The sequence below is a fragment of the Rhodococcus sp. MS16 genome (genome assembly GCF_013277795.1).
Classification (GTDB): Bacteria; Actinomycetota; Actinomycetes; order Mycobacteriales; family Mycobacteriaceae; genus Rhodococcus_F; species Rhodococcus_F globerula.
In genome coordinates this window covers 1-57,671 of record NZ_VBTM01000008.1, presented here as the reverse complement: position 1 = coordinate 57,671, position 57,671 = coordinate 1, and the positions used below count along the sequence as shown (strand labels likewise).

The window sequence follows — 57,671 nt, the reverse complement described above, 5'->3', positions numbered from 1 at the left end:
GCCTGGCCGAGCTGTTCCTCGAAGCCGGACTGCCCGCTGGCGTGTTCAACGTGGTCAACGGTGACAAGGAAGTTGTCGACGTCCTGCTCACCGACGACCGCGTCAAGGCTGTCGGTTTTGTCGGCTCCACGCCGATCGCCCAGTACATCTACGAGACCGCCGCAGCTCACGGCAAGCGTGCACAGTGCTTCGGTGGCGCCAAGAACCACGCGATCGTGATGCCGGACGCCGACCTCGACGAGGTTGCCGACGCCCTGATCGGTGCCGGCTACGGCAGCGCCGGTGAGCGTTGCATGGCCATCTCCGTTGCCGTTCCCGTCGGCGAAGAAACGGCAGATGCGCTGGTTGCCAAGCTGAAGGAACGCGTCGCGAAGTTGAAGATCGGTCGCAGTGACGACGAAGGTGTCGACTTCGGGCCCCTCGTCTGCCAGGATGCCCTCGACCGCGTCAACAACTACGTGCAGATCGGCATCGACGAGGGCGCAACGGCAGTCGTCGACGGCCGCGGCTTCACCCTCGAAGGCCACGAAGGCGGATTCTTCGCCGGCGCAACCCTGTTCGACAACGTTACGTCGGATATGCGCATCTACAAGGAAGAGATCTTCGGACCCGTACTTCAGGTTGTGCGCGCTGCCGATTACGAAGAGGCACTGCGTCTTCCGACGGAACACGAGTACGGAAACGGCGTCTCCATCTTCACCCGTGACGGCGACACCGCGCGTGACTTCACGGCCCGCGTCAACGTCGGCATGGTCGGCGTCAACGTGCCGATCCCGGTCCCGATCGCGTACCACACCTTCGGTGGCTGGAAGCGCTCCGGATTCGGTGACCTGAACCAGCACGGTCCCGACTCCTTCCGCTTCTACACCAAGACCAAGACGGTGACGCAGCGTTGGCCTTCCGGCAAGAAGGAAGAGACCAATCACTTCGTCATCCCCACGATGAACTGATCGGAACACCTTCCATGTTTACTCTGACCGATGACGAGCGGGCGATTCGTGACACTGCCCGCGACTTCGCGGCCGAGCATCTGGCACCGAATGCGGTGGAGTGGGATCAGACCAAGCATTTCCCGGTGGACGTTCTCCGCAAGGCGGCGTCCCTGGGGATGGGCGGGATCTACATTCGCGAGGATGTCGGTGGCAGTGAACTGACCCGCGTCGACGCCGCTCGGATCTTCGAGGAGCTCGCCAAGGGAGATCCGTCGATCGCCGCGTACATCTCCATCCACAACATGGTCACGTGGATGATCGACCAGTTCGGCAACGACGAACAGCGCCACAAGTGGGTACCCGGACTCTGCTCGATGGATCAGTTGGGCAGTTACTGCCTGACCGAGCCCGGTGCAGGTTCCGACGCGGCCGGCTTGAGCACCAAGGCTGTTCGCGACGGCGACGACTACATCCTCAACGGTGTCAAGCAGTTCATCTCCGGCGCAGGGACTTCCGATGTGTACGTCGTGATGGCCCGAACCGGATCTGCTGGTGCCAAGGGAATCACGGCGTTCATCGTGCCGAAGGATTCGCCTGGCCTGTCCTTCGGTGCCAACGAGATCAAGATGGGCTGGAACGCACAGCCCACTCGTCAGGTGATCATGGAGGACGTGCGCGTTCCCGCCGCCAACATGCTCGGCGAAGAAGGCAGCGGATTCCGCATCGCGATGAAGGGCCTCAACGGCGGTCGCCTCAACATCGCGGCGTGCTCGGTGGGCGGCGCACAGGCGGCGTTCGACAAAGCCGTCGGATATCTGGTGGACCGCAAGGCTTTCGGTTCGGCGTTGATCGAATCGCAGGCTCTGCAGTTCCAGCTCGCCGATATGCGGACCGACCTGGAAGCTGCGCGAACCCTGCTGTGGCGCGCTGCCGCAGCTCTCGACGAGGGCGCACCCGATGTCGTGGAACTGTGCGCGATGGCGAAGCGCTTCGCGACCGACAACGGTTTCGACGTGGCCAACCGGGCGCTACAGCTTCACGGCGGGTACGGCTATCTTGCTGAGTACGGGATCGAGAAGATCGTTCGCGATCTTCGCGTTCACCAGATCCTCGAAGGCAGCAACGAGATCATGCGTGTGGTCATCGCTCGCAGTGTGATCGCAGGGCAGGGAAAGCAGGGAGCAGCATGACCGAAGAGAACGAAGTTCTGATCGAGAAGCGCGACGGGCTGGGACTCATCACCCTCAACCGTCCCAAGGCGATCAACGCGCTCAATCACTCGATGGTGACGGCGATGGCCGCGGCACTCGAGGCCTGGAAGTCCGACGACGAGGTCAAGGCCGTTGTCCTGACCGGTGCAGGCGAACGTGGCCTGTGCGCGGGCGGCGACATCGTCTCGATCTACCACGACGCCCAGGACGGCAAGACCGGTTCGCTCGACTTCTGGCGCGACGAGTACATCCTCAACGCCGAGATCTCGAACTACCCGAAGCCGTACATTGCAATCATGGACGGCATCGTCATGGGCGGAGGTGTCGGAGTGTCCGCACACGGCGACGTCCGCATCGTGACCGAGCGTTCCATGATCGGAATGCCCGAGACCGGAATCGGATTCATCCCCGACGTCGGCGGAACGTACCTGCTCTCGCGCGCTCCCGGAGAGCTGGGAACACACATCGCGCTCACCACGGCACGCTTGAGTGCCGGCGACGCCATCGCGACGGGATTCGCGGATCACTTCATCCCGTCCGAGAACATCGAGACGTTCATCGAGGCGATCGCATCGTCGACGGTAGAGCAGGCCGTTGCTCAATTTGCCGAGCCCGCACCGGTTTCGGAACTACTGGCACAGCAGAGTTGGATCGACGCCGCGTACTCGGCAGACAATGTCGTCGCGATTGTCGAGCGACTGCGCGCCAGTGGAATTCCCGAAGCGGAGAAGGCCGCCGAGCAGATTCTCGGTAAGTCGCCGATCGCGCTGGCCGTCACGTTGCGTTCACTTCGTCACGCCAAGGGTGCCGACAGTCTCGAAGACGTTCTGAACGAGGAGTTCCGGGTGTCGACGGCGTCACTGAGTTCGCACGACCTCGTCGAGGGCATCCGCGCACAGGTGGTCGAGAAGGACCGCAACCCGCAGTGGCTGCCCGCGACCCTCGCGGACGTCACCGAAGCCGCCGTGGACGCGTATTTTGCGCCCCTCGGCGAGCAGGAACTCGGCCTCACCCCTCAACCGCAAGGCAACTGATCACCGCCGAAGGAGCATCACTAATGAGCACCATTGGATTTATCGGACTCGGACACATGGGTGGACCGATGGCGGCCAATCTCGTCAAGGCCGGACACACGGTAGTCGGGTTCGACCTGGCGCCGGCAGCCCTCGAGCAGGCGGTCAAAGACGGTGCATCGGTAGCGGATTCGGCTGTCGATGCGGTGCGCGACGCCGACGTCGTCATCACGATGCTGCCGAGCGGCAAGCACGTTCTGGGGCTGTACGACGATCTGCTGCCCGTCGCGAAGCCGGGCACACTGTTCATCGACTGTTCGACGATCGACGTCGCCGATGCCCGCGAAGCACACGAGCGGGCAGAGGCCGCCGGACACCGTAGCGTCGACGCCCCGGTCTCCGGTGGTGTTGTCGGCGCAACCGCCGGAACCCTCGCATTCATGGTCGGCGGATCCGAAGAGGACTTCCAGGCCGCGTCTCCGTTGCTGGACGTGATGGGCCGCAAGGTCGTTCACTGCGGCGACGCCGGTGTCGGTCAGGCCGCGAAGATCTGCAACAACATGATCCTCGGTGTCTCGATGATCGCGATCAGCGAAGCATTCGTTCTGGGTGAGAAGCTCGGACTGAGCAACCAGGCACTCTTCGACGTCGCGTCCAACGCATCGGGACAGTGCTGGGCGCTCACGTCCAACTGCCCGGTACCAGGACCGGTGCCTACCAGCCCGGCCAACAACGACTACCAGCCGGGTTTTGCGGTCGCGTTGATGGACAAGGATCTCGGTCTGGCAGCAAATGCCCTGCGTACCAATGGTGTTGACGCCGAACTCGGTCTCAAGGCTGCTGAGCTCTACAGCCAGTACCATGCCGCGGGTGCCGGTGGTCAGGACTTCTCTGCCATCATCAACGACATCCGAGACCGTTCGACCGAAGGACAGCAGTGACCGACTTCAACACCATCATCCTCGAGCGTCAGGGCCGCGTCGGCGTCATCACGCTCAACCGTCCCAAGGCGCTCAACGCACTCAACTCCGAGCTGATGAACGAGGTTGTTGCCGCGGTAACCGACCTCGAAGCGGACAACAACATCGGTGCCATTCTGATCACCGGTTCCGAGCGCGCATTTGCCGCCGGCGCCGACATCAAGGAAATGCAGTCCAAGACGTACATGGACGCGTACGTCGAGGATTTCTTCACCCCGTGGGATCGAGTTGCCGCAGCTCGCAAGCCGCTGATCGCCGCTGTCGCCGGATACGCACTCGGCGGCGGTTGCGAACTCGCGATGCTTTGCGACTTCATCATCGCAGCGGATACCGCCAAGTTCGGCCAGCCCGAGATCAAGCTCGGAGTTATCCCCGGAATCGGTGGCTCACAGCGTCTTACCCGCGCGGTGGGCAAGGCAAAGGCCATGGAAATGTGCCTCACCGGACGCAACATGGACGCCGAAGAAGCCGAGCGCGCCGGCCTGGTGTCTCGCATCGTCCCGGCGGCTGATCTGCTCGACGACGCACTGAAGACTGCAACCACGATTGCCGAGATGTCCCTGCCGATCGCGATGATGGCCAAGGAAGCGGTCAACCGCTCCTTCGAGTCTTCCCTCGCCGAGGGCGTCCGCTTCGAGCGTCGGGTCTTCCACTCGACCTTCGCTACCGAAGATCAGAAGGAAGGCATGGCCGCATTCGTCGAGAAGCGGTCAGCTGAGTTCAAGCACCGCTGACAAGTCCCCACGATCCTGAAGGATTCTGCTCGCTCAGCGAGTGAAATCCTTCAGGATCGTTGTGGTTTCACCCCTCGAAATCGCCAGCGGTCTTCCGCAATTCAGTGAGGATTGTCACTAATTGCGTGAGCTTGTCCGGTTCCAAGCCTGGGTTCGCAAAGACCTTGGCATTCAGCAGTTCCGTAGCCTCGAGCGCCAGTGCTCGGCCGGAATCCGAAATCTCGATGAGTGTTGTACGACGATCGCTGGGGTGAGGGACACGTCGTACCAATTGCGCTTTCTCGAGGCGATCCACCGCATTCGTGACGCTGGTGGGGTGAACCTGCAAGCGTGCGCTGGCCTTCGTCATGGGCAGTGCGCCCGACCTCGTAAAGGTAAGCAGTGTCAACAACTCGTAGCGAGCGAACGTCAACCCGAGCGGTTTGAGCACTTCCTCGACTCGCGCCATCATGATCTGCTGCGCCCGCATCACCGACGTGACAGCGGCCATCCCGTCGGCAACGTCACTCCAACCGTGCTCGGTCCATTGCCGATGTGCCTCTTCGATGGGGTCGATGGGAAGCGGCGAAAGGGGAGGCATACGTTCGATCATCCCACGCCTGCCAGAGCCTGAGCGCCTTGTCTGATTATGTGTCGCGGGCCGTCACATCTGTAGAGTCCTCCGAGTGATTTCAATCCTCGTCGCGGGTGGCGTCTCGTTGTTCGTCGCTCTGTTCTTGACGCCCTTCCTTATCCGGGTGTTGTCCAAACAAGGGCTCGGGCATGAGATCCGCATCGACGGTCCGCAGAGCCATCAGGGTAAGCGCGGTACGCCGTCCATGGGAGGCATCGCGATTATCGCGGGCATGTGGGCCGGGTACCTGGCTGCCCATGCCATCGGTTTCGGTTCGCGTCTGCCCAGATTGTCCGCGTCGGGATGGTTGGTGCTGGCGCTGGCAACTTCCTTGGGTGTGGTCGGCTTCCTCGACGACTTCATCAAGATCCGCAAGAAACGCAACCTCGGATTGAACAAGACGGCGAAGACCGTCGGACAGTTGGCGAGCGCCATCATTTTCGGTGTGCTGTTTCTGCAGTTCTCCAACAGCAAGGGCGTAACGCCCGGCAGTCAATATCTCTCCCACGTTCGAGATATCTCGGTGTTCTCGATGGGAACCATCGGGTTCCTGATCTTCTTCTGCGTGCTTGTCTTTGCGTGGTCCAACGCCGTCAACTTCACCGACGGTCTCGACGGCCTCGCAGCCGGGTCGATGGGCATGATCCTGGGCACTTACGTTGTCATCGCAGGATGGCAGTACCGGAACTCCTGCGTCCTCGATCCTGTTGCCGGGTGCTACGACGTTCGCGACCCACTCGACCTTGCGATAGTTGCCGCAGCGGCGGGTGGGGCGTGCCTCGGGTTCCTGTGGTGGAACGCGGCGCCGGCTCAGATCTTCATGGGCGACACCGGTTCGTTGGCACTCGGCGGTTTGGTGGTCGGTCTTTCGGTCACCACACACACCGAACTACTGATGGTCATCATCGGCGCCCTGTTCGTGGCCGAGATCCTGTCGGTGATCATCCAGGTGCTTGTGTTCCGATCGTCCGGCCGACGCGTATTCAAGATGGCCCCGATACATCATCACTTCGAGTTACTCGGTTGGCCCGAGACAGTGGTGATCGCTCGCTTCTGGATTTTCGTGGCCATTTCCTGCGTGATCGGACTGGCGACCTTCTACAGCGAGTGGTTTGCGGCTGCCGGCTAGACCTGAGCCGTGCGGCTTGTCGCCACCAGAGCGATCAATCCCACGGAAACACAGGCCGTCATCGTGACGGCGAGCGCAGTACTGGTATTTCCGAGCAGTCCGACAGCCGGGGCGATGGCAGCGCCCACACCGAACTGGAACGCGCCCAGCATCGCGGCAGCCGTTCCGGCTGCTTCTCCGTGACGGGAGAGTGCCAGTGCCGGAGCGTTCGGTAGAACAAATCCCACCGCGCCGAGCATGACCCACAGCGCGATCACAAATCCGATCAGGCCGCCAAGGTCGAGCGCCGCGACCACGATGACCAAGACTCCAGAGGCAACTGCAGTGACAAGCGCAGACCGGGTGATCTGCTGCGGCGTCCAACGATCCAGCAGACGGACGTTGACCTGTGACGCGCCGATCAGTGCAATGGCGCCGGCGCTGAACAGCAGTGCAAACTCCTGCTGATTGAGGCCGTACTGGTCCTGATAGACAAACGAGGCACCGGAAACGTACGCGAACAGAGACGCCATACCGACGCTGGAGACCAGCGTCAGGACCATGAAGGTGCGGTCACGGAGAAGCGATCCGTACATCTGGAGAACTGATCGCACGCCGCTGGCGCGCCGCTTCTCGCGGGGCAGAGTCTCCGGAATCCCGAAGGCGCCGATCATGGCCGTGCCGACACCGATCAATGCAAGGACGACAAAGATCCCGCGCCAATCGAGCGCGACCAACAGTGCGCCGCCGATGCTGGGGGCCAGAATCGGTGCGACGCCGAGAACAAGCATCAGCCGACTCATGACGACGGCGACAGTATTGCCGCTGTACAGATCGCGCACGATCGCCATCGTGACCACAGCGGCAGCAGCGGCGCCCATTCCCTGGAACACCCTTAGGATGCCGAGAACAGCAATCGTGGGCGCAAATACGGCCAGCAACGACGCGACGATGTGCACGCCGATGCCGGCGAGCAATGGTTTCTTGCGGCCGAGAGTGTCCGAGAGCGGGCCGACGAGCAATTGCCCGAGGGCCAGGCCGATCAACGTTCCCGTGATCGTCAGCTGGACCGTCGACGACGAGGTGCCGAGGTCGTCGGCGATATCCGGCAACGCCGGTAGATACATGTCGATGGTGAAGGGGCCGAGCGCCGTCATGGATCCGAGAGCAAGGATCTTTCCGATGCTCGGCTTGCGTTCAACCGTTGTCGGCGAAGCAGCGGGATCCACGGGTGGTGCGGTGGCGGTCTTCTCGGCAGTCACGAAGCAAGTCAGCAACAGGACGGTCCGATTTGTTCCCGTCGGTCAGGGAAGCGTTTGAAACGACCCCGACCCGACGATTTCGTCATCGGCTTCCACGGTGTAGTTGTACGTCGTATTCGGGGCGAGACTGGAGACGATGCTCAGCGTCCGCAGCCCGGTTCGCGTTGTGTAGTTGTACACGTAGAACGGGCCTTGGGTGGCTGTGACCCGGAACGTCGTCCGACTGGTTCCGGCAGGAATAGTGACGACTAGATTTGCGCCGATCCTCGTCGGAGTCAGTGTGTAGTTCCACACCGCCGGTGGTGGCGTAGTCGTTGTCGTAGTCGTAGCGACCGGCGTTGTTGTAGTCGTGACCGGCGCCGTTGTCGTGGTGATCGGGGGAGGGCTGGTTGTTGTTGCTGGGGTGGTTGTTGTCGTCGGCTGGGTCGCAGTCGGCTCGGGGGTAGCGGCGACTGTGGTTGTGGGAACCTGATTGTTCGGGGCGTGATCGTCCAGGTGACGCGCGAGAACCGTGCCGAATGTGCCGGAGAGGTTGTGGCCGAGGCCGGCGGGAGACTCGAGATCCGTCGTAAAGCCCTGTGCCGAATACCAAGCCGACCCCTTCTGGGCGTCGAGCACGGCGTTGTAACCGTCGCTGACGTTAGTGCCGTTGTCGGCGGCCCCGGTGTACCAATGCATGGGAAGGTCGGCGATCAGGCCGCCGGCAAAGGGCTGCGTCGAGACGCGTGGCACGCCGCCGCCGCCGAAGACCACAGTGCCGCCGCCGTCGATCTTGCTCGAGTACTTCGGTAGGAAGAACTGAGTGATGAACTGGGAGCCCCCGCTGTAGCCGACGAGCCAGATGTCCTCGGTGTCGATGTTGTAGCCCGTTTCGAGAGTGTCGAGCAGGTTTGCGACAAAGTCTGCGTTTGCGCTCCCGTTTTCCCACCACGTAATTTCCCCGGCAGAGTCCGGGGTGCGCACGGGGACGGTGATGTAACCCCGTGAGCGGGCTTGTGCCACGATGCCCGACGGGCCGCCGAGGCTGTACGACGAGGTGGGGTTCGCGAATTCGTACGCCCCGTCTCCGTGGAACTGCAGCACCAATCCGGCGGCATGGTCCTGGGGAATGCCCGCGGCGTACACGTGGTATTTCGACGAAAGACCGTTCGACGCGGTGAACGGCTGGAAGGTCCGGTCCGAATAGGCCATGCCGGTGCCGTTGGTGCTCTCGGCCGAGGCGATAGGTGGTGCAACGACGATCGCAACGAGACCTGTCAATGTGGCCAGCGCAGCTGCGGCCAGGGCAGTCGCGGCCGTAAGTCGTGCTCGGGGCATCGGTGCTGCCTTTCGTCTCGGGGGCATGGCGTAACTTGCGTCACTCCAGCCCCGAGTGAACCATGCCTGTTCTGGTACGGCACAGTCGGTATTTCCCAAGCGAGTACCCCTCCTTTGGCGGTCAGTAACCCAGCAAAGAGGGGGCTAAGCCCCCGTGCGCCTTTCTGGTAGTGCCCGCTACCGGAAAGGCACACAGGCGCGTAGCCCGAATCACGCTGATCAAAACTGTGGTCCGGTGGCGGCATCGAGGGCATAGTTACTTCATGACGCGGGTGTGGCCGAGTGGCTAGGCACCGGCCTGCAAAGCCGTTCACGTGGGTTCGAATCCCGCCATCCGCTCGAATGACAAGCGGGGCCGACAAAAGTCGGCCCCGCTTGTTTCTCGCCGACCATCTGGCGAGTGTTCTGCAACGATCAGCTGTTCACCGGAATAAGCTTCAAGGCCTTCTGGATCGCTGCAAGGACGTCGATGACTGTGCTGAGCGTGCTGATGGAACCCACGAATGTCCTCCGAGTGTTGAAGTGCTCGGCGTTGTGCCGTGCAGGAGAAAGTTAGCAAGCCTGACGGCTTTTTGGGCGGTTTGCCGCTTTCGGAAGAATGAAATCTGGGTCAACATACAAAAACTGGCCGGACTCCCCGAAGGCCGGCCAGTTTTTTGTGAAGCGTGGTGATCAGCTGAAGGCGGACACCGCGGTGAAGAAGGCGATGGCAGCGGCACCGAGCTTGAAAACCTTGGTGATGTCATCGAGGGTGACGCCTTCGGGCAATACGTCTTCAACAGACTGCATGTCGTAAGTCCTTACGTTTGTGGGAACTGTGGTCCAGTACCGCTGCAAGCAAGATACCTAACGTCACGCTTCTGTGGACGGTGGACTGGGTCACAAATGCAACGAATTGCACTTAAAGTCGTGTTATGACGCGCCCGGTGCCGAGATTACGAAGGTACACACGCTCTGGATTGTCGTTTGACGTCCGCGACGAAGGCCCACTCGACGGGCCGGTAGTTGTCCTACTTCACGGATTTCCGCAGGACTCGACGTCCTGGGATGGGCTGGTGCCGTTGCTCCATGCCCGGGGCTATCGGACGCTCGCGCCGGATCAACGTGGATATTCGCCGGAGGCCCGGCCGAGCGCTCGGAGTGCGTATCGCCGCAGCGAGCTTGCCGCCGACACTGTTGCCCTGATCGACGCAGCCGGCGGCGCCCCGGTGCACCTGGTCGGCCACGACTGGGGAGCCGCCGTGGCTTGGCAGGTCGCGGCCGAGCGCCCGGACTTGATCCGCACCTTGACGGCGTTATCTGTTCCGCATCCTGCGGCGTTTGTCCGAGCATTGCTGACCAGCAGTCAAGCCCTGCGATCCTGGTACATGCTTGCCTTCCAGCTGCCGATACTTCCGGAATGGATACTGCGCCGAACCGCCGACGCAATCCTGGTCAAGAGTGGGCAGAGCCCCGAGTGTGCCCGCCGTGATCGGGACGCGATGGCCATGCCGGGACGTCTACGCGGTGGCCTGAATTGGTACCGTGCGTTGGCGTTCAGCAGTCCGAGCGCGGGTTCCGGGCGCGTCAGCGTGCCGACCCTGCACATCTGGAGCGACGGCGACATCGTGCTCGGGAGAAAGGGAGCCGAACTCACGACGCGATTCGTGGACGGCCCGTACCGATTCGAAGTTCTTCGCGGCGTGAGCCACTGGATACCCGACGAGGCACCGCAGCAACTGGACCGGTTGCTCGCAGAGCACCTGCAGAAGTGACCGCTAGCGGCTGACGTCGGATCCCTGAGCGTCGGCGATCAGAATCGCAGCGTCCTCGGGGAGCAGGTAACCGCTGTCGACGGCACGCTGAGCGGCGTCGGAGAAGGCAGTGACGTACGCGTCGTGGCTGGGGTAGAGCTCAGTGAGTGTTGCCGCGCCGAAGGCGACGGTTGCGCCGTTATGCGGCACGTGGGTGAGTTCGCCCGTCAACGTGGCAATCGGGACGTCGAGTTGAGGAGTGCGCACGCCGCCGGTCGCGTTGCCGTGCCGGTCTCGCAGCACCGCATTGTCGGCAGTGTCGATGACGGGTGCTGAGGTGGGTGCCGCGCCGCCCGCAGCCCACTGACGCAGCCCGCGCAAAGCGGCGTTGGCGACGTAGCGCTGCGGTCCGTCGTTGACGATCGGGAACAGGGCTGCCAGATCCCTGATGTCGGAGAACTGCCGAACATACTGTGGATGAAGGATTTTCAGAGAATAGGCGTCGGAGTGCGCTGTGCCGGCGATTTCCCAGGTTCGGATCATGTCGGTGTCGGGCTGACGGGCCGCGACAAAACTGGTGGGTCCTGGTCCACCGCACAGTTCGAAAAGCTCGGTCTCGGTGATCAACTGGAAAACCGGAACGTCTAGATCCGTGCGCACGCGGGCAGGCGCCGGATCCATGAGCATCATGCCGTCGCCGAGCGGAGCTCCGATACCTCCACGCGCGTGAATGATCATGCCGTCGAAGACTCGTGCATGAGAATGAACGGCGTTGGCGTAGGTCAGCATGCGGAAACCTGACTGTGACTGCCCGGCTGCGAGCAGTTGTGTCGGAATCAGGCCGCCAAGCGGATCGACATCGCCGGGCGCACGTAGGGCAGCGCCGACCTGAGAAAAGATGTCGTAGGAGTAATGGTCACCGGGGTGATCAAGTGCGCCGTATCGCACGGGATCCCAGGTGATTAGGCCCACGACCCCGTCTCCGAGGCCACTACCTCCGGTACTGGTGATTCCGGCAGCCTGCGCGGAAACACCCACCCACGCATACCCTCTCGTGATCTCCTCGTTCATGTGTCCGAAGTCGACATCGATATCGGTGTTGCCACTGACATTGAGCCACTCGACAACCACGGTTCCGTTGAACCGACTGGGGTCGGTAGGTGTGCGTACCAGGATCCGGGTGGTAAACCGTGCGGTGGGTCCTTCCGTTACCGACCACTGACCGTCGGACACCCAGTCTGCTGCGGCGACGTACGACGCGGCGTCGCCGCTGACAAAAAACTCTCGTTCGACGTACCCAGTCGCCGCGATATCCAACGATGTCGACGTACCGGGGAACCCGTGGGATCCGCCGCCGATCGGTCCGGAAACAAGTGCAGATCGGTTGAGATGCAGAGTCATCGCGAGCGGGCCCTCCGGTTTTCGGCTACAACCGACGAGTTCGGTTCTCGCGGATGATCACACAGTGGAGGGCCCGTCACCGAGACTTTTCCCGATGAGCGGGACGCGTCAGCGCGCCCCGAATCGCTCCTCGACTTGCTCGGCATTCAGGCCGAACTCCTCCAGGGTGTACTTGTGTGCAGGTTTGCGTGCACCGGAACGACTTTCGTCATGCATTGCCTCCATCGACTGTTGTGCGGTGGAGGTCAACGGAAGGTCGAAGTGGGTGTAGATGTTCTCGACGGTGGCGAGTGGATCGGCAACAAAATCCTGGTAGTCGACGTCGATGAATTGGGCGGGATTGTGGTGGGCCCGTGCCGCGTCGAATTGTTCGAGCCCTCGGGCCCACAATTCGAGCTGGCTCTCGCCGATCACCTTGTCGGTGAACGTATTCGACCACCCCTCGGTGGCTTGCGCTGCGAGGCTGCAGACCGACGGAATGATTGTCGTGGGGGAGCGGTGGGTCTGAACGATCAATGCGTCCGGGTACACAGCCATCAGTTCGTCGAGTGCAAACAGGTGACTGGGGTTCTTGAGCACCCATCGACGATCCTGATCCGGGAGTCCGATCAGCTGCAAGTTCTTCTTGTGGCGGGCATAGGCATTGGACCATTCCTGGCCCTTCAGCCAGTTCGAGTACGTGGGTAGGTTGGCCAGGCACTCGTACGAGACGGACTTGAAGGTCTGCCGGAGCAGTTGCCAGCATTCTTCGACTTCGCTGGCGGACATGTAGTGCACACCCATGAACTCGGGGTGTTCGACGTGGTGTTGGCCGAACGTCTCCTCGATCTTGGCGAACACCGGGTTCGATGCCCACGTATCGCGTGGCGGGCGCGGCTGCGGAAACTCCGTCAGCCACATTTCGAGACCCTGATGCGCGGGGTCGACCGTCATGAGTCGGTGCAGCGCGGTCGTTCCGGTGCGGGGCAAACCGGTGACAAAAATCGGGCGTTCGATCTTGACCTCGGCGTGCTCCGGATGCTGCTTCCACGCAGATTCACTGAGGAGGCGGGCAACAAGCGCACCGCGGAGGAAAACGCGAGAGATTTTGCTGCCGAACGGAGTCAGGTCCTCGTCGCGGTCGTACGACTCGAGGAGAACCGACAGAGCTTCGGTGTAATCGTCGACGCCGAAATCGGTGAGCCCCGTCATCTTGGTTGCGGATGCATGAAGATCTTCGACGGTTCCGACGTGTGTGCGCTCAGCCATGATGCTCCTAGTGATGGAATTCGCCGCAGTTGACGTCGATACATTGACCGGTGATGGCGCTGGCCATCGGCGACGCGAGGAAAATTGCCGCGTCGGCAACCTCGTCGGTGGTGGGGAGGCGCTTCAAATCGGTGTTGGCCGCAGTGTGCTCGTAGATCTGCTCGACGGTCATACCGAACTTCTCGGCTTGATGGGCGAAGTAACCTTTGAGGGTGTCACCCCAGATGTATCCGGGTGCAATCGAATTGACGCGGATTCCCTGTGGACCTAGTTCGGTAGCCAAGGACTGAGACATCGCGAGCAGTGCCGACTTTGCCATCTTGTAGCTGCCGTACCGCTCTTGAGAGTGTCGCAGAACCATCGAGTTGATGTTCACTACCGAGCCCGTCGACTCCGCCAGCGGCGCTGTGAAGAGTTGTGTCAGTCGAAGTGCGCCGAGAACGGTGAGCTCGATGCTGTCGCGGATGTGCTGATAGTCGGTGCGCGCCAACGGCTTCATCGACGGCACGGAAAAGGCGTTGTTGATCAGCGTGTCGACTTTGCCGTAGGCGGAGAGGGATTCGGCCACCAGGTTTTCGGCGGACGCCTGATCGGTGATGTCGGTGGCGACGGTGACAGCACGTCCACCCGCGTCGACTATCTCCTTGGCGACGTCGTCCAATCGTGACTGTGTGCGCGCTGCGAGAACAAGATTCGCGCCCGCCGAGGCGCAGCGTAGTGCCAGAGCACGGCCCAGTGCCGGGCCGACTCCGGAAATGACAACTACTCGGTCCTTCAGTAATTCGGTCATCTGTTACCCCAGCATTCGGTTGTCGATGGCGGCCTGGCGCTGAGCGATTCGCTCTGCCCATTCATCGGTAGTGATGGCGTTGGTGTCGAAATGTGGTAGGTGTTTCGGAATATCTTCAACGGCAACGATTTCGACGGTGGGACCGTCCTCGGGTGTCAGTTCACGCGAGACTCGCTGCCAGCGGAACTGCAGGATCCCGCGCGGGTGGCCGACAGTTTCGACCCAGTTGGTGACGCCGGGATTCTTCTCGCTCACCACCATTCGGATCTTGCCGTCCGGGTCTACCTGAGCCTGGCCGTTGTTGAGTGACGTTTGGTGATTGATGTAGTCGAGCGAGATGTACCACAGGCTGCCGAGTTGGAAGCCCTGATACGGCGCATCCGAGGCCGGAACGGTGATGATCATGGCCTGATCGTCGGTGAGTTCGTAGTGCCCCACCGAGGAGTACTGCGTGGCAAGACCACCCGGGGTCAGGCGAGGTTCGGTCATCGTGTTGACCGTGAGCTTCAGGTAGAACCACTCCGGGAATTGAAGCCACGTCTTGACCCGCGTGACCAGTGCTTTTCCGGCCCGCGCAAAACGCTTTTCGGTTTCCTCGGCGGTAAGCGGCGCGGGCGCCGTGCCGATCGAATCCGTCCGCTCGATCCGGATGACTCCGCGTTCCTGGCTCCAGTCGCTGTACACCTCTCGCGCGACGAGCTGTGACGATCCCGGTGCAAGTGTGTAGTAATTGGCGCGGCCATCGGCCGGCCCGGGGCCGAACCATACGACAAAACTGCCGTCGTCGGCGATCTCGAGTTCGCGGTCGTCGAACGCAATCTCGCTGCCGGGCACGTTCGAGTTGGTGTAGTTGCCGCTCAGGACCTGGAAGCTGAGATCGGCTGTGGTGCCGCGCTTTCCTGTGACCTTGTATTCCTGATCGTCGTTGATGCGGGCGCCGAAGTACATCGTGTCGGGGTTGTCGAGCCCCATTTTCGTGAAGGGTCCGGTTCCCTGGATGAAACTGGGGTGGGTTTTCTCGGCGGCCCAGGCTGCGTGCATTGTCGCGATGACTCCACCTGCCAGGTACTGGTAGCCCTCGAGCAGGTCTTGTTCGGATCTGATGTGCGGGGCCGTCTCGATGAGTTTTTCGGCCTCGGCGATGGCCTGGGCAAACGGGTCCGTCAGCACGCTGGCTCCTCACAGTTCCGGCAGTCTTGCCGGCCCAGAGCGTCGTGGTACAAATATGTACCTATGGGGTAGATCTTGGTATTCTGACAATAGAACGCGTTCTAGGGAGTGGTCAATGGCTGAATTCGAGAAGCCGCATTCGGCGGGCCGTCAGTCTCCACCTACCGAACGCGTCGTGCAGGTGCTCGACTACCTGGTGGCGCGTCCCGACCAGCGTTTCGGGTTGTCCGAACTTGCCAGGACGCTCGAGATCAGTAAGCCGACCGCGCTGGGAATCCTGACGGTGTTGGCGGATCGTGGATATCTGACGCGCGACGACGCCGTGAAGACGTACGGGCTGGGTCCGGCGCTGATTGCGGCGGGCCGGGCGGCGCAACGTGGATTTGCCGTCGGCCCGATTGCCCGGGCTCAGCTGGAGAAACTGAGCGCTGAATTCGATACGACCTGCACTGCGTCGGCGGTGGTCGGCGACCGGATCAGCGTTCTCGAAGTCACGGGGCCGGAAGGTATACGGAAAGCGGCAAAGGTCGGTCAGGTGTATCCGTTCGCTCCGCCGGTCGGATTGATGTACGTGCTGTGGGGAAGCGATCATGATCTCGAGAGTTGGCTGGCGCGGGAGCCGAGCCTTCCGGTGCGCCTCGATCGGGATCGGTTGTTGACTGTGGTGCGCGACTGCCGCGACGCGGGATATCTCGTGGAGAGTCTCGATCCGATCGGTCAACGCCTGCATACGTTGATGGCAGGTGTTGTGACACATGATCTTCCGTCCGAGGTGCGGGAATTGCTCGGTGAAATGGTGTCGAGTCTGGGGGAGCGAGTCTATCTCGGGCGAGACATCAGCTCGGACGACGAGCATCCTGTTTCGTTGATCGCGGCTCCCACGTACGACGCCGAGGGTCATCAGGCGTTGGTGTTGACGCTCTATGTCGGCGGTTCGATTACGCGTTCCGAGATCGAACGACGCGCAACGGCGTTGGTGGCGGCTGCTGATGCCGTGACTGCGGAGGTGGGCGGGCGGGTTCCGGTTCGCAGTCATTGACCGCTAGGTAGAACGAGTTCTATTCTGTGAATGCGTTCATTCTCGAACCAGTCCGGTACAAAAATGTACCGGCACCGAGTAGGAGCTGAAGCGATGCCCGCACTCCAGACCCCGCCCGCCTACGAGTTGTCCCACCTACGGGCGCTCGAGGCCGAGGCAGTCCACGTATTCCGGGAAGTTGCCGCGACTTTCGAAAAGCCGGTGCTTCTGTTCTCCGGTGGCAAGGATTCCGTGGTGATGCTGCATGTCGCGGCCAAGGCCTTCTGGCCGGCGCCGTTGCCGTTTGCCGTCATGCATGTCGACACCGGGCACAACTTCGACGAAGTAATCGAGTTTCGTGATCGAACCGTGGACCGGTTCGGATTGCGCATGGTGATCGCCAGCGTGCAGGACGACATCGACGCAGGCCGGGTCAGCGAGGAAACCGGCGTCGGGGCGAGTCGCAATCGTCTGCAAACTCACGCACTGCTCCGCGGTATTCGGGACGGGAAGTTCGACGCCGTATTCGGTGGAGCTCGCCGGGACGAAGAGAAGGCGCGAGCAAAAGAACGAGTGTTCAGTTTCCGGGACGAATTCGGCCAATGGGATCCCAAGATGCAGCGACCGGAACTGTGGAACCTGTACAACGGCAAACATCGTAAGGGCGAACATATTCGGATCTTCCCGCTCTCCAACTGGACCGAACTCGACATCTGGCAGTACATCGAGAGCGAGATGATCAATCTTCCGGAGATCTACTACGCCCACCGAAGGCAGGTAGTGCCGCGGGACGGAATGCTGTTGGCGCGCACACGATTCCTCGAACTGCAGCCGGGGGAGGAATCGTACGAAGCGTTGGTGCGTTTCCGGACTGTTGGCGACGCCACCTGTACAGGGTGTGTGGAGTCGTCCGCCGAAACGGCCGCCGCCGTCGTCGAAGAAGTGGCCGCGAGCCGGATCACCGAACGCGGAGCAACCCGGGCGGACGACCGAATCTCCGAGGCCGGCATGGAAGATCGAAAGAAAGAGGGGTACTTCTGATGCCGCAACTCCTCCGAGTCGCGACCGCGGGCAGCGTCGACGACGGTAAGTCGACGCTCATCGGCCGATTGCTCTACGACTCCAAATCGATCTTCGAAGATCAACTCGAAGCGGTTGAACGCAGCAGTCGTGAACGCGGTGACGAGTACGCCAACCTCGCACTGCTCACCGACGGATTGCGCGCCGAGCGCGAGCAGGGCATCACTATCGATGTGGCACACCGATATTTTGCCACTCCGCATCGCAAGTTCATCATCGCGGATACGCCCGGGCATGAGCAGTACACCCGGAACATGGTCACCGGTGCGTCGACAGCCGACCTCGCCCTGATCCTGGTCGACGCGCGCAAAGGTGTGCTCGAGCAAACACGTCGGCATGCGTTTCTGTCGACTCTCTTGGGGATTCCGCACCTCGTGCTGTGCGTGAACAAGATGGACCTGGTTGGGTGGTCGCAGGACCGGTTCGAGGAGATCAAGGAAGAGTTCCGGCAGTTCGCGATCAAGCTCGACGTCCACGATCTGTCCTTCATCCCCGTATCGGCGCTGTTGGGGGACAACATCGTTGCGCGGACCGAGAACATGTCCTGGTACGACGGTCCGTCGCTGCTACACCATCTCGAGCAGGTGCACATCGCGTCGGATCGCAATCTCATCGATGCGCGATTCCCGGTGCAGTACGTCATCCGTCCGCAGCAGCAGACCGACGCAGATCTTCACGACTTCCGTGGATACGCCGGGACCGTAGCCAGTGGAGTCTTCAAGCCAGGCGACGAAGTAGTAGTTCTCCCTTCGGGTTTCACGTCGACGGTCAAGGCTGTTCACGGACCGGGCGGAACGGCGATAACCGAAGCTTTCGCGCCGTCCGCCGTCTGCATCGAACTGAGCGAGCATCTCGACGTCAGTCGCGGAGACCAACTGTGTCGGATCAACAACCGGCCACAGGTAGGCCAGGAGATCGACGCAATGATCTGTTGGCTCACCGACCAAACCACACTGTCGGAGAACAACCGGTACTCGTTGCTGCACACCACTCGTTCGACCAAGGCACAGATTGTGCGCCTCGACTACCGCCTCGATGTCAATACACTGCACCGCGACGAGACCGCGGAGGCGCTGTCCCTCAACGAGATCGGGCGCATCTCCATCAAAACGCAGCAGCCGCTGATGTTCGATCCCTACCGTCGTAATCGCGTCACCGGCAGCTTCATCCTCGTGGACGAGATCACCGGAAATACCGTCGCAGCGGGAATGATCAACGGCCCGACGCTCAAGGATTCACACGTCGTCTGGCACAGCTCCGAAGTCTCCCGAGAGGAGCGCGCGACAGCAGGCGCCACCGTGTGGCTCACCGGCCTCTCGGCTTCCGGGAAATCCACGATCGCAGTGGAACTCGAACGCAGGCTGGTTGCGGCAGGTACCCCCGCCTACCGACTCGACGGGGACAACCTTCGACATGGACTCAATGCCGATTTGGGATTCAGTGCACAGGACCGCGCCGAGAACGTGAGGCGGGTGGGATCGGTGGCGCAGTTGTTCGCCGATTCCGGCGCAGTCGCCGTGGCCTGTCTGATCAGTCCGTACCGAGAGGATCGGGACCGCGTCCGCGCTGCTCACAAAGCTGCAGGTCTGCGTTTTGTCGAGGTGTATGTCGATACTCCGATCGAGCAGTGCGAGGCGCGGGATCCCAAAGGCATGTACGCAAAAGCGCGGGCGGGGGAGATTACGGGCTTCACCGGCGTCGACGATCCCTACGAGGTCCCTGAACACGCCGAACTGGTAATTCGGCCCGAAGACGGAACGCCTGCCGAACTGGCACAGCGAATTATGGAAGTGTTGGCCAGGTGAGCGAACCAACGCACAGCCGAACTGCCGACGCCGAGTTGGCGAAGCAGTTGGCAGAAGCCGCCGGAGCTATCCTTCTCGGTATTCGAGCCGAAGGTCTCGGCGCCGGTGACGGCCGGGAATTGGGCCGGCGCGGGGACAAAGCGGCCGACGTCTTCATCCTCGACCAGTTGGCCGAGGCCCGTCCTGGTGACGCAGTCCTTTCCGAAGAATCCGCCGACGATCGCACCAGGCTCGAAGCCTCGCGCGTCTGGATCGTCGACCCTCTGGACGGATCCAAGGAATACGGGATGCCCGCTCGCTCCGATTGGGCTGTGCACGTCGCGCTCTGGGAACGCGGACACGGCATAACTGCGGCGGCGGTGTCGCAACCAGCGCTCGGGCAGGTGTACTCGAGTATCGACGCAGTGTCGGACGCACCGGCCAACCAGCCACTTCGCATTGTTGTCAGCGGCTCGCGCCCGCCCGCGTTCACCGATGCGGTGGCGGCCGAGCTTGGCGCAGAGGTTGTGCACATGGGCTCGGCTGGTGCCAAGGCGATGGCCGTCGTGCGCGGCGACGTCGACGCCTACCTGCATGCCGGTGGGCAGTGGGAATGGGATTCGGCTGCGCCCGTCGGTGTAGCCCAGGCTGCGGGGCTGCACTGCAGCCGCATTGACGGTTCGCCGTTGTTGTACAACGAATCTCATCCGTATCTGCCGGACCTGGTGATCTGCCGGCCAGAGCTGGCCGAGTCGATTCTGGGTGCAATTGCCAAGCACTCCACGGAGTCTGCCGTCAGCGGACGCGTCGCGATGGCGCGGGAGTACGTGAATGCGTTGCTCACTCACGACGCAACGAAGGTTCGCTTTGCTGCCGACGCGTGGCGCGTGGAGAACGGTCAACGAACCGGTGACACCGGCGCTTTCATCAGCAATGAACTCGAACAGGGGCAGCAGTACCGCGGAATTGTCGCCATACGTGAACTCGCGCTGCGTGAGTGGGGCGAAAGCGTCGTAGCGCGATATCTGTTGGACCTCGGAACCCCGGGCCAAGCGCCTGCTGTCACGGTGTTCATCACCGAGTACTTCGGAATACCGGCAGGGGAGATTGAAAGCATCATGGCAATTATCGAACCGCATTCGAAAGAGGCTGGAACACAATGACACCCGATACTTTGGTCACCGAATTCTGCAAGGAATGGGCCGACGCCGACATCGCGAAGATCGTCGACTACTTCACCGATGACATCGTCTACCACAATATTCCGATGGAACCCGTGGTCGGGCGCGAGGCCGTCCGGACATTCATCGAGCAGTTTGTGGGTGCCTTCGGCAACATCGACTTTCAGACCAAGCGTCAGGTCTCAGGCGGTGACGTAGTCATGAACGAGCGCATCGACGTCTTCAGCATCAACGGCGCGGAGGTAGCGCTACCGGTGATGGGCGTGTTCGAAGTCCGTGACGGGAAAATCAGCGCCTGGCGCGACTACTTCGACATGGCGCCGATCACGGCGGCAGCCGGCCAGGGCTGATTGTTCACTACGCCAGAATCGGGTGTGGGTAGTCCGGTGAGCGGTGCTGGAATCGGGTGATGGCCGGATTCACGATGACGCCGTCACGGATTTCGATGGCCCGCTCCAAGGTCTCGTCTGCTTTCCACGCCGTCTCTCCTGCCATGACGGCAGGTAGGTAGGGGAGAAGTGATTCGCTGATCTCCCACGATGCGGAGTTCCACAGGTACGACGGGCTGTGATCGACGCCGTAGTAGGTGATGTTGTCACCGACGATGAAGGTCGGCTCCGCGAACGAGGTGGGGCGAGCCCAGCTGAATCCCATTCCTTCGTCGCACGAGACGTCGACGATGAGGCTGCCGGGTTGAAAGTTCACGAGGTCTTCCTCGGTGAGGAACGTCAGCGGTGTATCCGTGTTCTGCAGTACACAATTGACGACGATGTCGTGCTCGGCGAGGAAGCCGGGAACCGGCACGCTGTGATTGTCGATCATCACGTGACTGCCGCGAACATCGCCGTTGTTGTTGTCGAACGAGACCATCCGAGCCGAGTGGATGGGGGAGCTGACGGCGGTGACGCCGCGTTGGGTCAGCACGTCGACTTCATGGATACCATGCGCCTTGAGTGCCGTGACGGCGCCGCGGGCGGTGGCACCGAAACCGATGACGGCAGCGGTGAGGCGTCGCCCGTAGTCGCCGGTGGAACCGATCAACTGCAAGGCATGGAGAACCGAGCTGTAGCCCGCCAACTCGTTATTCTTGTGGAAGACATGCAAATTGAAGGATCCGTCGCTGTGCCAGTGGTTCATGGCCTCGAAAGCGATGAGAGTCAGCTTCTTGTCGATCGCGATCTGGGTCAGTTCGGTGTCCTGCACGCAGTGCGGCCAGCCCCAGAGCACCTGGCCGGTGCGGAGTTCGGCGAGGTCGGCCGCCAACGGTTTCGGTAGGAGAACCACATCGGTTTCCGCCAAAATTTCCTTGCGCGTGCGGATTCCGGCCACCAGGCCCGAGAGGGTGTCGTCTGAGTACCCGAAGGCATGGCCGTAGCCCTCTTCGAGGTAGATGCGCGAGCGAAGTTCAGCGTCGATCCGATCGAAATGGGCAGGGTGGATCGGCAACCGGCGTTCTGCCGGTTTGCTCGACTGTCCGATGACTCCAAGGGTGCGTACGTTGTTCAATTGTGTATCTCTCGATAGGAGCAGGTAGAGATGTCAGGCAGGAGCCTGAGGGAAGAGCAGAAGCCGCAGGAACGCTGGCAGAATGCCTGGACCAGGACCGCCTGAGGGCGTGCTGGGTGCGCTGCTGTCGATCGCCGACGGCGTCAGAAAAGCGCGTCGGTACCAGGCCAGTCTAGCCGGGTTCGTTGATCGCCCGGGGTTCGGGCATGCGACGGTACGGTCGAGTGAGTAAGGGCTATTGCGCGCGCAGGTGTGAATTCAGCACGGCCAGTTGAATTTTGCTGGCATCCGAGTGGACTTCGCGCCCTTTGTCGGTGACGTCGATGAAGACTCCGCGCCGGTCAGCCTCGCACAGTGCTCGCTGAACCAGTCCGGCCTTCTCGAGACGGGCGACGCTGCGGGAGAGCGCACTGGGGCTCAGGTACATCTCCGAGGCCAGATCCTGCATCCGTGGACGCTCACACGAGGTGTCCATGAGTCGGTCGAGAGCCTCGAAGTCGCTCATGCTCAGGCCATGCGCAGACTGCATCTGGCGATCGAGTTCGCATGCGATGTCGTTGTAGCTGGTCGACAGCGAGCGCCAGGTGTTGCGCAATTCGGATTCCGACGTCACGACCGCATTCTAGTTGAAGACTCGATTACGTGCAATTGCATTAAATGCTTGTGCATTAAGTGCATGTGCATCTATTCTCGCTGACGTGACTTGCACAGACTCGACACTCAAACCATTCGATTCGCCGGAATCACCGGGTTCTACGGAATCCACGGATCCGGCCACAGGGGAGGGTTGGTCCCTCAAGCTGTGGGGCATCCTCGCGGTGCTCTGCCTCGTGTTGTTCCTCGACGGTCTCGATGTGTCGATGGTGGGCGTCGCTCTACCGTCCATCGGCGATGAACTGGGCCTGTCCACTACTTCGCTGCAGTGGATCATCAACGGCTACGTCCTCGGATTCGGCGGACTGCTGCTGCTCGGCGGGCGCACAGCAGACCTGCTCGGACGCCGGAAAGTGTTCCTGATCGCGCTGACGGTGTTTGCGATCGCCTCGCTCGTCGGTGGTCTCGTCGACAACGGAACACTGCTGATCGCATCACGATTCGTGAAGGGACTCGCTGCCGCCTTCACCGCTCCGACCGCGATGTCCATCCTCACCACGACGTTCAAAGAAGGTCCGGCACGTAACCGGGCGCTGTCCGTGTTCTCGGTATTCGGTGCCAGCGGCTACTCGTCCGGACTGATTCTCGGCGGGCTGTTGACCAGCGCCGGTTGGAGATTCACGTTCCTGATGCCGGTGCCCTTCGCTGTCATCGCGCTGATCGGTGGGTACTTCCTCATTCCGCGGGACCGTCCCGCGGACAACGGCGGACACGACCTGGTTGGCGCCGTCACGTTGGTGACGGGAATGCTGCTCACGGTCTACACGATGGTCTCGGCCCCGACTCGTGGTTGGGCGCACCCGATGACCTTGGGGTCGTTTGCCGTGGCAGCGGTACTCTTGGCGACGTTCTTTGTCGTGGAGAAGAAGGTGGCACATCCGCTTGTGCGCCTTGGACTTCTGCGCGTCGGCAGCATCGTCCGCGCGAATCTCGCCATCATCGCGCTCTTCGGGTCCTATCTGAGCTTCCAGTTCATGATGACGATCTTCCTGCAGTCCGCCCTCGGCTGGTCGCCCCTGAAGATGGCGATGGCACTGCTCCCCGCCGGCATCATCGTTGCCTTCGGTTCGCCGTTTGTCGGACGGTTGGTCGACCTGTACGGCAGTGCCAGACTCATCATCGCGGCACTGACGTCGCTGAGCGTCGGGTACCTCTGGTTCCTGTTTGCCGGGAGTGATTCACCGTCATACGTTGTGGCAATTCTCCCCAGCGTCATTCTGCTCGGCCTCGGATTTGCCTTGGGCTACACCTCGATCATGGCTCAGGCAACCTCTGGCGTCGACGACTCGGAGCAAGGTTTGGCCTCGGGTCTGGTGAACACGTCGGCTCAGGTCGGTGCGGCCCTTGTGCTGGCACTGACGACGGCTCTGGTCACCGCTGGCTCGCATACCGCGACTGGCTCGGGGACTGCCGGGTTTCAACAGTTCCATCCCGGACTGATCCTGGTTACCGGCGTTGCGCTGGTGGGCTTGGCCATCACCGTCTCGCCCTTGGTGCGGGGAAGATCGGTACGTGGAAAGCGCACCGATGCGGAGAAGGAGTTGACGCCCGTCTCCTAGCAAAAAAGTTCAGCCGCGCAGGAGAATTCCTGCGCGGCTGAACGTGTGAATCGTGGACTAGCGGGAAGCGGACCCAAGAGCACTGTCGAAGTCGGCAGTGCTCGCCTGCGAGCCGAGGATCATGGCCAGGCGCACCAACATGCCTTCACGATCAGCCGGCTCGGCCTGATCGAGTGCGTTGGAGAGTGCCAACCACACGTGCTCACGACGGGCATCGTCTCCGACCGCTGCAGCTGTCACGGACACTGCCGCGTCGAAGTGGGTCGGCGCAGTTCCGGCGGTGAGATGCTTGGCTACATCGCCCAATTGTGCGGGATCGCTGATCCGGCACAGAACCAAACCGTCGGGGCGGATCACGAAGATATCGCCGACGCGAGCACCGAGTGCAGCCGCGAGGTCACCGCTAGCGTCGTCGACCGTGGCATCGGCACCACCCACGGTGATTACCCGCACGGTTTCCGGTGCAAGTGCGCGAGCAAGAACGTCGGCCTGCGCGGCGAGTTCGGAAGCCAATTCAGCCGACAGGCCGAAGGCCAGCACACCGAATCCCGTACCGCGCAAACGATTCAAGGAGGTTTCCGAGCCGTCCGCCGAGACCGCGACGATCCTGTCTTCGAGCGGATCACCGGGCAGGACGCCTTCGGTGCCCGGAGCGGTGGGCCACGTCAGCGGTGAGAGGTGGGCGTGCGTAGCGCTCGACTGGCGCGGATTGATCAGGTGCGCGAATTCGCCTCGAGTGGTGGCGAGTTCGAGCACCGCGTCGCGAGTGGTTCGGTGTCCGTGGCTACCCGGGGACATGATGAGCGTCGACTTGCCTGCATTGTCGACGTTCTGCTGCCACGCGCTGCGACGTTCCGTCGAGTACGCGTCGAGGATGGCGGTATCGGACGCTCCGTTGATGACGGAGGCCAACTGCCACACCAAGGTTTCGGCGTCTTCCATGCCGGAGTTGAGGCCACGAACACCGAAGATAGGGACGAGATGCGCTGCGTCGCCGGCAAACAGCACGCGGCCGTGCGTGAAATCTTCCAAGGCCAGTGCATGAGCGCGGTAGAAACCGAACCACTCGAGGGTCCACGGGATGTCGCTCTGCAGCCATTCGAGGTGGCGCGTGATGCGGTCGCGGATGCGATCTTCCTGCGTCTCCGCTTCGGGATCGTCCGACGCGTCGAGTTGGTAGTCGATGCGCCAGATGTCACGCGGCTGGCGGTGCATGATGATCGTGGAACCCGGGTTGCTCGGCGCGTCGAACCACACCAGACGCTCGGCCGGTAGTTCTGATTCCCAATGAATGTCCGCGATGACGTAGTTGCCCTCGTAGCTGTTGCCCTGCAGGCGGATTCCGCTGAGTTCGCGCATCTTGCTACGGCCACCGTCGGCGGCAACGACCCAGGCGGCACGCAGTTCGCGAGTTCCGAACGCGGTGTCGACGGTCAACGTCACCTCGTCGTCGCCGGTTGCGATGCCCGCGATCGACGACGACCAGTGGAAGTTCACCAAGGGGTGAGCCAGCAGCTTGTCCGTCATGATCTGCTCGAACTCGGATTGCGACACGTTGACCATGGGGCCGCGCGCATCGTGATCGGCGGACGCCATGCGGAAGTGCAGCACTTCCTGATCACGGTAGTAGCTCCGGCCACCCACCCACGGCAGAACGATGTCTTCGAGTTCGGCGCCGAAGCCGAGACGCTCGGCAACTTCGAGGCTGTGCCGGGACACGCAGATCGCGCGGCTGCCGAACGAAACCTGATCTGCCGCTTCGAGAATTGTGACGGGAATGCCGCGCTGGGCCAAGCCCATGGCAACGCCCATGCCGACGGGGCCGGCGCCGACGATCACTACCGGAAGCGCGTCGGCCGACGGAGCCAGGGACGCAAAATCCTCGGCAGCATACTTCTTCGGATGAAAGTAAGTCGACATGATCACGAGGCTTTCTGTGCGGCAGAAGGTTCGGGGAGCAACAGGATCGAGACGAGGCTGATCACGGCGATTCCCACGAAGTAGACGGTGATGGCGAGCGACGTGCCGAATCCGGCAAAGAGTGCGGTGGCGATCATCGGGGCCAGGCCGCCGCCGAGGATGGCACCGATCTGGTAGCCGAGCGACGCTCCGCTGTAGCGGATGTGGGCGGGGAACAGTTCGGCGAACAGCGCGGATTGTGGGCCGGCGCAGCAGCCGAGCGTGAAGCCAAGGCCGATCATGGCAAACAACATCGCCGGGATGATTGCGGTGTCCATGAGCGGGAAGAATGCTGCCGCGGCGACGACCAACGCGATGGAGCTACGGATGTAGACGGTTCGGCGTCCGATCGAGTCCGACTTGTGCGCGCTGAATGCCATTCCGGCCATCCAGAAGGGGCAGGACGCGATGAGCAGGAACAGCATCGTGGTCTTGCTGAATCCGAGTTCCTTCTCGCCGTACTTGAGGACGTACACCATGTACGCGTACGCGATTCCGTTGGTGGCGATGAAGGTGCCACCGGCGAGCAGCACGGTCTTCCAGTGCTTGGTCAGCACCTCGAGGATCGGCAGTGTCTCCGCAGGAGCGTCGTCCTTGGACGCGGTGAACTCGTCACTTTCCTCGAGTCCGAGTCGAATCCACATCGCGACGCCCACCAGAACAGCGCTGAGCAGGAACGGAATTCGCCAACCCCAGGAGTTGAAGGTGCTGTCGTCCATGAACGCGGCGAGCGGCAGGTACACGAGGTTGGCCATCAGCACACCGGCCGGCACGCCGATCTGCGGCGCCGCGCCGTAGAGGCCCTTCTTGCCTTCTGGTGCATTTTCGGTCGCAACCAGGACTGCTCCACCCCATTCGCCGCCGACGCCCAGGCCCTGGATGAAGCGGAATGTCACGAGGAGGACGGGCGCAAAGACACCGATCGAGTCGTAATTCGGCAGCAGGCCGATGGCAACGGTCGCGCCGCCCATCAGGAGCAGCGAGAGTACGAGCATGGACTTGCGTCCGATGCGGTCGCCGAAATGTCCCATCACGATTCCGCCGATGGGGCGCGCGATGAATCCTACGGCGAGTGTCGCGAAGGCGGCCAAGGTTCCGGCGAGTTCGGACGTGCCGGGGAAGAACTGCGTGCCGAGTACAAGCGCCGCAGCGGTGCCGTAGATGAAAAAGTCGTACCACTCGATGGCGGTGCCGACAAAGCTGCCGAGGGCGGCTTTGCGCGCTTTGGCGCTCGCGGCAGCGCGCACCGTGTGCGGCGTGGCGGTGGAGGTCATGAATTGCCTTTCGACATGAATATCGCTTGAAGACACAATGACGCGCGCCACAACACTTGAAAAGCTAAAGAATTGGAGGTTCTTCCACGGAAAAATGATGGAAGGAGAGATTTGTCCTGGTCGGGTCGTTATTGCCGATCGTCCTGCTGTGAAACGAATTCTATAAAACTTCGTGCCACTCGACTGAGGCGTGCGTCCTGGTGCCAGGCGAGCACTACGTCCACCGAAGGAACTGCGGGCGATCCGATCGTTTTCACGACTACCTCGAGGCCCTCGTACGTAATGTCCATCTTCGGGCGTTGGAGCAGGAGCGTCCAGCCGAGACCGCGCCCGACAAAGGCTCGCGCCGTCTCGAAGTTCCCGGTTCGGTAGGCAACGTCCGGGACGAACCCGCCGAGGCGACACACGTCGAGTGCGTGTTTGGTGCTCGGTGGCGCGTTGAGGAGGACCATCGGAAACTTGGCGAGATCAGGGAGATGAATGGGGTTCTCCGATTGCGCCAACGGGTGCTCGGCGCCCAAGACGATCAGAGGCTGTCGGGTGGTCAACGGAATCGTGCGCAGTTCCGACGAGAGATCCAGGTCGTACGCGATCGCAAGATCCAACTCGCCGTTTTCCAGATGGGTCTGCAGTCGGTTCTGGTTGTCCTCGCGAAACTCCACCTGTGTTGCCGGGTAGGTGCGTGTGAAGCCGGCGATCATCGACGGCAGAATTGTCGGCCCCAATGCGGGGTAGCACCCGATCGCAATGGGCCCGGAAACGGTGCCGGCAGTTCCGAGTGCGTCGGACTCGAGTTCGTCGGCCTGTTGCAGGAGGGCGCGTGCGCGCACCAGAACGGATTCGCCGGTGCGAGTGAGTTGAACGCCGAATGATCGACGACGAACGCACAGTTGAACTTTCAGGGCGCGTTCGAGTTCGGTGATGGACGCTGACAGTGCCGAGGGGGAGAGGTGCATGAGATCGGCGGCAGCGGTGATGGTTCCGGTCTCTGCTACCGCCACAAACGCGGCAAGCTGACGCATCGTGTAGGTCGGGGCAGAATCGCGGCGCGGCATGCTGCCAACGGTAGTCGCTGAGAAATGAGGCCCGAAAAATGTGGCACCGAGACGCGCAGCCGGTAAGAAAACCTGCGCTGTCGTGGTGCCCCCGGCAGGATTCGAACCTGCGGCCTTTCGCTCCGGAGGCGAACGCTCTATCCCCTGAGCTACGGGGGCGCACCGATAAAAATCGGTGTGCCGACTTGGGCTGCGTTAGCGTAGCGCATGACACCCGCATGTGGTCAAACCGGCCCCACATAAGAATGCGTCGAGCGTCGGTAACTAAGACATCCGTGCGGTTTGCACCTAGGCTCGCCTCTGGGCACAGGTTCGGGCGGACCGCTCGGGCACCCTCGTGAAGTACGGGAGTCGACGATGACCGATCATCAGTATTCCGACGACGATCTCGAGCTGGACCTGCAGTGGTGGGCAGCCGCGAACTATCTGACCGTCGCGCAGATTTACCTGCAGGACAACACTTTGCTGCGAGAACCGTTGCAAGCGAAGCACATCAAACCCCGACTGCTCGGGCATTGGGGAACCAGTCCGGGTTTGTCGATGATCTACACGTTGCTGAATCGGCATATCGTTGCCACCGACGCGGATTGGCTGTACGTGACGGGGCCCGGACACGGCGGACCGGCATTGGTCGCGTCGACGTACCTGGAAGGGACGTACTCGGAGATCTATCCCGACGTACCGGCGGACGGTGAGGGCATTCATCGGATGTGCCGACGGTTCTCGGCTCCGGGCGGTGTGCCGAGTCACGTCAGCGTGCAGACTCCCGGCAGCATTCACGAAGGTGGCGAGTTGGGGTACGCGCTCGCACACGCGGCGGGCGCCGCGTTCGACCATCCGGACTTGTTGGTGGCATGTGTCATCGGTGACGGTGAGGCGGAAACGGGTCCGTTGTCGGGATCGTGGAAACTCCCGGCCTTCCTCAATCCGCGTCGCGATGGAGCGGTGCTGCCGATCCTGCACGTCAACGGCGCCAAGATTGCGGGACCGACGGTGTACGGGCGCAGCAGCGACGAGGATGTCAAGGCGTTTCTCAGCGGTCAGGGGTGGGAACCCGTTGTTGTGTCCGGAGATGATCCCGGTGCGGTCTTCCCGCAGTTGTACCGAGCAATGGTCAATGCTCACAACACGATTCGTGATCGGCAGGCGAAGGCGCGCGGCGGCGAGGAGTGGTCGGGTAAATGGCCGGCGATTGTCCTGCGCACGCCCAAGGGGTGGACAGGGCCGCACACGGTTGACGGGAAATTGGTGGAAGGTACCCACTGGGCGCATCAAGTGCCGCTGTCGGGAGTGCGCACCAACGAAGCGCATCTGCGCCAACTCGAAGAATGGATGCGTTCCTACCGGCCGGACGAGTTGTTCGACGCAAACGGATCATTGCGACCCGACCTGGCCGCGTTGGCCCCTGCCGGCGACAAGCGGATGGGCAGCACGCCGTACGCCAACGGTGGGCGCCTGCGCGTCGACCTTCCCGTGCCGGCCCTCGAGAAGTACGCGCTGCCCATCGAATCGCCGGGTTCGACGTTCCACGAGACCACCAGGGTGCTCGGGGAATTGCTCCGAGACGTCTACGCCGCCACCGAAACCGACGACGGCGGCGGAATCTTCCGGCTCTTCTGTCCGGACGAGACGTCGAGTAACCGACTCGGCGCCGTCTTCGAGACAACCGAGCGCTGTTGGCAATTGCCGATCACCGAATTCGACGACGGACTCTCCACAGACGGACGAGTCATGGAAGTGCTCAGCGAGCACCTGTGTGAGGGTTGGCTCGAAGGCTATCTGTTGTCCGGCCGGCACGGAATGTTCGCCAGCTACGAGGCCTTTGCGATGGTGAGCGTCTCGATGCTCATCCAGCACGCCAAATGGCTCCAACATGCAGTCGAATTGCCGTGGCGCGCTCCAGTGGCGTCGCTCAACGTACTGCTCACAAGTACGTGTTGGCGTAACGATCACAACGGTTTCAGCCATCAGGGCCCGGGAATGATCGACGCCGTGATTCCTTTGGCGCCCAGTGTTATCCGTGTGTGGCTGCCGCCGGACTCCAACACGCTGCTGTCGATTTCGGATCATTGCCTGCGCAGCACTGATCACGTGAATCTGATCGTCGTCGACAAGCAGCCACATCTGCAGTACCTCACGCTCGAGCAGGCGCACGCGCACTGCGCTGCCGGTGCTTCGGTGTGGGAGTGGGCGGGAACGGAAGTTCACGGCGAAGAGCCGGATGTTGTGCTCGCGGCAGCGGGAGACGTTCCGACACAAGAAATTCTGGCCGCCGCCCAACTGCTCCGAGAGCACACTCCGGACCTACGGGTGCGGGTGGTCAACGTCGTCGACCTCATGGCGTTGCTGACGCCGACCGAGCACCCACACGGATTCGGTGAGCGAATCTTCCTTGATCTGTTCACCGCGCAGACCGACGTCGTGTTCGCGTTCCACGGCTACTCCCGCGCAATTCACGAGCTCATGCACGGGCGGCCGTCGCCGGAGCGTTTCCACGTTCGGGGATTCAGTGAACAAGGAACCACCACAACACCGTTCGACATGGTCGTGCTCAACAAGATGAGCCGCTACCACCTGGTGATCGAGGCACTACGACGTTCGAAGCGGCGAACGGCCGGATCTCCGGAGCTGGCCGAATTCTGTCGGTCGCAGCTGGAGAAGCATTCCCGCTACATCGTCGAACACCTCGAGGACATGCCGGAAATAGACAACTGGACCTGGTCCTGAAGTAGATCAGGACCAGGCCCAGTTCGGGTCTGGAAAAGAGCCGGATTAATTCATCGGCAGTGGAGCGGCTCCGCGCGCGGCCAGCATGCTGGTCATCAGTGCGGACTCGCTTTGCTGCGTGTCGACCATCGTCTGTGCCAGGGACCGCACCGGGCCCTCGGTGGCATCGGCTGCGGCGTACTCCATCATCGGGAGTCCGCCCTCGTGGTGACGCAACATCAGCTGCAGGAACAGGACGTCGAGTTCGGTGCCGGACGCGGCGCGCAGTGCGGCCAGGTCCTCGGGTGACGCCATGCCAGGCATGGTGTCGACCGGGCCCGAATGATCCATGTCCATCGTGCCCGAGGTCCCGTGCGAACTGTGCCCGGACGAGTCGGACGACATCCACTCCATGTACGGGCCGACCTTGCTGAGGGGTTGGTCCCACATCGTCAGCCAGGCCTGCATCTGGCCGAGCTGATTCTGCTGCGTGGTCAAGATGTCGTAGGCCAACGTGCGTACGTCGTTGTCGGTGGACTTCGTCAGCGCGATGGATGCCATGTCGACGGCCTGGCTGTGATGCACGCTCATGTCCTGCGCAAAGCCCACATCGACGGAGTCCGATGCCGGGACAGTCAGTGAGGACTCGGCGTCTGGACCCAACATGTTGGTGAGCGCACCAAGGGCGAAGCCGATTGCGATAGCGCCGATCAACCCGATGATCAGCAGCGCGGTGCGCTGACTGGGCTTCGACGGCTGGTCGGTGTCTGGCACGTTATCCACCCGCGGGAATCTGCTCGTCGGTAGCTGCCGTGGTGCCTGCGCCGTCCATCGGAACGGCGTCGGGGCCCGGAGCGGTGGGATCGAACGGTGACGTTTCCGGACTGAACAGCGGGTTGGAGCAGCTGGCGCCGACCTCGGGGTAGGTATTCGGGTTCTGGTTCAGTGCGGTGATGAACTGGTCGATGCGCTCGTCGTCGGCGTTGTCGACTTCGAGGCGATGGCCCCATGACTGGAGCGAGATGGGGCTGCTCTGGCCCGGGTACGGCGACATCAGCATGTAGGACTTGCCGTTGACGCGCGTCGCCAAGCTGTCGATCTGGTCCTGGTCGACAAGATCGGGGTTGTACGAAATCCAGATGGCGCCGTGTTCGAGGGAGTGGACGGCGTTCTCGGTCCGGATCGGGTCCGCGTACACGGTGCCGGTGCAGTTCGCCCACGTGGAGTCGTGCGGTCCACCGAACGGCGGGGTCTGGTCGTAGGCGACGCGCTGCGTGGCCTCGACGTGCTGACCGGCCGGGTACTCGATCTTGAGGACACCGTCGATCTTGTCGGACGGATCCTTGTTCTCCGAGCTGTACTTATAGGGCTCCAGCGCCTGCTGCTCCTCGACCTTCGGCCACAAGTTGACAGCGAGCACGGCAATCAGTGCAAGCACGAGCGCACCGGCGCCGATCGTCAGCCACGGGATCTGGCGAGGGGCGGGAACGCCTCCCTTGCCTTTCTTGGCCGGACGGCCACCCTTGTTGGCAGCCTTGATGGCTTTGGCTGATTTGGCCCCGGATTTATTATTGGGACCGCGACTATCCGAACCGCTTGGCATCGATTGGGCTCTTTCGGTGTGTGGGCAAATATGCAGCAGACCCTCCCGTCGGACGTACGTGACGGTAGCTCGGGCATTACCACTGTACTTTCCGAGTCTGAGGGCAATCTGGGAGAGTGGCGTGCGACACGCCCAAATCGGTCGTCAGCCTACCCGCAGGCGGCCCGGCGCGAGGCGAGTCTCCACCTCGAGTGTGCAGGCAATAAGATGAATACCTGTGACTCCAGCTGACCTTGCCGAACTGCTCCGCGGAACCGCTGCGAGCGTCCTAGCCGAACGCGGCCTCGACGTCTCGGTGCTCCCAGAAACCTTGACAGTCGAGCGTCCTCGCAACCCCGAGCACGGCGACTACGCCACCAACATTGCCATGCAGGTAGCCAAGAAGGTCGGCACGAATCCGCGCGAGCTGGCGGGCTGGCTTGCCGAAGCCCTCACCGCAGCCAACGGAATCGAATCCGCCGAGATCGCCGGACCTGGCTTCCTCAACATCCGGCTGGACAAGGACGCCCAGGGCGCGATCGTCGTATCGGTTCTCGAAGCCGGTCCGTCGTACGGCTCGGGCGATTCCCTCGCCGGCAAGAAGATCAACCTCGAATTTGTCTCCGCTAACCCCACCGGACCGATTCACCTCGGTGGAACCCGTTGGGCCGCAGTCGGAGACGCGCTCGGACGCATCCTGTCCGCGCAGGGCGGCCTGGTCACACGTGAGTACTACTTCAACGACCACGGCGCCCAGATCGACCGCTTCTCGCGTTCGCTGATCGCCGCGGCCAAGGGCGAACCGGCACCAGAGGACGGCTACGCCGGCGCCTACATCGCCGACATCGCACGGACCGTCATGAAGCAGCGCCCGGACGTCATGGACCTGCCTGCCGACGAGCAGCAGGAAACCTTCCGCGCCATCGGCGTCGATCTGATGTTCACGCACATCAAGCAGACGCTCCACGACTTCGGTGTCGACTTCGACGTGTACTTCCACGAGAACTCGCTCTTCGAATCCGGCGCAGTCGAAAAGGCAGTCGAGTCCCTGAAAAGCTCGGGCAACCTGTTCCACGAGGACGGTGCCTGGTGGCTCAAGAGCACCGACTACGGCGACGACAAGGACCGCGTTGTCATCAAGAGCGACGGCAACGCTGCCTACATTGCCGGTGACATTGCTTACTTCCAGGACAAGCGCGCCCGCGGCTTCGATCTGTGCATCTACATGCTCGGCGCCGATCACCACGGATACATCGGTCGGCTCAAGGCCGCCGCTGCCGCGTTCGGTGACGACCCGGACACCGTCGAGGTCCTGATCGGACAGATGGTCAACCTCGTCAAGGACGGCTCCGCCGTCAAGATGAGCAAGCGCGCAGGCACCGTCATCACCCTCGACGACCTGGTCGAAGCCATCGGCGTCGACGCGTCGCGTTACGTCATGATCCGCTCGTCCGTGGACTCCAGCATCGACATCGACCTCGATCTGTGGACCAAGACCAGCAGCGAGAACCCGGTCTACTACGTCCAGTACGCGCATGCCCGCCTCTCCGCGATCGCCCGCAACGCCGCAGACCTCGGACTCTCTGCCGACGCGAGCCACCTCGCCCTGCTCACGGTCGAGCAGGAGGGCGATCTCATTCGCACGATCGGCGAATACCCTCGCGTCGTGTCCAGTGCAGCGAACCTGCGTGAGCCCCACCGTATTGCTCGCTACCTCGAAGAACTCGCGGGTGCGTACCACCGCTTCTACGGCGCGTGCCGCATCCTTCCGCAAGGCGACGAAGACGCAACCGACGTGCACCGCGCGCGTCTGGCACTCTGCGCCGCCACCAGGCAGGTCCTGGCCAACGGCCTCGAACTGCTCGGCGTCACAGCACCGGAGCAGATGTGAACGCGCACCCCGCCGGCCCCAAGCATGCCGAGCAGTTGCAGGCCCCCGGTCTGCCCGACCGTCCCACCAGTCCCGAGGCTTTCGGTGAACTCTCGCCGCAGGTGTGGCCGCGCAACGCGGCTCGCGGCGACGACGGCGAAGTAACCCTGGCAGGTGTCAAGGTCAGCGAGCTTGCCGAGAAGTACGGCACGCCGCTGTTTGTCATCGACGAAGACGATTTCCGTTCACGCTGCCGCGACATGGCCCGAGCGTTCGGCCCGGATGCCAAGGTGCATTACGCATCCAAGGCATTCCTGTGTGGTGAGATCGCACGCTGGGTTGCCGACGAAGGTCTGTCACTCGACGTGTGCTCCGGTGGCGAATTGGCAATCGCACTGCACGCCGATTTCCCGGCCGAGCGAATTGCCATGCACGGCAACAACAAGTCCGTCGCCGAGCTGACGGCCGGTGTTGCTGCTGGTGTCGGTCACGTCGTCCTCGACTCTGCAGTCGAGATCGAACGCCTCAACCGCGTCGCCGGTGAGGCCGGAGTTGTCCAGGACGTGCTGATCCGCCTGACCGTCGGCGTCGAAGCGCACACCCACGAATTCATCTCCACCGCACACGAAGATCAGAAGTTCGGATTCTCGTTGGCCGGGGGAGCGGCAATCGACGCAGTGCGCCGCGTCTTTGCCGCCGACAACCTGCGCCTCGTCGGACTGCACAGCCACATCGGCTCGCAGATCTTCGACGTCGACGGCTTCGAGGTGGCAGCCCATCGCGTCATCGGGCTGCTTCGCGACGTCGTCGCGGAGTTCGGCGTCGAGAAGACCAAGCAGATCTCGATAATCGACCTCGGTGGCGGCATGGGAATTTCGTACATCCCGTCCGACGACCCGCCGCCCGTCGACGAACTCGCAGCCAAGCTCGGCCACATCGTGCGCAACGAATCGGCACTGGCCGGACTGCCCGAGCCGACACTGGCCGTCGAACCCGGCCGCGCCATCGCCGGACCAGGCACGGTGACGCTCTACGAGGTCGGCACCATCAAGGACGTCACGGTGGGCAGCGCACTGACACGCCGCTACATCAGCGTCGACGGCGGCATGAGCGACAACATCCGCACATCGCTCTACGGTGCGGAGTACGAAGCCAAGTTGGTCTCACGTACATCCGAGGCCGATCCTGTTGTTGCACGTGTTGTCGGAAAGCACTGTGAATCCGGTGACGTCGTCATTCGGGACACCTGGATGCCCGAGGACGTCGGACCTGGTGATTTACTTGCGGTAGCAGCGACCGGTGCATACTGCTATTCGATGTCGAGCAGGTACAACCTGCTCACCCGCCCAGCCGTGGTGGCGGTGCGTGACGGAGTTTCACGCGTGATTCTGCGGAGGGAAACAGTGGAAGATCTGCTCAGCTTGGAGGTATCGCAGTGACGAGCCAATCGGCGCATCGCGCTATCGGTGTGGCCGTTCTCGGCCTCGGTAACGTCGGAAGTGAAGTCGTCCGCATCATTCGTGAGCAGGCCGAGGAGCTCGAAGCTCGCGTCGGCGCTCCGTTGGAACTGCGGGGAGTTGCCGTTCGTCGTATCGGCTCCGACCGCGGAATTCCCGAGGACATGCAGACGACGGATGCAGAATCTCTCGTCGCCCGCGAGGACGTGGACATCGTCGTCGAGGTGATCGGCGGAATCGAGCTGCCGCGAAAGCTGATCCTCTCCTCGCTCAATTCGGGCAAGTCCGTCGTCACCGCCAACAAGGCGTTGCTCGCGGACCACACCGGTGAATTGGCGGAGGCAGCCGAAGCAAACTCGGTCGACCTGTACTTCGAGGCGGCTGTCGCCGGCGCGATCCCGGTCATCCGCCCGCTGACGCAGTCGCTCGCAGGCGACCGGGTCAACAAGGTTGCCGGAATTGTGAACGGCACCACCAACTTCATCCTCTCCGCGATGGCCGAAACGGGCGCGGACTACGAGGAAACCCTCGCCGAAGCCGGCCGCCTCGGATACGCGGAAGCCGATCCGACCGCCGACGTCGAAGGCTACGACGCCGCAGCAAAGGCCGCGATCCTCGCGTCCATCGCGTTCCACACCCGCGTCACCGCCGCCGACGTGTACCGCGAAGGAATCTCCACCATCACCTCCGCGGACCTGGCGTCGGCGAAGGCACTCGACTGCACGATCAAGCTGCTCTCGATCTGCGAGCGAATCGTCACGCCCAAGGGCAAGGAACGGATCTCCGCGCGGGTCTACCCAGCGCTTGTTCCGCTCACTCACCCGCTCGCCACCGTCAACGGCGCATTCAATGCCGTTGTCGTGGAAGCGGAAAACGCCGGCCGACTCATGTTCTACGGCCAGGGCGCAGGCGGCGCTCCCACCGCTTCCGCGGTGATGGGTGATCTCGTGATGGCGGCGCGCAACAAGGTTCACGGTGGCCGCGGCCCCCGCGAATCCAAGTACGCCAAGCTCAAGGTCGCTCCGATGGGCGACATCCTCACGCGCTACTACGTGAACATGGAGGTGGCGGACAAGGAAGGCGTGCTGTCCGCAGTCGCCGCCGAGTTCGCGAAGCACGGCGTGAGCATCTCCGTCGTCCGTCAGGAAGGTGCCGGCGCCGGCGCTCGACTGGTGGTCGTCACTCATGTAGCAACCGACGCGGCTCTCTCCGAAACCGTGGCGGCCCTCAACGAACTCGAATTCGTCACCGCTGTGACCAGCGTGCTGCGACTGGAAGGCACTGAACAATGACCGGCATCGTCAATCCCGTCCACAAAGCTTGGCCGGGACTCATCGAGGCATACCGGGATCGTCTGGCAATCGGCGACAACTGGAAGACCGTCACCCTGCGTGAGGGCGGCACCCCGCTCCTGCCGGCCGGTCATCTCTCCGAAATCACCGGTTGCGACGTCTACCTCAAGGTCGAGGGCCTCAACCCCACCGGTTCGTTCAAGGACCGCGGCATGACGATGGCCGTCACCGACGCCCTCGCTCGTGGCCAGCGCGCCGTGCTCTGCGCCTCCACCGGCAACACCTCTGCCTCGGCTGCCGCGTACGCCGCCAAGGCCGGAATGACCTGCGCCGTCCTGATCCCGCAGGGCAAGATCGCCATGGGCAAGCTCGCTCAGGCAGTCATGCACGGCGCCAAGATCATTCAGGTCCAGGGCAACTTCGACGACTGCCTCGAACTGGCAAGAAAGACCACCGCGGAGTTCCCGACCATCGGTCTCGTCAACTCTGTGAACCCGGTGCGCATCGAAGGCCAGAAGACCGCGGCATTCGAAATCATGGACGTCCTGGGCAAGGCTCCCGACGTTCACGCACTCCCGGTCGGAAACGCCGGAAATATCACGGCGTACTGGCGCGGATACTCCGAGTACTACGCGGACGGTCTGACCACGGTCAAGCCCCGCATGCTCGGCGTGCAGGCAGCCGGAGCCGCACCGCTGGTCAACGGTGCGCCCGTCAAGGATCCCGAGACCATCGCCACCGCAATCCGGATCGGTTCTCCCGCATCCTGGAACGGCGCTGTCGCGGCCAAGGAAGAGTCGAACGGCGCATTCCGCGCCGCAACCGACGAGAAGATCCTCGAGGCCTACCGTCTGATCGCTGCCACCGAAGGCGTTTTCGTGGAGCCGGCGTCGGCAGCGAGCGTTGCCGGGCTCCTCGCAGCCCGCGCCGAAGGATGGCTGGAGCCCGGACTGACCGTCGTGTGCACCGTGACCGGTAACGGCCTCAAGGATCCCGATACCGCTCTGAAGGGCATGCCGAACGTCGAGCCCATCGGTGTTGATCCCGTTGCCGTTGCGGCTGCCCTCGAGCTTGCATAGTGTCCGTGGACTCGTCAACCACTCCGCGGAATCCGGTATCTGACATGACCAGAACCCTGCCTGTCGGTATTTCGGTGACCGCACGCGTCCCGGCCTCGAGTGCAAACTTGGGGCCGGGGTTCGACACCCTCGGCTTGGCTCTGGGGCTGTACGACGAAATCGTGGTCACCACAACGGATTCCGGCCTGAATATCCAGGTCGAAGGTGAGGGTGCCGCAGACGTGCCCTGGGGCCCTTCGCATCTGGTCGTTCGGGCCATCGAGCGCGGACTCGAAGCTGCCGGTGTGTGGGCCAGTGGCCTGGATGTGCTGTGCCGCAACGTGATCCCGCATTCGCGTGGGCTCGGTTCGTCCGCGTCGGCGGCAGTGGGCGGACTTGCTGCCGCAAACGGATTGGCCCGTGCACTCGACGCCGAGATCGGCCTTACCGACGAGCAGTTGGTCCAGTTGTCCTCCGAGTTCGAAGGGCACCCGGACAATGCGTCGGCGAGTGTCCTGGGCGGCGCAGTGGTGTCGTGGAGTTGCCCGTCCATCGTTGATGGCGACGAGCCGATCTACTCGGCCGCAAAACTCGACGTTCATCCCGATATCCGTGCAGTAGCACTGGTTCCGGAAGAACGATCCTCCACCGCGCACACCCGCGGACTGCTTCCCGAGATGGTTCCGCACCAGGATGCGTCGTTCAACGCAAGCCGCAGCGCTCTGGCTGTCGTCGCCCTGACGACGCGTCCGGATCTGTTGATGGCAGCCACCGAAGATCGTCTGCATCAGAGCCAGCGCGCGCCCGCGTTGCCGTTGACAACACGATGGATCTCGATTCTTCGTGAGGCCGGTATCGCGGCTACCGTTTCCGGCGCAGGCCCCACCGTGCTCGCGCTGAGCACGGAACCGTTGCCCGAGCAGTTGGCTGAGGCGGCGCGAGCCGACGGTCTCCGAGTTCTCGAACTCGAGATTGCTTCCGGTGTCGAGGTTCGTCCGACCCTGGACTGAGTTGGCTCCCGCCCGGTTGCCAGGGAAGTGAAGTGACACACGCGGGTTTCGGATAATCTTGCCGGACTCGTGGATCGGCGCTATCCTGGCAATGTCCGTACATCGTGCGCGTCAGTCGCCGGTGCATCATCAAGGGGCCAAACTCCTACCCAGTCGGGAATTGGGGTCCACAATCCTTGACGTGATCCTCGCACTTGTACCTTCTCGGGAAGGTCTGAATCCTCGACGGCACAATCCGTCGATGTTTCGTCAGTCGCGGCAGGTGTGCGACAGCATGTCGGTTTGAAACAGGGGCGGTTCGAGCACCGGTTTCCGACGGCCATGTTGATGACGGGCAAGCCGGTAGTTCTTGACATGCAACTCTCGACATGCAACTAAGTACGGCACCTCCGAGTTCGGTAATCAATCGAAACTTCGGGACGAACCCTCGACTCTGCGCCGCGCAAGTGAGGGAAGGAAAGGACCTCCGTGACCGATACGGACCTCATCGCCACCACTGCACCCAAGGCGAATTCCGCTGGGGCGCAGTCAGGCGACAATTCTCAGGCGTCATCTTCAGCACCCAGTGGTGCGGTGGCGACCTCCACGAAGCGTGCCGACGCACGTCGTGGCGCCGGGCTCTCCGGCATGGTGCTCACCGAACTGCGCAGTCTTGCCGGTGAACTGGGCATCAAGGGCACTTCCGGGATGCGCAAGGGCGACTTGATCGCCGCGATCAAGGAACGTCAGGGCGGCAGCGCCAAGGCGGCACCCGCTCAGAGTGAACTCACGCTCGACGACGCACCGGTTACCCGCACACGCGCCAAGAGCACCCGCGCCGCGCGCACCGAAACTGCCGAAGCTCCGGCTCCTGTCGAAGCTCCCGCAGCCGAGCCCGCCGCAGCAGCACCAGCCACGCGTACCGACACGTCCGAAGAAGCCGAGGCGGGAGCCCCTCGTCGTGGCCGTCAGCGTCGCGGCGCTGCACGTCGCGCCGGTTCACCCGACCAGGGCGAGCTGAACATCGAGCAGGAGTCGGCACCGGCTGCTAACGCACCGGCCGCTGTAGCACCGGCAACTGAAGCACCCGTCGAGCGTAAGCAGAACGAGCGCGCCGAGACCCGGACCGATTCCGATCAGTCCGGCTCTGCCGAGCAGACCACCGAGCGTCCCCGCCGCGAGCGCAACAACCGCGACAACCAGGGACAGCGCGACAACCAGGGACAGCGCGACAACCAGGGACAGCGCGACAACCAAGGTCAGCGCGACAACCAGGGCCAGCGCGGTAACCAGGATCGTCAAGATCGTCAGGATCGCGGAAATCAGAGCAATGCCGGCCAGAACAACGCCGGCCCGCGCACTGACAACCGCAACAACGGTCCGGACGACGACGAAGAAGGTGGCCGCGGACGTCGCGGACGCCGCTTCCGTGAGCGTCGTGGCCGTGGCCGCGAACGCGGCGAGGGCGGTGCACCCAGCGAGTCACGCGAGACCGAGATCCGCGAGGACGACGTCCTGCAGCCGGTAGCCGGCATCCTCGACGTACTCGACAACTACGCGTTCGTGCGTACGTCGGGATACCTCGCCGGACCCAACGACGTCTACGTCTCCATGAACCTGATCCGCAAGAACGGTCTGCGCCGCGGCGACGCCATCACCGGTGCTGTCCGGGTTTCCCGTGACGGCGACCAGAGCAATCAGCGTCAGAAGTTCAACCCGCTGGTGCGCATCGACACCGTCAACGGTGGTGATGTCGAGGCTGCGAAGAAGCGTCCCGAGTTCAACAAGCTCACGCCGCTCTACCCGAACCAGCGTCTGCGTCTCGAGACCGAGCAGAACATTCTGACGACGCGTGTCATCGACCTGGTGATGCCCATCGGTAAGGGCCAGCGCGCCCTGATCGTGAGCCCGCCCAAGGCCGGTAAGACCAGCGTGTTGCAGGCGATCGCCAACGCCATCGCGACCAACAACCCGGAGTGCTACCTCATGGTGGTCCTCGTGGACGAGCGTCCCGAGGAAGTGACCGACATGCAGCGAAGCGTGAAGGGCGAGGTTATCTCCTCGACCTTCGACCGCCCGCCGGGAGACCACACCTCGGTCGCCGAGCTCGCCATCGAGCGCGCAAAGCGTCTCGTGGAAATGGGCAAGGACGTCGTGGTTCTGCTCGACTCGATCACACGATTGGGTCGTGCGTACAACAACTCGTCGCCCGCGTCGGGACGCATCCTCTCCGGTGGTGTCGACTCCACGGCTCTGTACCCGCCGAAGCGTTTCCTCGGTGCTGCCCGCAACATCGAGCACGGTGGCTCGCTCACCATCATCGCTACCGCGATGGTCGAGACCGGATCCACCGGCGACACCGTGATCTTCGAAGAGTTCAAGGGCACCGGCAACGCCGAGCTCAAGCTCGATCGCAAGATCGCCGAACGTCGTGTGTTCCCGGCTGTGGACGTCAACCCGTCCGGTACGCGTAAGGACGAGCTGCTCCTGAGCCCCGACGAAGCCGCCGTGCTGCACAAGCTGCGTCGTGTGCTGTCCGGGCTGGACTCGCATCAGGCCATCGATCTGCTGATCGACCGTCTGAAGAAGAGCAAGAACAACCTCGAGTTCCTGATGCAGGTCTCCAAGACCGCACCGGGCGCAATCGACGACTGATCTTCGGTCACGAAAGAAGAACCCCACAGCCGATTTGGCTGTGGGGTTTTTCGCGTCTGTGGAACAAACTGACGGGGGAGTGCGTTATGGAATTCGTACAGCCCACTTCCTTCAGAAAGTTCAGACGCGGATTACCGGCTCTACCACCACGTCTGGCATACTGAACGGCCGAGTCCGGTTCCGGTTCACGATGTCGATTGGCGACGTCGACCCGGCGACCATTGAAAGGGACACCATGAAGGCAGGAATCCACCCAACCTACGTAGCGACCACCGTCGTTTGCGGTTGCGGTAACACGTTCGAGACTCACAGCACCAAAGAGTCCGGACGCATCAACGTCGAGGTTTGCTCGCAGTGCCATCCCTTCTACACGGGCAAGCAGAAGATTCTCGACACCGGTGGACGCGTTGCTCGCTTCGAGGCTCGCTACGGCAAGCGCGCAGACAGCAAGGTTCAGACCGAAGACTAGCTGTTCCGCCGACGCCCGATCTGCAATTGCGGATCGGGCGTCGGCTTTTTTGTGCCTGCACTCGGTTTTGCGCGTTTCCCGGGTAGTAGCGTCGAATTATCTTTAAGCGCGCACCGTAGGAAACGAAAACTCAGAGCGGAGCGAACCATGGCAGGCGCAACCAAGCCCTCGGCCATCGACGACATCCTGGCAGAACATGCCGGTCTCGAAGCGCAGATGTCCGACCCGGCGCTGCACAACGACCCGACGGCCGCCCGCCGTGTCGGAAAGCGGTTCGCCGAGCTCTCGCCCATCATGTCGACGTACAACAAGCTCACTGCTGCGCAGGACGATCTGGAAGCCGCGCGTGAACTCGCTGCCGACGATTCCAGCTTTGCCGCGGAGATTCCGGACCTCGAGTCCGAGGTCGCACAGCTCGAGCAGACGCTGACCGATCAACTTGCCCCGCGTGATCCCCACGACGGCGACGACGTCGTTCTCGAAGTGAAGTCGGGTGAAGGCGGCGAGGAGTCGGCACTCTTTGCTTCCGACCTGGCCCGCATGTACGTCCGCTACGCGGAACGTCACGGCTGGCGCGTCGAAATCCTGGATGCGACGGTCTCCGATCTCGGTGGATACAAAGAAGCAACCATTTCGATCAAGAGTAAGTCCGATACCCCAGACGGCGTATGGGCACGACTCAAGTTCGAGGGCGGCGTTCACCGCGTCCAGCGCGTGCCCGTCACCGAATCGCAGGGACGTGTGCATACTTCCGCCGCCGGTGTCCTGGTGTACCCGGAACCCGAAGAGGTCGAACAGGTTCAGATTGACGAGGGTGACCTGCGCATTGACGTCTACCGCTCGTCCGGCAAGGGTGGCCAGGGCGTCAACACCACCGACTCCGCGGTGCGAATCACTCACCTGCCCACCGGAATTGTGGTCACGTGCCAGAACGAACGCTCGCAGCTTCAGAACAAGGCCCGCGCCATGCAGGTGCTGGCTGCTCGTCTGCAGGTTGTCGCAGAGGAAGCCGCAGACGCGGAAGCTTCCGCCGGACGCCAGAGCCAGGTCAGGACCGTCGACCGCTCGGAACGTATCCGCACCTACAACTTTCCCGAGAACCGCATCACCGATCACCGCATCGGATTCAAGTCGCACAACCTCGACGCGGTTCTCGACGGAGAGCTTGATCCGCTCCTCGACGCACTGGGCAAGGCGGACCGCGAGGCCCGCCTCGCAGCCGAATAGGCGGGCGACATGACAACTCGTGAATTTCTCAGGCGTGGCAGGCTGTACGCGTGAGCAGACTCCCACTCCGTTTGGCGCTGATCGAGGCAGCCAAAGAGCTCGACGCGGCCGGCGTACCCAGCCCACGTAATGATGTCGAACTGCTGGCGTCGCATCTGCTCGGGGTAGAGCGCACCCGCCTAGGCCTGATTCCGTTGGTCGACCCCGAGGTGATCGAGGCGTTCAACGGCATGGTGGCGCAGCGCGCGAAGCGAATCCCGTTGCAGCACATCATCGGCAGCGCGTCGATGGGCAATATCGACGTTGCCGTCGGTCCGGGTGTGTTCATCCCGCGGCCCGAAACCGAGTTGCTGATGGGCTGGGCACTCTCGTTCCTCGAAGGATGCGGCAGTAGGCCTCCGGTTGTCCTGGACCTGTGCACCGGCTCGGGCGTGCTTGCGCTGTCCATCGCCGAGGCAAGGCCGGACGCTGTGGTGCATGCCGTGGAGAAAGAGCCCGCCGCGCTGGCGTGGGCGCGTCGCAACGCCGCGGACCGTGAAACAGCGGGGGATACCCCGATTCATCTTCATCAAGGTGATGTCACCGATCGCAATCTGCTGCAGGCTCTCGAAGGCAAAGTCGACCTCGTCGTCTCCAACCCGCCGTACATTCCCGAAGGGGCGCAGCTGCAGCCCGAGGTCATGGATTACGACCCGCACACGGCTCTCTTCGGTGGTCCGGACGGTTTGTCCGTCATCAAACCCATGATCAGCAACATCGCACGCTGGCTGCGGATCGGCGGCGCCGCCGGGATCGAGCACGACGACACCAACGGCGACGGCGTCGCGGCACTGTTCTCCGGTCGACGGGTGTTCGGCGAAGTGGAGCAGCATCCGGACCTGGCCGGTCGCCCCCGTTTTGTTGTCGCGAGACGCGTCGCCACCGACGTGGAAGCCCAGCGTGAGCGAGACCACGGAATGCCGAGTGACAGGATGGTCCAGTGAGCACCGTTTACGACTGTAGTGAAATTGATACCCGTACGGCAGGTCTAGCTGCCGCTAAGAATGCACTCAAAGCCGGCCGCTTGGTTGTCCTTCCGACAGACACGTTGTACGGATTGGCTGCTGATGCGTTCGACAGCGAGGCCGTCACGAGCCTCCTCCGCGCCAAGGGGCGCGGCCGGGACATGCCGGTTCCCGTTCTGGTCGGATCCTGGAACACCATCGACGGACTCGTCTACAGCGTCCGTCCGCAGGCACGCGATCTCGTTCGCGCATTCTGGCCGGGCGGGCTGAGTCTGGTTGTCGAACAAGCACCCTCACTGGCCTGGGATCTCGGCGATACGCGCGGAACGGTCATGCTTCGCATGCCGTTGCACCCCGTCGCATTGGAATTGCTGCGCGACGTCGGACCGCTTGCCGTCTCGAGCGCCAACATCTCCGGACGTCCACCGGCCACCACGGTCGACGAGGCTCGTGATCAGCTAGGCGGCTCGGCCAGCGTCTACCTCGACGGCGGACCGGCAGCACACGCGGTGGCGTCGACGATCGTGGATCTGACCGGCGACTCGCCCCGTATCCTGCGGGTCGGCGCCGTGTCGGCGGAAGATATCGCAGACGTGTTGGGCACTACGCCGGAAAGCCTTGTAGAGGGAGTTTCGTAACGATGGTCGGTGCCCGCCAGAACACGGGTGATTCTCCCCAGTGATCACGACGCACCAGGCCACCGAGATCCTCGCGCAGTCAAGCGGGGGAACGGGCGTACCGATCCGAGAACTCCTGCTGGTTCTGTGCACCGCTGCTGTGGTCACCTATCTGGCTACCGGCGCAGTACGGATACTGGCCATTCGCTTCGGAGCGGTGGCGATACCGCGCGACCGTGACGTCCACGTTCAGCCGACGCCTCGTCTCGGTGGTGTCGGAATGTATGTGGGTTTGGCTGCCGGGCTACTCTTCGCGCAGCAATTGCCTGCTCTGACACGAGGATTCGAGTTCGACAGTCATGACGTTCAAGCGGCGCTGGTGTCCGGCGGTGTCATAGTCCTGGTGGGGATCATCGACGACAAGTGGGGACTCGACGCCCTCACGAAGTTCGTCGGTCAGGTGACTGCCGCCGGAATCATGGTGGTGATGGGCGTCAGTTGGTTCATCATCTACAACCCGTTCGGTGACGGCGGATCGACCATCATTCTCGACCAGATCCAATCGGGCCTGTTCACGGTTGCCGTTGCCGTCGCAACTATCAACGCCATGAATTTCGTCGACGGTCTCGACGGTCTGGCGGCGGGACTCGGCCTTATTGCCGCGGTCGCGATCCTCCTCTTCTCGATCGGACTCCTGCACGATCAGGGCGGTGATGTCAGCGTGTACCCGCCGGCGATGATCGCCGCTGCTCTCGCCGGAGCGTGCCTCGGATTTCTGCCGCACAATTTCAATCCGGCACGGATATTCATGGGTGATTCCGGATCCATGCTGATCGGACTCATGCTTGCCGCGATTTCGACGTCCGCGTCCGGCCGGATTCCGCTGACGGCCTACGGCACGCGCGATCTTGTCGGTCTCCTCGCGCCGTTGCTGCTGGTCAGTGCTGTGATGTTCATCCCCATGCTGGACATGCTGCTTGCGGTCATCCGCCGCACGAGGGCAGGTGTGAGTCCGTTCAGTCCGGACAAGATGCATCTGCATCACCGGTTGCTGCAGATCGGTCACACCCATCGCCGAGTTGTGCTGGTCATCTACTCGTGGGTGGGGGTTCTTGCGTTCGGCGCTGTGGGATCTTCGCTGCTGGATCGACAGTTGGTTGTTGTCCTCGTGGCGGCCGGGTTACTTGCGGCATTCCTGTTCACGGCGATCCCGTCACTGCGCGATCGCCGGCAGGAGCGAGGGTAGGGAACTTTTCCGATCCATTACCCTTGAGCATCGTGACGAACACCCCGCAATCAGTGCCGGCATCGCAGCCCATTCCCGATTCGACCGCAGCAATGCGCTCCGCAGTGAAGTGGGGCGTGATCGGACTGGTTGTGCTGACCATTGTCGGTTCCCTGCTCGGGTGGCTGATCGGCGGTAAGGAAGGCCTGTACGGCGCGCTTCTCGGCGCCGCCGTCGGCGGTGGGTTCATTCTCTTCACCGCACTGGGTGTTCTTCTCACGTCGAAACTGCCGGCCCTGACCGCTGGTGCAGTTCTTCTCGGGACCTGGTTGCTCAAGATGATCCTGGCAATTGTGGTGCTCGCGATTCTGAAACCGCTCGACTTCTATGACAAGACGTCGTTGGTACTGGTCATGGTATTTGCGTTGGTTATCGTCCTCGGGGCGGAAACATACGGTGTTCTCGGAACCAAGACGCCGTACGTGGACCCCACCCCGAGCGCCCCGGTCAACGACGAAGAGTAGTACTACAAATCGTAACGAACCGCCCCTTCAGGTACCCCATCTACACAATGTCGTAGATGACTTGGTAGGGTCAGCGTCAAGCGAGAGCAAAGGCAGGCTAGGTAACCCTCAGCCGACGATGCCATGTGCTCGCAGGTGGCCGATATTCTGGGCCACTGAGTCGACGAGAGTCGCCGACACCGACAGAAGCCAGGCCCCCGCGAGGGTTCTCCAGCAACTGACGAATGCGCGAGTCGAACTTGTCGACTTGTAGATCGTCAATGTCCGATCGAACCGCAGTCAATGATGGCTGCGGACCGACTACGGGAGAGAACGCTGAGCGTCACCACCCTGGCCGCCGTGGAGTTCCACGCGCCGTCACTAGACGATTTTTTCCCCGAATCAGTACTGATTCACGCGGGTCCGTTCGAGCTCGACCGACTGATGCTCATCCGCATTCTGATGTCGGTGTTGGTAGCAGCGTTCTTCGCAATTGCGATGCGCAGCCCGCGGTTGATTCCGCGTGGTGTGCAGAACGTAGCCGAGATCGCGTTGGACTTCGTTCGCGTGCAGATCGCTGAAGACGTTCTCGGTAAGGAACAGGGCAAGCGATTCCTGCCCGTCATTGCCACGATCTTCTTCGTCGTCATCGCCAACAACGTCTCCGCGATCATCCCCTTCTTGAACATCTCACCGAACGCGCGTATCGGTATGCCGTTGGTTCTCGCGGCACTCGCATACATCGTCTTCAACTACGTGGGCATCAAGAAGTACGGCTTCTTCAAGTACGTGAAGAGCAGCATCGTTGTGCCCGGCGTTCCGACTGCCCTGCACTTCCTGCTGATCCCGATCGAGTTCATCTCGACGTTCGTCCTGCGCCCCTTCACGTTGATGGTTCGTCTTATGGCCAACATGTTGGCCGGCCACATCCTGCTGGTGCTGTTCCTCGGAGCAACGAACTTCTTTGTCCTCAACGGCGGCTTCCAGGCACTCTTCGGTGTTGCCTCCCTGGCCGCGGCTATCGCCTTCACCTTCTTCGAAATCCTGGTGATCGTGCTGCAGGCCTACGTTTTCTCTCTGCTGGCCGCGGTCTACATCGACCTCGCCTTGCACGCCGAAGATCACTGACCACACCACATTTCAGCTACACCAAGAACTGAGCCTTTCGTCGACACCGGCGAAGGTCAACTGAAAGGGAATGGAACACCATGAGCGTCGCTTACCTGGCACAGGAAGTTGCCGAGCAGACCATCACCAACAAGGGTTATGGCGCCATCGGCTACGGCCTCGCGGCAATCGGCCCCGGCATCGGTATCGGCATCGTTGTCGGTAAGGCAATCGAGGGCATGGTTCGCCAGCCCGAGATGGCCGGACAGGTTCGTACCACCATGTTCCTCGGTATTGCATTCACCGAGGCCCTCGCGCTGATCGGCCTCGTCGCCGGCTTCATTTTCTAAGAGACCGACATGGCAGCCACCATTACTCTGCTCGCGGCCGCTGAGGGTGAGACTCACAACCCTCTCGTGCCCGCGACGTACGACATCGTATGGTCCATCGTCTGCCTCGTCGTTGTCGGTTTTGTCTTCTGGAAGTTCGTACTTCCGATGTTCCAGAAGGTCCTTGCCGATCGCACCGAGCAGATCGAGGGCGGGATCAAGAAGGCCGAAGAGGCACAGGCCGAGGCAAAGGACGCGCTTGAGCAGTACCGCGCGCAGCTTGCCGAAGCTCGCACCGAGGCCGCGCAGATCCGTGAGGAAGCGCGCACCCAGGGTCAGCAGATCATTGCTGACATGAAGGTTCAGGCGCAGGAGGAGAGCGATCGCATCGTGGCCGCAGGCCACAGCCAGCTCGTCGCCCAGCGTCAGCAGATCGTCGCTGAGCTCCGCTCGGATCTCGGCAAGACCGCTGTAGACCTGGCCGAGAAGGTCATCGGAGAGTCCCTCGCCGACGACGTGAAGCGTGCCGGAACGGTTGATCGATTCCTCAACGAGCTCGACGCCGTCAGCGCTGATTCAGCCAGGAAGTGAGCAACATGTACGCAGCGAGCCGTGAATCCTTGGCGCAGACGCGTTCTGCGCTGAGCAGCGCCCTGGGCGCAGTCTCTGCAGGTGCCGCTACCGCGGCCGCTGCGCAGGCTGGGTCCGAGCTCTTCTCGGTGGTCGAGGTACTTGACGGCCAGCGCGCTCTTCGCAGCGCGCTGGCTGACGCTTCGGCACCGGTCGCTGGTCGCCAGGGCTTGGCTGAGCAGTTGTTCTCCGGAAAGGTCGGCGCGGAAGCGCTGGCAACCGTGAAAGCAGCTGCAGGCCAGGATTGGTCAGCGGGCCGCGACTTGGTCAACTCGCTCGAACTGCTCGGCCGCGAAGCTCTGCTTCGCGCCGCAGCCGATCAGGGCCAGTTGGACACCGTCGAGGACGAGCTGTTCCGTCTCGGCCGCATCGTGGCAGGGGATCCCAGCCTGGAGCAGACGCTCTCGGATCTGTCGGTTCCCGCAGCCCGCAAGCGTGAGTTCCTTTCGCGCCTGCTCTACGGCAAGGTCACCGCGGTCACCGAGGCACTTGCCGGACAGGCCGTCGGCCGGTTGAAGTCTGCACCCGCAGACACTTTCGACCAGCTGTCGAATCTTGCCGCCGCGCAGCGTGATACCGCTGTTGCCCACGTGCGCAGCGCTTCGGCGTTGAGTGCGGAGCAGACGGATCGTTTGACGAGCACACTTACCCGCACCTACGGGAAGCCGGTAACCGTGCACGTCGAGATCGATCCCGCACTTCTCAGCGGCTTGGTCGTCCGGGTGGGCGACGAGGTCATCGACGGTAGTGCAGCGGGACGACTCGCAGCACTGCGGAAGAACCTCAAATAGTCCTTCAGCCGAACACACACTCCAGATCTTTTCGAAGACCAGATACCGAGAGCAGGAAAAACATGGCGGAGCTGACGATCTCCTCCGACGAGATCCGTAGCGCGATCGACAACTACACCGCGAGCTACTCCCCGGAGGCCTCCCGTGAGGAGGTCGGCACAGTGACCGACACCAGTGACGGCATTGCGCACGTCTCTGGCCTGCCTTCGGCTATGTCCAACGAGCTGTTGGAGTTCCCCGGTGGAATCGTCGGCGTCGCGCTCAACCTGGATGCCACCGAAATCGGTGCAGTCATCCTGGGTGACTACCAGAACATTCAAGAAGGCCAGGAAGTAAAGCGCACGGGCGACGTTCTGTCGGTTCCCGTCGGCGACGCTTTCCTCGGCCGCGTCATCGACCCGTTGGGTGCTCCCATCGACGGCCTCGGCGAGATCGAGAGCACCGAAAACCGTGCACTCGAACTGCAGGCCGCTTCGGTGCTCGAGCGCCAGCCGGTCGAAGAGCCGCTCCAGACCGGTATCAAGGCTATCGACGCCATGACCCCGATCGGCCGCGGCCAGCGCCAGCTCATCATCGGCGACCGCAAGACCGGCAAGACCGCGGTCTGCATCGACGCGATCCTGAACCAGAAGGCCAACTGGGATTCCGGCGATGTCAACAAGCAGGTTCGCTGCATCTACGTTGCCATCGGTCAGAAGGGCTCCACCATCGCGGGCGTCAAGGCTGCCCTCGAGGAGAAGGGCGCGATGGAGTACACCACCATCGTTGCTGCTCCGGCTTCTGATTCCGCAGGCTTCAAGTGGCTCGCACCGTACACCGGCTCGGCCATCGGCCAGCACTGGATGTACCAGGGCAAGCACGTTCTGGTCGTGTTCGACGACCTGACCAAGCAGGCAGAGGCGTACCGCGCCATCTCGCTGCTGCTGCGTCGCCCGCCGGGACGTGAGGCATACCCCGGTGACGTCTTCTACTTGCACTCCCGTCTGCTGGAGCGTTCGGCGAAGCTGTCCGACGCACTCGGTGGCGGCTCGCTGACGGCTCTGCCGATCATCGAGACCAAGGCAAACGACGTCTCGGCATACATCCCGACCAACGTCATTTCCATCACCGACGGCCAGGTCTTCCTCGAGTCCGACCTGTTCAACAAGGGCGTTCGCCCCGCGATCAACGTCGGTATCTCGGTCTCCCGCGTCGGTGGCGCTGCACAGACCAAGGGCATGAAGAAGGTTTCCGGTTCGCTGCGTCTGGAACTGGCTCAGTTCCGTGAGCTCGAAGCGTTCTCCGCCTTCGCATCCGATCTCGACGCTGCCTCCAAGGCTCAGCTCGAGCGCGGTGCCCGTCTGGTCGAGCTGCTCAAGCAGGATCAGTACAGCCCGATCCCCGTCGAAGACCAGATCATCTCGATCTACCTCGCCGGCGAAGGCACCTTCGACAGCGTCCCGATCGGCGACGTCCGTCGCTTCGAGAAGGAACTGCTCGAAGACCTCAAGCACTCGGCTGCAGGCGTTTACTCCAGCATCAACGGCGGTAAGGCACTCGATGCCGACAACGCTGCTGCGCTGATCGCTGCAACCGACAAGTTCAAGGAAGGCTTCATCGCATCCGACGGAAGCCGGGTCGTGAACGAAGCCGAGGCCGACGCTCTGGGCGCAGACGAGGTCGCGAACGAGCAGATCAACGTCAAGCGCAAGACCGTCAGCAAGTGACGCACGCGCCCATGACACTGCGAATTCCGAAGGGAGAGTGATTGATCGATGGCAAGCATTCTCGAATTGCGGTCCCGTATCAAGTCGGTCAACTCGACCAAGAAGATCACCAAAGCACAGGAACTGATCGCGACTTCGCGTATCACGAAGGCTCAGATTCGCGTCGCCGCATCCAAGCCGTATGCCGAGGAGATCACGAAGGTACTCACCGAATTGGCGAGTGCGTCTGCTTCGCTCGATCACCCGCTGCTCAACGAGCGTCCGGAGCCCAAGCGGGCTGCGGTGCTCGTTGTCACCAGTGACCGCGGCATGTGTGGTGGCTACAACTCCAACGTCCTCAAGCAGGCAGAAGAGCTCATGGCTCTGCTCCGCACCGAGGGCAAGGAGCCGGTTGTCTACGTGCTCGGTTCCAAGGGACTCGGTTACTACACCTTCCGTGGCCGCGACATCGGTGCTGCGTGGACGGGCTTCTCGCAGGATCCGGGTTACTCGGATGCCGCGAAGGCCAGCCGCCACCTGGTGGAGCTCTTCATGGCAGGTTCGGGCAACCAGGTCGACGCTCCGAACGGCGAAGGCACCATCGAGGGCGTCGACGAACTCCATATCGTCTACACCCGCTTTGTGTCGATGCTGACCCAGACCCCCGAGGTTCGCCGTATGGCTCCCCTCGAGGTGTCCGTGTCCGAAGAGCGCATCGAACTCGGCGACGACATGCTGACCAACGGTCACGACGACGACCACTCCACCGGTCCCGTCGCTGACTTCAGCTTCGAGCCCGAGCCGGAGAAACTGCTCGGCGCACTTCTGCCGAAGTACGTCAGCACGCGTATCTTCTCGTCGCTTCTCGATGCTGCGGCATCGGAGTCGGCAGCCCGTCGTACCGCTATGAAGGCCGCGACGGACAACGCAAACGAACTGGTGAACACGTTGAGCCGTCAGGCCAACCAGGCTCGCCAGGCCCAGATCACCCAGGAAATCAGCGAGATCGTCGGCGGCGCCAACGCGCTCGCCTCGAGCGCAGGAAGTGACTAGCACATGACCGCAGCAGTAACCGAAAACAACGGGGCAGGTTCGGCTTCGGCCGTAGCCGGCCGCGTCGTGCGGGTCATCGGTCCCGTCGTGGACGTTGAATTCCCGCGTGGCGCTGTTCCTGAACTGTTCAACGCCCTGAACGCCGAGATCACGCTTCCCTCGGTCGCCAAGACGCTGACGCTCGAGGTTGCTCAGCACCTCGGTGACAACCTGGTCCGCACCGTCTCCATGCAGCCCACCGACGGCCTGGTCCGCGGCACTGCAGTGACCGACTCGGGCAAGCCGATCTCGGTTCCCGTCGGTGACGTCGTCAAGGGCCACGTGTTCAACGCACTGGGCGATTGCCTCGACACACCCGGCCTCGGCCGTGACGGCGAGCAGTGGGGCATCCACCGCAAGCCACCAGCCTTCGATCAGCTCGAAGGTAAGACCGAGATCCTCGAGACCGGCATCAAGGTCATCGACCTTCTCACCCCGTACGTCAAGGGTGGAAAGATCGGTCTGTTCGGTGGTGCCGGCGTCGGCAAGACCGTTCTGATCCAGGAAATGATCACGCGTATCGCTCGCGAGTTCTCGGGCACCTCGGTGTTCGCAGGCGTCGGTGAGCGTACCCGTGAGGGCACCGACCTCCACCTGGAAATGGAAGAGATGGGCGTCCTCCAGGACACCGCCCTTGTCTTCGGCCAGATGGACGAGCCGCCCGGAACGCGTATGCGCGTCGCCCTGTCCGCACTGACGATGGCGGAGTACTTCCGCGACGTTCAGGGCCAGGACGTCCTGCTGTTCATCGACAACATCTTCCGCTTCACGCAGGCAGGTTCCGAGGTTTCCACCCTCCTCGGCCGTATGCCTTCGGCAGTGGGCTACCAGCCCACGCTTGCGGACGAGATGGGTGAGCTCCAGGAGCGCATCACCTCGACCCGTGGTCGTTCGATCACGTCGCTGCAGGCTATTTACGTGCCCGCCGACGACTACACCGACCCCGCGCCGGCTACGACGTTCGCGCACCTCGATGCCACCACCGAGCTCTCGCGCCCGATTTCGCAGATGGGTATTTACCCCGCTGTGGATCCGCTGAGCTCGACCTCCCGCATCCTGGAGCCCGGCATCGTCGGTGCCGAGCACTTCCGCGTTGCCAACGAGGTCAAGCGCATCCTGCAGAAGTACAAGGAACTGCAGGACATCATCGCCATCCTCGGTATGGACGAGCTTCAGGAAGAGGACAAGGTCCTCGTGGGCCGCGCCCGTCGTATCCAGAAGTTCCTCGGCCAGAACTTCATCGTTGCCGAGAAGTTCACCGGTGAGCCCGGCTCCGTCGTGCCGCTTCGCGACACCATCGAAGCCTTCGACCGCGTCTGCAAGGGCGAGTTCGATCACCTTCCCGAGCAGGCATTCAACAGCTGTGGTGGACTCGACGACGTCGAGGCTGCAGCCAAGAAGATGGCCGGGAAGTAGTCCACGATGGCTGAGATGACCGTAGAACTCGTTGCCGTCGAGGAGCGCTTGTGGTCGGGTACGGCGACGCTGGTCAGCGCTCAGACGACTGAGGGCGAGATCGGCATCATGCCTGGGCATGAGCCGGTTCTCGGCCAGCTCATCGAGGGCGGCACCGTGTCGATCACGTCTGTCGACGGTGAGCGCATCGTCGCAGCAGTTCACGGCGGTTTCCTGTCGGTGACGGCTACCACCGTCACGATTCTGGCCGAGTCCGCGGACATGGCCGAGGACATCGACGTGAGCGCTGCCAAGGCAGTACTCGCTGACACCCAAGCCGACGACGAGGCGATTGCGGTCGCCAAGGGTCAGCTTCGGGCAGTCGAGCGCGCGTAGTTAATCAGAGCAAAGCCGCGACGGGAGCCGACGAACAGTGACATTCGGAATGACTGTGTTGATCATTCTGGTTGTGCTGCTCGCGGTTCTCGTCGCGGCTTTTCTGTACCGTCTGGTGATCCTGCGCCGCGGTGGTACGGCAGCACTTCTTCGTGTTCTGCCCTCTCCGGGGGACAGCGGGTGGCGACACGGAATCATTCGCTACGGCGAAAGCTCCTTCGTATTCTTCAAACTTTCTTCTCTCCGGCCCGGTCCGGATTCACGTGTCGACCGTCAAGGCATCGAGGTCGAGAGCCGTCGCTCTCCCTCCGGTACCGAATTCGACATCATGAGTGACGACATCGTTGTCCTGCGTCTGCGTGATGGGTCGTCGAACTACGAAATCGCTTTGGACAGTGGAGCGTTGACCGCGTTCCTGTCCTGGGTGGAATCTCGGCCAGACGGGCGTGCCCGCAGGCGACGTACCGCCTGACCGGAGGTGCGGCGTCAGGCGCCGGCGCCTGGCTTCCAGAGAACATCACCGTTCGGATTGGCAACTCTTCCCATGATGAAGAGCAGATCCGACAATCTGTTGAGGTATTTGGCGGGCAGAACGCTCGTGTCGTCAGGGTGCGCATCGATAGCCGACCACGCCGCTCGTTCGGCTCGGCGAGATACGGTCCGAGCAACGTGCAGTAGAGCTCCCAACGGCGTTCCGCCGGGCAGAATGAACGAATTCAGCGGTGCCAGTTCATCATTGAGCTCGTCGCACCAGCCTTCGAGGCGATCGATGTATGCCTGGGTAACGCGCAGCGGCGGGTATTTGGGATTCTCGACGACCGGGGTGGACAGGTCGGCTCCCGCGTCGAAGAGGTCGTTCTGAATCTGTCGAAGTATCGCCGTCAGACTCTCCGATGGATTGCCGAGGGCCAACGCAACACCGATCGCGGCATTGGTTTCGTCGCAATCCGCATATGCGGTCAGGCGCGGGTCGTTCTTGGACACGCGCGAAAAGTCGCTCAGTCCTGTGGTGCCGTCGTCGCCGGTCCGGGTGTAGATCTTCGTTAGGTGAACACTCATACGCCAACGGTACCGGCGCGGAGTTTCGACGGTTGTGGCTCTAGGCTGTGAACCGTGAGTGAGCACTTTCTTGTAACCGGGGGTAAGCGCCTCGAAGGTGAAGTTTCAGTCGGGGGCGCCAAGAACAGTGTGCTGAAGCTGATGGCTGCAGCATTGTTGGCCGAGGGCACTACCGTCGTGACCAACTGCCCAGACATCCTCGACGTTCCGCTGATGGCGGACGTGCTGCGAGGCTTGGGGTGCGAAGTCGAACTCGAAGATTCCGAAGTTCGGATCACGACGCCGGCCGAACCGAAATACCACGCAGACTTCGACGCTGTGAAGCAGTTCCGCGCATCGGTCTGTGTCTTGGGACCACTCGTAGCGCGCTGTCGACGGGCCGTGGTTGCCCTTCCCGGTGGCGATGCGATCGGATCCCGGCCGCTCGACATGCATCAGTCTGGTCTTCGACTTCTCGGTGCCCACAGCGAAATCGAGCACGGATGTGTTGTGGCGCAGGCCGATGACCTGCACGGTGCAAACATCCGCCTCGTATTTCCGTCGGTCGGTGCTACTGAGAACATCCTCATGGCTGCCGTTCTCGCGCGTGGTGAAACGGTCATCGACAATGCGGCACGTGAACCGGAGATCGTCGATCTGTGCAACATGCTGAACCAGATGGGGGCAAAGGTCAGTGGCGGGGGTTCCACGACGCTCACCATTCAAGGTGTTCGCAAACTGGAACCGACCACACACAGAGTCATCGGTGATCGCATCGTTGCAGCAACCTGGGGCGTCGCCGCGTCGATGACCAGGGGAGATGTACGCGTTCGTGGGGTCAACCACAAGCATCTCGGGTTGGTCCTCGACAAGCTGCGAACTGCAGGCGCCGAAGTGACACCGGAAGTCGACGGTTTTCGAGTTGTCCAACGTGAGCGGCCCAAAGCCGTCAACTTTGCGACGCTCCCGTACCCGGGATTCCCGACGGACCTCCAGCCCATGGCCATCGGACTGGCAGCAGTGGCAGAGGGAACGTCGATGATCACAGAGAACGTCTTCGAATCCCGTTTCCGGTTCGTGGAGGAAATGATCCGTTTAGGCGCAGACGCCCGGACCGACGGTCACCATGCCGTAATCAGGGGAGTGCCGGTTCTGTCCAGCGCGCCGGTGTGGTCTTCGGACATTCGCGCCGGAGCTGGACTTGTTCTTGCCGGCTTGGTGGCAGATGGCGTGACCGAAGTGCACGACATCTTCCACATCGACCGCGGCTATCCGCGCTTTGTCGAGAACCTGCGTGGACTGGGCGGGATTATCGAGAGGGTCAGCACCGAATAGTCGGGGTGCTCGGGGTCACATCGGGCAGTTGTGCGGCTTAGTTGGATTCAGCCGGCACGGAAATCGCTGTGACCTCGCAAATCTTGTCCAGTCCAGTAGAGCGACCAGGCGATTTGTTAATTCGTTGAAGGTTCGCGTAACTTATTCCAAGTCAGAGCGACACGGACACCGACTCCCGCTTCACAGCGAGTGACACGAGGTTGTACGAAGTGCCTGGCCAAAATTCGAAGTAGTTTCCATCATGTATGGTTGTGCTTCAACCCCAGTTCTTCTTCACGATGTTCCGGTTTGCGCCGGTGACTTCGATGGGATAGGCTGGAAAAGTTGCCCCGGAGCGAGTGGCCTGAAGGTCGCGGTGATGGTGTGCGCGTGTTCTTTGAGAACTCAACAGTGTGTCGATGAATGTCAGTGCCAAAATTATTTGGTACTTCACATGTCGAATGATGTTCCGGGCCTTCGGGTTTCGGTTCTGATGTTCGGGGTGTGAGTATTTTTCGTCGGTGATTGTTCATTCTTCCGTCTGAATGGTTGCCGACACATTTTTTGCTAGTTGAGTTTTTTTGCTAGTGATTTGACTCTTTTTGTCTATGACTGATTAGTGGGCTTGCCCGCGAAATCTAGAGTCTTCAACGGAGAG

Annotated in this window: 51 protein-coding genes and 2 tRNA genes (1 of these 53 running past the window's edge); 37 read left to right on the top strand and 16 right to left on the bottom strand. The window is 62.2% G+C overall.

Annotation, left to right across the window (positions count from 1 at the left end; all coding sequences use genetic code 11):
• The 5 genes in view from FEZ60_RS19630 to FEZ60_RS19610 are tightly spaced (at most 23 nt apart) and all read left to right on the top strand, a layout consistent with a single transcriptional unit that may run on beyond the window.
• Positions 1 to 950 carry the 3' portion of a CoA-acylating methylmalonate-semialdehyde dehydrogenase gene (locus tag FEZ60_RS19630; protein WP_172936794.1) on the top strand. The gene continues 568 nt to the left of window position 1, outside the view, so the window shows 950 of its 1,518 coding nt (coding positions 569–1,518); the start codon falls outside the window, past its left edge; it ends in the stop codon at positions 948 to 950.
• Positions 951 to 964: 14 nt separating this feature from the next.
• Positions 965 to 2,122, top strand: a complete 1,158-nt coding sequence (locus FEZ60_RS19625) for an isobutyryl-CoA dehydrogenase (protein WP_033236067.1) — start codon at positions 965 to 967, stop codon at positions 2,120 to 2,122.
• Positions 2,119 to 3,177, top strand: a complete 1,059-nt coding sequence (locus tag FEZ60_RS19620) for an enoyl-CoA hydratase/isomerase family protein (protein WP_172936793.1) — start codon at positions 2,119 to 2,121, stop codon at positions 3,175 to 3,177. The genes FEZ60_RS19625 and FEZ60_RS19620 overlap by 4 nt, the downstream gene beginning before the upstream one ends.
• Positions 3,178 to 3,200: 23 nt before the next feature.
• Positions 3,201 to 4,097, top strand: a complete 897-nt coding sequence (gene mmsB / locus FEZ60_RS19615) for a 3-hydroxyisobutyrate dehydrogenase (protein WP_033236069.1) — start codon at positions 3,201 to 3,203, stop codon at positions 4,095 to 4,097.
• Entirely contained in the window at positions 4,094 to 4,870 is a 777-nt protein-coding gene (locus FEZ60_RS19610; protein WP_172936792.1) for an enoyl-CoA hydratase, read from the top strand. The genes mmsB and FEZ60_RS19610 overlap by 4 nt, the downstream gene beginning before the upstream one ends.
• A gap of 67 nt (positions 4,871 to 4,937) precedes the next feature.
• Here the strand turns inward: FEZ60_RS19610 and FEZ60_RS19605 are convergent, their stop codons facing one another.
• Positions 4,938 to 5,450 carry a MarR family transcriptional regulator gene (locus FEZ60_RS19605; protein ID WP_033236071.1) on the bottom strand — a complete coding sequence of 171 codons (513 nt, stop codon included), beginning with the start codon at positions 5,448 to 5,450 and terminating at the stop codon, positions 4,938 to 4,940.
• 85 nt (positions 5,451 to 5,535) lie between these two features.
• Between FEZ60_RS19605 and mraY the strand changes: the two genes are divergently transcribed.
• Positions 5,536 to 6,612 (top strand): phospho-N-acetylmuramoyl-pentapeptide-transferase, encoded by a 1,077-nt coding sequence (mraY, locus tag FEZ60_RS19600; RefSeq protein ID WP_033236072.1) that lies wholly within the window; start codon positions 5,536 to 5,538, stop codon positions 6,610 to 6,612.
• Here mraY and FEZ60_RS19595 read toward each other — a convergent pair.
• Both FEZ60_RS19595 and FEZ60_RS19590 read right to left on the bottom strand, forming a co-directional pair.
• On the bottom strand, positions 6,609 to 7,820 hold the full coding sequence (locus tag FEZ60_RS19595) for a multidrug effflux MFS transporter (protein ID WP_051730677.1): 1,212 nt from the start codon (positions 7,818 to 7,820) through the stop codon (positions 6,609 to 6,611). The genes mraY and FEZ60_RS19595 overlap by 4 nt on opposite strands.
• A 75-nt stretch (positions 7,821 to 7,895) precedes the next feature.
• Positions 7,896 to 9,170 carry a hypothetical protein gene (locus tag FEZ60_RS19590; protein ID WP_172936791.1) on the bottom strand — a complete coding sequence of 425 codons (1,275 nt, stop codon included), beginning with the start codon at positions 9,168 to 9,170 and terminating at the stop codon, positions 7,896 to 7,898.
• Positions 9,171 to 9,438: 268 nt separating this feature from the next.
• On the opposite strand from FEZ60_RS19590, the gene FEZ60_RS19585 reads away from it, so the two are divergent.
• Both FEZ60_RS19585 and FEZ60_RS19580 read left to right on the top strand, forming a co-directional pair.
• A tRNA-Cys gene (locus FEZ60_RS19585) sits at positions 9,439 to 9,509 on the top strand.
• A gap of 575 nt (positions 9,510 to 10,084) precedes the next feature.
• Positions 10,085 to 10,924, top strand: coding sequence for an alpha/beta fold hydrolase (locus tag FEZ60_RS19580; RefSeq protein WP_172936790.1), 840 nt, complete (start codon positions 10,085 to 10,087; stop codon positions 10,922 to 10,924).
• Positions 10,925 to 10,927: 3 nt separating this feature from the next.
• Here FEZ60_RS19580 and FEZ60_RS19575 read toward each other — a convergent pair whose 3' ends face one another.
• The 4 genes from FEZ60_RS19575 to FEZ60_RS19560 all read right to left on the bottom strand — a co-directional run bounded on the left by FEZ60_RS19575 (position 10,928) and on the right by FEZ60_RS19560 (position 15,512).
• Positions 10,928 to 12,304: an alpha/beta hydrolase domain-containing protein gene (locus FEZ60_RS19575; RefSeq protein WP_172936789.1), complete on the bottom strand. Its 1,377-nt coding sequence runs from the start codon at positions 12,302 to 12,304 to the stop codon at positions 10,928 to 10,930.
• A 108-nt stretch (positions 12,305 to 12,412) separates the two neighbouring features.
• Positions 12,413 to 13,552 carry a sulfotransferase gene (locus FEZ60_RS19570; protein ID WP_172936788.1) on the bottom strand — a complete coding sequence of 380 codons (1,140 nt, stop codon included), beginning with the start codon at positions 13,550 to 13,552 and terminating at the stop codon, positions 12,413 to 12,415.
• Between the two features lie 7 nt (positions 13,553 to 13,559).
• Positions 13,560 to 14,342 (bottom strand): SDR family oxidoreductase, encoded by a 783-nt coding sequence (locus FEZ60_RS19565; protein ID WP_033236077.1) that lies wholly within the window; start codon positions 14,340 to 14,342, stop codon positions 13,560 to 13,562.
• Positions 14,343 to 14,345: 3 nt separating this feature from the next.
• On the bottom strand, positions 14,346 to 15,512 hold the full coding sequence (locus FEZ60_RS19560; RefSeq protein ID WP_172936787.1) for a hypothetical protein: 1,167 nt from the start codon (positions 15,510 to 15,512) through the stop codon (positions 14,346 to 14,348).
• Positions 15,513 to 15,627: 115 nt separating this feature from the next.
• On the opposite strand from FEZ60_RS19560, the gene FEZ60_RS19555 reads away from it, so the two are divergent.
• The 5 genes from FEZ60_RS19555 (at position 15,628) to FEZ60_RS19535 (ending at position 20,925) form a co-directional block, all read left to right on the top strand.
• On the top strand, positions 15,628 to 16,551 hold the full coding sequence (locus FEZ60_RS19555) for a helix-turn-helix domain-containing protein (RefSeq protein WP_095888638.1): 924 nt from the start codon (positions 15,628 to 15,630) through the stop codon (positions 16,549 to 16,551).
• 93 nt (positions 16,552 to 16,644) lie between these two features.
• Positions 16,645 to 17,571 (top strand): sulfate adenylyltransferase subunit CysD, encoded by a 927-nt coding sequence (cysD, locus tag FEZ60_RS19550; protein WP_033236080.1) that lies wholly within the window; start codon positions 16,645 to 16,647, stop codon positions 17,569 to 17,571.
• Entirely contained in the window at positions 17,571 to 19,415 is a 1,845-nt protein-coding gene (cysC, locus tag FEZ60_RS19545; RefSeq protein ID WP_172936786.1) for an adenylyl-sulfate kinase, read from the top strand. The genes cysD and cysC overlap by 1 nt, the downstream gene beginning before the upstream one ends.
• Positions 19,412 to 20,557 (top strand): 3'(2'),5'-bisphosphate nucleotidase CysQ, encoded by a 1,146-nt coding sequence (locus tag FEZ60_RS19540; protein WP_172936785.1) that lies wholly within the window; start codon positions 19,412 to 19,414, stop codon positions 20,555 to 20,557. The genes cysC and FEZ60_RS19540 overlap by 4 nt, the downstream gene beginning before the upstream one ends.
• Positions 20,554 to 20,925, top strand: a complete 372-nt coding sequence (locus FEZ60_RS19535) for a limonene-1,2-epoxide hydrolase family protein (protein WP_033236083.1) — start codon at positions 20,554 to 20,556, stop codon at positions 20,923 to 20,925. The genes FEZ60_RS19540 and FEZ60_RS19535 overlap by 4 nt, the downstream gene beginning before the upstream one ends.
• A 7-nt stretch (positions 20,926 to 20,932) precedes the next feature.
• Here FEZ60_RS19535 and FEZ60_RS19530 read toward each other — a convergent pair whose 3' ends face one another.
• Positions 20,933 to 22,081, bottom strand: coding sequence for a N(5)-(carboxyethyl)ornithine synthase (locus tag FEZ60_RS19530; protein ID WP_095888641.1), 1,149 nt, complete (start codon positions 22,079 to 22,081; stop codon positions 20,933 to 20,935).
• A 235-nt stretch (positions 22,082 to 22,316) separates the two neighbouring features.
• Positions 22,317 to 22,694 (bottom strand): MarR family transcriptional regulator, encoded by a 378-nt coding sequence (locus FEZ60_RS19525; protein WP_033236085.1) that lies wholly within the window; start codon positions 22,692 to 22,694, stop codon positions 22,317 to 22,319.
• A gap of 85 nt (positions 22,695 to 22,779) precedes the next feature.
• Here FEZ60_RS19525 and FEZ60_RS19520 point away from each other — a divergent pair, with 85 nt between their 5' ends.
• On the top strand, positions 22,780 to 24,294 hold the full coding sequence (locus FEZ60_RS19520; RefSeq protein ID WP_172936784.1) for an MFS transporter: 1,515 nt from the start codon (positions 22,780 to 22,782) through the stop codon (positions 24,292 to 24,294).
• Positions 24,295 to 24,351: 57 nt separating this feature from the next.
• Here FEZ60_RS19520 and FEZ60_RS19515 read toward each other — a convergent pair whose 3' ends face one another.
• From FEZ60_RS19515 to FEZ60_RS19500, 4 genes are all read right to left on the bottom strand, one after another.
• A complete protein-coding gene (locus FEZ60_RS19515; protein ID WP_172936783.1) occupies positions 24,352 to 26,214 on the bottom strand; it encodes an FAD-dependent monooxygenase in 1,863 nt (620 codons plus the stop codon).
• A gap of 2 nt (positions 26,215 to 26,216) precedes the next feature.
• Entirely contained in the window at positions 26,217 to 27,527 is a 1,311-nt protein-coding gene (locus FEZ60_RS19510) for an MFS transporter (protein WP_033236087.1), read from the bottom strand.
• A 128-nt stretch (positions 27,528 to 27,655) separates the two neighbouring features.
• Entirely contained in the window at positions 27,656 to 28,582 is a 927-nt protein-coding gene (locus FEZ60_RS19505; protein ID WP_033236088.1) for a LysR substrate-binding domain-containing protein, read from the bottom strand.
• A gap of 83 nt (positions 28,583 to 28,665) precedes the next feature.
• Positions 28,666 to 28,741 (bottom strand) — tRNA-Arg (locus FEZ60_RS19500).
• 198 nt (positions 28,742 to 28,939) lie between these two features.
• Here FEZ60_RS19500 and FEZ60_RS19495 point away from each other — a divergent pair.
• Positions 28,940 to 31,309 carry a phosphoketolase family protein gene (locus FEZ60_RS19495; protein ID WP_172936782.1) on the top strand — a complete coding sequence of 790 codons (2,370 nt, stop codon included), beginning with the start codon at positions 28,940 to 28,942 and terminating at the stop codon, positions 31,307 to 31,309.
• A 45-nt stretch (positions 31,310 to 31,354) separates the two neighbouring features.
• Here the strand turns inward: FEZ60_RS19495 and FEZ60_RS19490 are convergent, their stop codons facing one another.
• A complete protein-coding gene (locus tag FEZ60_RS19490) occupies positions 31,355 to 32,071 on the bottom strand; it encodes a DUF305 domain-containing protein (RefSeq protein WP_033236090.1) in 717 nt (238 codons plus the stop codon).
• Complete coding sequence (locus tag FEZ60_RS19485) at positions 32,064 to 32,891, bottom strand: DUF3105 domain-containing protein (RefSeq protein WP_045071329.1); 828 nt, start codon at positions 32,889 to 32,891, stop codon at positions 32,064 to 32,066. The genes FEZ60_RS19490 and FEZ60_RS19485 overlap by 8 nt, the downstream gene beginning before the upstream one ends.
• 217 nt (positions 32,892 to 33,108) lie before the next feature.
• On the opposite strand from FEZ60_RS19485, the gene argS reads away from it, so the two are divergent.
• The 21 genes from argS to FEZ60_RS19380 all read left to right on the top strand — a co-directional run bounded on the left by argS (position 33,109) and on the right by FEZ60_RS19380 (position 55,133).
• A complete protein-coding gene (gene argS, locus FEZ60_RS19480) occupies positions 33,109 to 34,761 on the top strand; it encodes an arginine--tRNA ligase (protein WP_172936781.1) in 1,653 nt (550 codons plus the stop codon).
• Positions 34,758 to 36,179, top strand: coding sequence for a diaminopimelate decarboxylase (gene lysA / locus FEZ60_RS19475; protein WP_033236093.1), 1,422 nt, complete (start codon positions 34,758 to 34,760; stop codon positions 36,177 to 36,179). The genes argS and lysA overlap by 4 nt, the downstream gene beginning before the upstream one ends.
• Positions 36,176 to 37,489, top strand: coding sequence for a homoserine dehydrogenase (locus FEZ60_RS19470; RefSeq protein WP_033236094.1), 1,314 nt, complete (start codon positions 36,176 to 36,178; stop codon positions 37,487 to 37,489). Before lysA ends, FEZ60_RS19470 begins: the two co-directional genes overlap by 4 nt.
• Positions 37,486 to 38,568 (top strand): threonine synthase, encoded by a 1,083-nt coding sequence (gene thrC / locus FEZ60_RS19465; protein ID WP_003941280.1) that lies wholly within the window; start codon positions 37,486 to 37,488, stop codon positions 38,566 to 38,568. The genes FEZ60_RS19470 and thrC overlap by 4 nt, the downstream gene beginning before the upstream one ends.
• Positions 38,569 to 38,612: 44 nt before the next feature.
• Positions 38,613 to 39,557: a homoserine kinase gene (gene thrB / locus FEZ60_RS19460; protein ID WP_033236137.1), complete on the top strand. Its 945-nt coding sequence runs from the start codon at positions 38,613 to 38,615 to the stop codon at positions 39,555 to 39,557.
• Between the two features lie 468 nt (positions 39,558 to 40,025).
• Positions 40,026 to 42,191, top strand: a complete 2,166-nt coding sequence (gene rho, locus FEZ60_RS19455; RefSeq protein ID WP_172936780.1) for a transcription termination factor Rho — start codon at positions 40,026 to 40,028, stop codon at positions 42,189 to 42,191.
• Between the two features lie 235 nt (positions 42,192 to 42,426).
• On the top strand, positions 42,427 to 42,660 hold the full coding sequence (gene rpmE, locus FEZ60_RS19450; protein ID WP_033236138.1) for a 50S ribosomal protein L31: 234 nt from the start codon (positions 42,427 to 42,429) through the stop codon (positions 42,658 to 42,660).
• 147 nt (positions 42,661 to 42,807) lie between these two features.
• Positions 42,808 to 43,887, top strand: a complete 1,080-nt coding sequence (gene prfA / locus FEZ60_RS19445; protein ID WP_172936779.1) for a peptide chain release factor 1 — start codon at positions 42,808 to 42,810, stop codon at positions 43,885 to 43,887.
• A 50-nt stretch (positions 43,888 to 43,937) separates the two neighbouring features.
• Positions 43,938 to 44,870, top strand: a complete 933-nt coding sequence (prmC, locus tag FEZ60_RS19440) for a peptide chain release factor N(5)-glutamine methyltransferase (RefSeq protein ID WP_033236098.1) — start codon at positions 43,938 to 43,940, stop codon at positions 44,868 to 44,870.
• Entirely contained in the window at positions 44,867 to 45,529 is a 663-nt protein-coding gene (locus FEZ60_RS19435; protein WP_033236099.1) for an L-threonylcarbamoyladenylate synthase, read from the top strand. The genes prmC and FEZ60_RS19435 overlap by 4 nt, the downstream gene beginning before the upstream one ends.
• 40 nt (positions 45,530 to 45,569) lie before the next feature.
• Positions 45,570 to 46,754, top strand: coding sequence for an MraY family glycosyltransferase (locus tag FEZ60_RS19430; RefSeq protein WP_033236100.1), 1,185 nt, complete (start codon positions 45,570 to 45,572; stop codon positions 46,752 to 46,754).
• 92 nt (positions 46,755 to 46,846) lie between these two features.
• Positions 46,847 to 47,257 (top strand): hypothetical protein, encoded by a 411-nt coding sequence (locus tag FEZ60_RS19425; protein WP_165826378.1) that lies wholly within the window; start codon positions 46,847 to 46,849, stop codon positions 47,255 to 47,257.
• A gap of 282 nt (positions 47,258 to 47,539) precedes the next feature.
• Entirely contained in the window at positions 47,540 to 48,364 is an 825-nt protein-coding gene (gene atpB, locus FEZ60_RS19420; protein ID WP_045071318.1) for a F0F1 ATP synthase subunit A, read from the top strand.
• 80 nt (positions 48,365 to 48,444) lie between these two features.
• The gene (locus tag FEZ60_RS19415) at positions 48,445 to 48,693 is read left to right on the top strand and encodes an ATP synthase F0 subunit C (RefSeq protein ID WP_033236102.1); all 249 of its coding nucleotides are present in this window, start codon (positions 48,445 to 48,447) and stop codon (positions 48,691 to 48,693) included.
• A gap of 9 nt (positions 48,694 to 48,702) precedes the next feature.
• Entirely contained in the window at positions 48,703 to 49,263 is a 561-nt protein-coding gene (locus tag FEZ60_RS19410) for a F0F1 ATP synthase subunit B (protein ID WP_033236103.1), read from the top strand.
• A gap of 5 nt (positions 49,264 to 49,268) precedes the next feature.
• Positions 49,269 to 50,093, top strand: a complete 825-nt coding sequence (locus FEZ60_RS19405) for a F0F1 ATP synthase subunit delta (RefSeq protein ID WP_033236104.1) — start codon at positions 49,269 to 49,271, stop codon at positions 50,091 to 50,093.
• Between the two features lie 62 nt (positions 50,094 to 50,155).
• Complete coding sequence (atpA, locus tag FEZ60_RS19400; RefSeq protein WP_033236105.1) at positions 50,156 to 51,799, top strand: F0F1 ATP synthase subunit alpha; 1,644 nt, start codon at positions 50,156 to 50,158, stop codon at positions 51,797 to 51,799.
• 48 nt (positions 51,800 to 51,847) lie between these two features.
• Complete coding sequence (locus FEZ60_RS19395; protein WP_033236106.1) at positions 51,848 to 52,831, top strand: F0F1 ATP synthase subunit gamma; 984 nt, start codon at positions 51,848 to 51,850, stop codon at positions 52,829 to 52,831.
• A gap of 3 nt (positions 52,832 to 52,834) precedes the next feature.
• Positions 52,835 to 54,286, top strand: coding sequence for a F0F1 ATP synthase subunit beta (atpD, locus tag FEZ60_RS19390; RefSeq protein WP_003941349.1), 1,452 nt, complete (start codon positions 52,835 to 52,837; stop codon positions 54,284 to 54,286).
• A 6-nt stretch (positions 54,287 to 54,292) separates the two neighbouring features.
• Positions 54,293 to 54,661: a F0F1 ATP synthase subunit epsilon gene (locus tag FEZ60_RS19385; RefSeq protein ID WP_033236107.1), complete on the top strand. Its 369-nt coding sequence runs from the start codon at positions 54,293 to 54,295 to the stop codon at positions 54,659 to 54,661.
• Positions 54,662 to 54,710: 49 nt separating this feature from the next.
• Entirely contained in the window at positions 54,711 to 55,133 is a 423-nt protein-coding gene (locus FEZ60_RS19380) for a DUF2550 domain-containing protein (protein WP_033236108.1), read from the top strand.
• A gap of 14 nt (positions 55,134 to 55,147) precedes the next feature.
• Here FEZ60_RS19380 and FEZ60_RS19375 read toward each other — a convergent pair whose 3' ends face one another.
• The gene (locus FEZ60_RS19375) at positions 55,148 to 55,720 is read right to left on the bottom strand and encodes a cob(I)yrinic acid a,c-diamide adenosyltransferase (RefSeq protein WP_045071314.1); all 573 of its coding nucleotides are present in this window, start codon (positions 55,718 to 55,720) and stop codon (positions 55,148 to 55,150) included.
• A gap of 54 nt (positions 55,721 to 55,774) precedes the next feature.
• On the opposite strand from FEZ60_RS19375, the gene murA reads away from it, so the two are divergent.
• A complete protein-coding gene (gene murA, locus FEZ60_RS19370; protein ID WP_045071310.1) occupies positions 55,775 to 57,034 on the top strand; it encodes a UDP-N-acetylglucosamine 1-carboxyvinyltransferase in 1,260 nt (419 codons plus the stop codon).
• The last annotated feature ends 637 nt before the right edge of the window (positions 57,035 to 57,671 follow it).

Excerpts from the sequence above, each read along its gene's own strand:
- thrC (WP_003941280.1), top strand. The coding sequence starts at position 37,486 with ATGACCGGCATCGTCAATCCCGTCCACAAAGCTTGGCCGGGACTCATC.
- FEZ60_RS19375 (WP_045071314.1), bottom strand. The coding sequence starts at position 55,720 with ATGAGTGTTCACCTAACGAAGATCTACACCCGGACCGGCGACGACGGC.
- FEZ60_RS19570 (WP_172936788.1), bottom strand. The coding sequence starts at position 13,552 with ATGGCTGAGCGCACACACGTCGGAACCGTCGAAGATCTTCATGCATCC.
- FEZ60_RS19485 (WP_045071329.1), bottom strand. The coding sequence starts at position 32,891 with ATGCCAAGCGGTTCGGATAGTCGCGGTCCCAATAATAAATCCGGGGCC.
- FEZ60_RS19575 (WP_172936789.1), bottom strand. The coding sequence starts at position 12,304 with ATGACTCTGCATCTCAACCGATCTGCACTTGTTTCCGGACCGATCGGC.
- FEZ60_RS19590 (WP_172936791.1), bottom strand. The coding sequence starts at position 9,170 with ATGCCCCGAGCACGACTTACGGCCGCGACTGCCCTGGCCGCAGCTGCG.
- FEZ60_RS19515 (WP_172936783.1), bottom strand. The coding sequence starts at position 26,214 with ATGTCGACTTACTTTCATCCGAAGAAGTATGCTGCCGAGGATTTTGCG.
- mmsB (WP_033236069.1), top strand. The coding sequence starts at position 3,201 with ATGAGCACCATTGGATTTATCGGACTCGGACACATGGGTGGACCGATG.
- FEZ60_RS19535 (WP_033236083.1), top strand. The coding sequence starts at position 20,554 with ATGACACCCGATACTTTGGTCACCGAATTCTGCAAGGAATGGGCCGAC.
- cysC (WP_172936786.1), top strand. The coding sequence starts at position 17,571 with ATGCCGCAACTCCTCCGAGTCGCGACCGCGGGCAGCGTCGACGACGGT.
- cysD (WP_033236080.1), top strand. The coding sequence starts at position 16,645 with ATGCCCGCACTCCAGACCCCGCCCGCCTACGAGTTGTCCCACCTACGG.
- atpB (WP_045071318.1), top strand. The coding sequence starts at position 47,540 with ATGATGGCTGCGGACCGACTACGGGAGAGAACGCTGAGCGTCACCACC.
- FEZ60_RS19405 (WP_033236104.1), top strand. The coding sequence starts at position 49,269 with ATGTACGCAGCGAGCCGTGAATCCTTGGCGCAGACGCGTTCTGCGCTG.
- thrB (WP_033236137.1), top strand. The coding sequence starts at position 38,613 with ATGACCAGAACCCTGCCTGTCGGTATTTCGGTGACCGCACGCGTCCCG.
- rpmE (WP_033236138.1), top strand. The coding sequence starts at position 42,427 with ATGAAGGCAGGAATCCACCCAACCTACGTAGCGACCACCGTCGTTTGC.
- FEZ60_RS19395 (WP_033236106.1), top strand. The coding sequence starts at position 51,848 with ATGGCAAGCATTCTCGAATTGCGGTCCCGTATCAAGTCGGTCAACTCG.
- FEZ60_RS19580 (WP_172936790.1), top strand. The coding sequence starts at position 10,085 with ATGACGCGCCCGGTGCCGAGATTACGAAGGTACACACGCTCTGGATTG.
- FEZ60_RS19410 (WP_033236103.1), top strand. The coding sequence starts at position 48,703 with ATGGCAGCCACCATTACTCTGCTCGCGGCCGCTGAGGGTGAGACTCAC.
- FEZ60_RS19505 (WP_033236088.1), bottom strand. The coding sequence starts at position 28,582 with ATGCCGCGCCGCGATTCTGCCCCGACCTACACGATGCGTCAGCTTGCC.
- FEZ60_RS19380 (WP_033236108.1), top strand. The coding sequence starts at position 54,711 with ATGACTGTGTTGATCATTCTGGTTGTGCTGCTCGCGGTTCTCGTCGCG.
- FEZ60_RS19565 (WP_033236077.1), bottom strand. The coding sequence starts at position 14,342 with ATGACCGAATTACTGAAGGACCGAGTAGTTGTCATTTCCGGAGTCGGC.
- FEZ60_RS19625 (WP_033236067.1), top strand. The coding sequence starts at position 965 with ATGTTTACTCTGACCGATGACGAGCGGGCGATTCGTGACACTGCCCGC.
- FEZ60_RS19425 (WP_165826378.1), top strand. The coding sequence starts at position 46,847 with ATGCGCTCCGCAGTGAAGTGGGGCGTGATCGGACTGGTTGTGCTGACC.
- FEZ60_RS19385 (WP_033236107.1), top strand. The coding sequence starts at position 54,293 with ATGGCTGAGATGACCGTAGAACTCGTTGCCGTCGAGGAGCGCTTGTGG.
- FEZ60_RS19495 (WP_172936782.1), top strand. The coding sequence starts at position 28,940 with ATGACCGATCATCAGTATTCCGACGACGATCTCGAGCTGGACCTGCAG.
- FEZ60_RS19555 (WP_095888638.1), top strand. The coding sequence starts at position 15,628 with ATGGCTGAATTCGAGAAGCCGCATTCGGCGGGCCGTCAGTCTCCACCT.
- prfA (WP_172936779.1), top strand. The coding sequence starts at position 42,808 with ATGGCAGGCGCAACCAAGCCCTCGGCCATCGACGACATCCTGGCAGAA.
- atpA (WP_033236105.1), top strand. The coding sequence starts at position 50,156 with ATGGCGGAGCTGACGATCTCCTCCGACGAGATCCGTAGCGCGATCGAC.
- FEZ60_RS19605 (WP_033236071.1), bottom strand. The coding sequence starts at position 5,450 with ATGCCTCCCCTTTCGCCGCTTCCCATCGACCCCATCGAAGAGGCACAT.
- FEZ60_RS19415 (WP_033236102.1), top strand. The coding sequence starts at position 48,445 with ATGAGCGTCGCTTACCTGGCACAGGAAGTTGCCGAGCAGACCATCACC.
- FEZ60_RS19620 (WP_172936793.1), top strand. The coding sequence starts at position 2,119 with ATGACCGAAGAGAACGAAGTTCTGATCGAGAAGCGCGACGGGCTGGGA.
- atpD (WP_003941349.1), top strand. The coding sequence starts at position 52,835 with ATGACCGCAGCAGTAACCGAAAACAACGGGGCAGGTTCGGCTTCGGCC.
- FEZ60_RS19510 (WP_033236087.1), bottom strand. The coding sequence starts at position 27,527 with ATGACCTCCACCGCCACGCCGCACACGGTGCGCGCTGCCGCGAGCGCC.